The organism is Shewanella sp. 3_MG-2023 (genome assembly GCF_030548765.1).
Classification (GTDB): Bacteria; Pseudomonadota; Gammaproteobacteria; order Enterobacterales; family Shewanellaceae; genus Shewanella.
This window is the reverse complement of record NZ_JAUOSH010000003.1, coordinates 1-57,671: the sequence shown is the minus strand read 5'-3', so window position 1 is coordinate 57,671 and position 57,671 is coordinate 1. Positions and strand designations below refer to the sequence as shown.

Sequence of the window (57,671 nt, the reverse complement as noted above, 5' to 3'; positions counted from 1 at the left end):
TTTTTGCGCATCTTGCCAGAAATGTGTGCTATCACTACATGACCATTTTCAAGTTCTACGCGGAACATTGTATTTGGCAAGGTCTCAAGGATAGTGCCCTGCATTTCAATGTTGTCTTCTTTCGCCATTAATTGGTTACCTTTATGCCTTCAAATATAAAAAATTCGCCGTATCATGCCGTAAAAAGCGCGAGCTGTAAAGGCTTGAAACACTAAAGCATAGGTTCTTTTTCAATATGTTGCCATCCTTGAGCTGTTAAGATTTGATAAGGACGATATAAACGCTTGTAATTCATTTTACGATTTTCATCAATTTGGTAGCCTAAATAAAGAAATTGCTTATGTTTTTGCTGCGCGAGCTGGCATTGCAATAAAATCATATATGACCCTAAGGAACGTTTTGCATATTCGGGGTCAAAATAACTGTAAATTGCCGACATTGAATGCGTCATCATATCGGTTACAGCAACGCCAATGAGCTTTTGTTGATCATAAACTTCAATGAAGGTATCAGGTAGCCACTGGCAAGCAAGAAAGTCGTTAAACTGGCTCTCAGAGGGAGGATACATAGGACCATCAAAATGGCGACCAATAATATATTGTTCATATAATTGATAATGTGCCGCCGTACGCTCGTGCGTAACTTTCCAGGTTAAATCTTGATTATTCTTTAAGGTTCTTTTTTGTCTTTTGGATACCTTAAACTGGCCAACATCCACTCGAATGGACTGACAAGCCTGACAGCTAGGACATCTGGGTTTGTAAATTGAACTGCCATTACGTCTAAAACCCATTCCTAACAATTGTTCGAATAAGTTTGCGTCAAGTTCAGACTCTTGAATAACAAGTAATTGCTCTTGTAAACCGTCAATATAATTACAATCAAACGGCTGGGTTAGGCCAACGCTAATGCTTCTAGAACTCAAAATAGACCTCTTGTTGTAACCAAGTATCATCGTTAATAACTTGATTTCGTAATTGTTTTAGTTGAGCTAAAAATGCTTTTCTGGGAACGTCTACGGCGCCTAAATTGGCTAGGTGAGGGTTCATAATCTGTGCATCAATGAGTTTAAAACCCTTGTCGAATAAATGCTGGTTGAGCATAGCAAAGGCCGCTTTTGAGGCATTAGATTGACGATGAAACATTGACTCGCCACAAAACACGCTTCCCACTGCAATGCCGTATAAGCCGCCAACTAGCTCATCATTATCCCACACTTCAATTGAATGTGCTTTTCCCAGTTTATGCAGCTGTATATAGGCCTGCTGGATGTCAGATGAAATCCAAGTGCCTTGCTGTGTGAGCCTAGGTTGTGAGCAAGCATGGATAACCTCAGTGAAGGCTTTATTAATACTAAAGCGCCATGGACTTTTTTTGAGCAGCTTTAACATACTTTTATTTACTGCATGACGCTTGGGGATAAAAATGGCTCTAGGATCTGGTGACCACCAAAGGATGGGGTCGTGTTCATTAAACCAAGGGAATATGCCTTGATAGTAGGCTTCCACAAGGCGTTGCGGGCTTAAATCACCACCAACAGCTAGTAAACCATTGGGATCTGACAATGCTTGTTGTGGATCAGGAAACAAAGGCAGTTTATTTAAATAGGACAGTGAGTTCACAATTGAGTATATTAATGAGTAGACCTTATGCATACGTTAGCGGAATTTTGCCTATGTTGAAACTCACAAACTGTTCTCGAGCACTTTTTAGTGCGATTTTGTTTATCTTAATCTCAGTGCCAGCAAGTGCGGCCTACGACCGAAATCAAGCTGTCCCAGTAGAAAAGGTTGTCTACGGCCAAGTTGAATCAATTAAACATGTCACTCAAACCCAGTTGGTGGAAGATCGAAATGTTGGCTGGAAAACATTTGGCGGCGCCTTGGTGGGCGGCGTTATTGGCCATCAATTTGGTGGTGGCTCAGGCCAAGATGTTGCAACTGTGCTTGGTGCGTTAGTGGGCGGCGCTGCTGCAAATCAGTATGGAAACACGACCAGAACATTAGAATATAAACTCATTGAAATGATGATAAACCTTGATGATGGTAGCCAAGTGATGGTGATTCAAGATCAAGATCCTGGCATGGCATTTAACGCAGGTGACGAAGTGAGGGTGGTTTATCTAAAAGGCTATGTCAGAGTTGATTTAGCCATGTAAGTCTGGATGTGATTTACACAATAAAAAAGGACACAATAAAAAAGGAGCCTAAGCTCCTTTTTTATTGTGTAAACGCACCTGAAACTAGAAACCGCGAGGTAAGGTACTTTTACCTGCCGCAGCTAGTTTTTCACGCCATAATTCTTTTGGCGTTTTACCACCAGAAGTTGACGTTGCTGGTGTACTTGCAACTTTAACAGCAGGCTTTTTAGCAACTGCTTTTTTTGCGACAACTGCTTTAACCGGCTTATCTGCTACAGGCGCAACAGCGGTTTGACCTTGTGTGGCTTCAAGGTGCATTTTCTCAAGTTCGCTAAAGCGTATCGACTTGCCGCCATCAATTTTGTACCAACTGCCTTTCTGTTCAATTTCAACAGATTTACCAGTTTGATTTTCAAGAGCCGCGGTTAATTCAGCGATAAGCGCTTCTTTTGTCAAGTTTGACATTTTGAGACCTATTTTTATTTATTGAATAGTTTATTTAATGTGTTCAACATCCCGTGGGCTAATTTTAATGTTTAATGTACTTAAAAGTCCAATTTATGCAAAAATCGCTCAGCTATTAGCCAATCTTAACAAGGGTTTTTCAATAAGTATTGGTCTGCGTTACACTATTACTATCAATAAATTTAGGGTTAGTTTTATGTCATTAACGTCTGTATCTCGCCAACAATTGTCTAAATATCTCAATGATTTTCTGAATGTGAATCAGTTTAAAGATTACGCTCCCAATGGGCTGCAAGTGCAGGGCACTGAACACATCAGCACGATTGTGACTGGCGTTACCGCTTGCCAAGCATTAATCGATCAAGCTGCAGCATTAAATGCAGACGCGATTTTAGTGCACCATGGTTTTTTTTGGAAAAATGAACCCGAAGTGCTTACTGGTATGAAATACCAAAGAATAAAATCACTAATGACCCACGATATGAATTTATTCGGCTATCATTTACCTTTAGATGCACATCAAACACTGGGTAATAATGCTGAATTAGCTAAAGAATTAGGTATTGTCGATGTTGAGGTGTGTACCGATATACCGCAAAATTTACTATGGCAGGGGAAATTTCCTCAGCCATTAACTGTTGCACAAGTTAATGCATTATTAACAGAGAAGCTTAATCGAGTGCCATTACACATTGGTGACGAGACTGAGGTTATTTCATCTATTGCTTGGTGTACTGGCGGGGCGCAGGATTATATTGATCATGCTGCAGGCTTGAACGTTGACGCCTTTATCAGTGGTGAAGTGTCAGAAAGGACCTTTCATTGCGCTATGGAGCAAGGGATCCATTACTTTGCCGCCGGTCATCATGCTACAGAGCAATTTGGTATAAAAGCTTTAGGTGAACATTTAGCCAATGAATTTGGTTTAACCCATCACTATATTGATATTGTGAACCCTGTGTAATGTTTGTCACCTGAGCGCAAAATAACTACAGATAAGGAATAAATGGATGACTGAGTATTTTTTACAAGCGTTTATATATTTATCAGCTGCAGTTATCGCCGTACCATTGGCTCAGCGTTTAGGGCTTGGCTCAGTGCTTGGCTATTTAATTGCCGGACTGGTCATTGGTCCCATTATCGGCCTTGTTGGCAGTGAAACCAGCACCATTCAGCATTTTGCTGAATTTGGTGTAGTGATGATGTTATTTCTGGTGGGCTTAGAGTTAGAGCCTAAAATGCTGTGGTCCATGCGGCATCGTCTTATTGGCATGGGCGGGTTACAAGTTGGCTTGTCAGTGGGCGGTGTGATGGCCATTGCGATGTTATTTGATATTCAATGGTCAATCGCATTAACCATAGGTTTGATTTTTTCATTGTCTTCAACAGCAATTGTATTGCAGACCTTTAATGAAAAAGGCTTAATTAAAACGCCTGCCGGTCGAAATGCATTCTCAGTGCTTCTGTTTCAAGATATTGCCGTGATCCCCATGTTGGCGTTAATCCCATTGCTAGCGTTACCTGAATTAGTCGCAGTGACACAAACAGCGGTGTCTGAGGCAGCAGCCCATCATGAAGAGTTATCCTTGGTGGCTGAACTCTCCAGTGGTGTGTATGCCATCGTTTTAGTGCTCTCAATCGCTTTTGTTATTTTTGGCGGCCATTATTTAACTCGACCCATTTTTAAATTTGTTGCAGATTCTGGTGTCAGAGAGATTTCAACTGCTGCGGCATTATTGTTAGTTATTGGCATTGCGGCATTAATGAGTTTGGTTGAGGTTTCACCTGCTTTAGGCACATTTTTAGCAGGTGTGGTACTGGCTAATAGTGAGTTTAAGCATGAACTTGAGGCGAATATTGCGCCGTTTAAAGGTTTATTACTGGGGCTATTTTTCATTACCGTGGGGGCGGGGATTGATTTTGACATCTTATGGCAATATCTAGGAGCCATTTTAGCCATTACTTTTGGGGTGATGTTTTTAAAGGCATTGGTGTTATTTATATTGTCTTTTATATTCCGAATTACAGGTAGTGATAGGTGGCTGTTTACCCTAAGTCTCGCTCAAGCGGGTGAATTCGGTTTTGTGTTATTGAGCTTTAGCCAACAAAATGATGTATTACCCATTCATATCGCCCAGCCATTATCTATTGTGGTTGCCTTGTCGATGTTTTTGACTCCAGGCTTATTCATCTTCTATGAAAAGTTTATTGTGCCCAAATATGAAAAGAACTCAAACGAGCGGGAACAAGATACGGTTGATGAGCAAGGTGTGGTGATCATTGCCGGTATCGGTCGTTTTGGTCAAATAGTCAATCGATTACTGTTATCTAACGGGGTGAAAACGGTTGTACTAGACCGTCAGGCATCCCAAGTGGATACATTGAGAAAAATCAAAACCAAAGCCTTTTATGGTGATGCCACCAGGCCTGATTTATTAGAAACAGCAGGTGTTGCCAACGCTGCCGCCTTTGTCATTGCCATTGATGATCAGCAAAGTAGTATTGAGTTGGTTAAGTACCTTAAACATAAATACCCACAGCTTAAAGTCATCAGCCGTGCTTTTGACCGTGGTCATGGGCACTTATTGCGAGAAGCTGGCGCAGATTTTGTCGAGTCAGAAACCTTCCACTCCGCCCTGAAAGTTGGTGCGGCGTCGATGCGGGCAATGGGATTTTCTGATGAGTTAGTCAGTCAGCAAAAGCTAACATATCAAAGAGTTGAAAAAGAAGCGGCAGATGCCTTATATAAAGAATGGTTGAAGCGACCTGAAGGTGAACGCTATGGCAATGATTTCATCAGTCTGTTTATGCTTTACGAAGAGCGAATGAAGCAAGCCATTGAAGCAGATACAGAGGCTTATAATAGCCGTAACTTTGCCAAAGAGGCGCCTTGTGATAGCTCTGATGATTGTCAAAATCCAAGTCAAAAACCATCTCAAAGTCTAGTATAAATCTCAGCCTAAAATCTGAGTGCTAGTGCCATAAAAAAGGCCATCTTTTGATGGCCTTACTATTCAAGCTTTGTTGCTAATTACATGACTCGCATGCCAGGTTTCGCGCCTGCATGAGGCTCTAAAATCCAGATATCTTTTCCACCAGGGCCGGCGGCTAATACCATGCCTTCAGATTCACCGAACTTCATTTTACGTGGTGCAAGGTTGGCAACCATCACAGTGTGTTTGCCAATCAAATCTTCTGGTGCGTAAGCAGATTTAATGCCTGCAAAAACCTGCTTGGTTTCGCCGCCTAAATCTAACTCTAAACGGAGTAGTTTATTGGCTTTTTCAATATGCTCAGCTTTTGAAATAAGCGCGATACGCAAATCAACTTTGGCAAAATCATCAAAAGTAATTTCAGGGCTTAGGGGCTCTTTCTCAAGCTCAGTTTGAGTAGCTTCCGGCGCAGCATCAGTCACTTTACTTGCAGTTACTTGTAAGTTTTCAGTTGATGCCTCAATGATAGCTTCAATGCTTTTCATTTCAATGCGCTGTATTAATGCTTTAAACTTAGCAATTTCATGGCCAGCTAGATCTACAGCTAAATTATCCCATGTTAATGGCGTCTGTAAGAAAGCTTCAACATTGTCAGCTAGCTTAGGTAGTACCGGTTTAAGGTAAGTGACTAAGATGCGGAACAAGTTAAGTGCATTGCTACACACTTGATGGGCTTCATCTTGCTTGTCTTCTTGTTTGATTAACTGCCAAGGCGCGGCATCAGCAACATAGGCATTTGCCATGTCAGCTAAAGCCATAATTTCGCGCATCGCTTTACCAAACTCACGAGTCTCATATAAATCAGCAATGATATCCTGTTTAGCTAAAAAGGCCTCAGTCAAAGTCATATCGTTGATTTTAGCTAACTTGCCGTCAAAACGTTTACTGATAAAACCAGCGGTACGTGAAGCTAAGTTCACTAATTTACCAACTAGATCAGAGTTCACTCGCTGTGCGAAGTCTTCTAGATTTAAATCTAAGTCATCAACACGGCTGTTTAATTTCGCCGCGTAGTAATAGCGAAGATACTCAGGATCTAAATTATCTAAATAAGTACGCGCTTTAATAAACGTGCCTTTTGACTTAGACATTTTGGCACCATTTACCGTAACATAACCATGTGCATAAACAGCAGTAGGTTTACGAATACCCGCGCCATCTAGCACTGCAGGCCAAAATAAACCGTGGAAGTTGACAATATCTTTACCAATGAAGTGATAAAGCTCTGTTGTAGAGTCTTTTTTCCAAAATTCGTCAAAATCAAGGTCACCACGTTTATCACATAAGTTTTTAAACGAGCCCATGTAACCGATAGGTGCGTCTAACCATACGTAGAAAAACTTACCTGGTTGCTCTGGTATTTCAAAACCAAAATAAGGCGCATCACGGGAAATATCCCATTGCTGCAGACCTTGTTCGAACCATTCTCTTAGCTTGTTGGCGATTTCAGGTTGTAGTGAACCTGATGCAAGCCATTCACTTAACATGGTTTCAAATGCAGGTAAGTCAAAGAAGAAATGTTCACTGTCCTTCATTACTGGCGTAGCACCTGACACGACCGAGTAAGGATTGATTAAATCTGTGGTGCTATAAGTCGCACCACAGTTATCGCAGTTATCACCATATTGATCTTCACTCTTACATTTCGGGCAAGTGCCTTTGACAAAGCGGTCTGGTAAAAACATTTCTTTTTCAGGATCGAATAATTGAGAAATGGTTTTGGTTTTAATGTAACCACCATCACGCAACTTCAGATAAATATCGCTGGCAAGCTCACAGTTTTCTTTACAGTGCGTGCTATGGAAGTTATCAAAGTTGATATTGAAATCAGCGAAATCTTGTTCATGTTCTTTTTGAACTTGAGCAATCATTTCTTCTGGTGTAATACCCAGTTGTTGGGCTTTCAGCATGATTGGGGTGCCATGGGCATCATCTGCACAAATATAGTGACATTCATGTCCACGAAGTTTTTGGTAACGAGACCAAATATCAGTTTGAATATACTCAAGCATATGACCTAAATGGATAGGACCATTTGCATATGGGAGGGCACTTGTCACCAGAATTTTACGTTGTGAATTTGTCATTTTGTCTCAACAATCGATTACACCAAATATATGTTGATGATACTAACCGATCAAAGTGATTATTTCATCAAACAACAACAAAATGGGCTAAATTTGCGCTCATTTTTCTTGAATTCTGGTACACTTGAACAAATTTATCGCTGGGAGTTCTGCTTTTGTCTACTTCGCATACAGATTATCAATTAAGTGCTGACCTATTAGGTCCCGTGTTGAGTATTTTAGATGCATATCAAGATCCATATTTAGCCGAAGGGCTTGTATCTGCAGGTTGTGTCACTAAGCTTTCAATTGAAGGCAAACGTTTATCACTTGGGTTAGTTTATCCATACCCATGTATGACGCAATATCGTGATACTGTCATGGATGTGACTAAAAAATTAGCCGTACTTGATGCTATTGATGAAGTAGAGTGCGAAATTGATTTTCAGCCAAGAGTATTTTCTGCGGTTAGCTCTGTAGCGCCATTGCCAAATATTAAGCAAGTCATTGCTGTGGCTTCAGGTAAAGGCGGCGTGGGTAAATCAACCACGGCAGTTAACCTTGCATTAGCTTTAAAAGCAGAAGGTGCTGAAGTGGGCATCTTAGATGCTGACATTTACGGTCCTTCAATTCCTATGATGCTGGGTTTACAAGGTTTTAAACCGACTTCACCTGACGGGAAAATGATGACCGCAGCCAGTGCTCATGGCATTACTGCCCAATCAATCGGCTTTATGTTAGGTGATGGCGAAGCTGCAGTATGGCGTGGCCCAATGGCGGCCGGTGCTTTAAATCAGTTATTAACTGAAACCCAGTGGCCAGAACTTGATTATTTGGTTATCGATTTACCACCTGGAACCGGTGATATCCAATTAACCCTTTCGCAAAAATTTCCTGTGAGTGGCACGGTTGTGGTGACTACACCGCAAGATATTGCCCTTGAAGATGCGAAAAAAGGCATTACCATGTTCCAAAAAGTGGATATCCCAGTGTTAGGGATTATTGAGAACATGAGTTTTCATTTATGTCCAGAATGTGGCCATAAAGAACACCCATTTGGTACTCATGGTGGCAGTAAAATTGCCGAGCGTTATGAAGTACCGTTATTAGGTGCTTTGCCGCTTAATATCAACATTCGTGAATCAATGGATGAAGGTAACCCTGCAGTTGTGAGTCAGCCTGATTCTGAAGTGGCAGGGATTTATCGTGAGATCGCTCGTAAAGTTGGGGCTCAACTAGCCAAACAACAAAGTAAAAAGACAGTATCAATTAGTATTTCAGACGACGAGTAAGGTTTTAAATAATGAATTCTCCGCAATGTGTCATTATCGGTATCGCGGGTGCGTCAGCATCAGGTAAAAGTTTAATTGCTCAAACTATTTTTGAAGAGTTAAAGCGTGATTTAGGTACCGACCAAATTGGCGTAATCAATGAAGATGCCTATTATCGCGACCAGAGCCATTTATCAATGGAAGATCGTGTTAAAACCAATTATGACCACCCTAAAGCATTAGATCATCAGTTGTTGGCTGAGCATCTAAAACAGCTAAAACGAGGCGAGTCGGTTGATATTCCTTGCTACAGCTATAAGGAACATACTCGTATTGGCAAGACCTTAGATATGCAACCTAAAAAGGTGATTATTTTAGAAGGTATCTTATTATTAACGGATCCTAAACTGCGTGAATTAATGGATGCCAGTGTATTTATGGATACGCCGTTAGATATCTGTTTTTTACGTCGTCTATCACGTGATGTTGCTGAGCGCGGGCGTACCATGGAATCTGTGATTTCTCAGTATAAAGCGACCGTTAGGCCGATGTTTTTACAATTTATTGAGCCATCTAAGCAACATGCTGACATTATCGTGCCTCGTGGTGGTAAAAACCGTATTGCAACCGATATTCTTAAAGCAAGAATACAGCATTTATTGGCACGCTAGATATTAGCACGCTTAATATAGCCGTGTTTTGCGGATTAAAATTGTATTAAGATAAAATGATGACACAGAAAGGCTCCTACAAATGGGGCCATTCTTTTGTGTAAAACCGCTTGAATCGACATGCTAATATCAAGCTGGCAGTCAGATAACACTCAGGAACGAGAATGGCATCAGTATTTGTTAATGGATTACCACAACAGCAAATTAACCCACTGGATAGAGGTTTAGCCTACGGTGATGGTGCATTTGCCACCATGCGTGTGTTACAGGGTAAGGTGTTATTCATTGATGAACATATTGAGCGATTGCAGCAAGCATGTTTGCGTTTGGGCTTTGCATTACAAAATCAACTTGAGTTAATAAATCAGCTTGAGCAGCACGGCCAGGTTTTAAACCAAGGCTGTATCAAAATACTCATTAGCCGCGGTGTAGGTGGTCGAGGTTACAGTGCCCCAGACATTGTGGAGCAAACAAGCGTCATTTCCTTACATGATATTCCCGCTCACTATCAGCAATGGCAACAGCAGGGGATCAGTTTATCTTTAGCGGCGATTAGCTTAGCGCGCCAACCAATACTTGCTGGGATGAAACACCTTAATCGGCTTGAGCAAGTGCTGATAAAGCAAAACCTATTACCACAAGGTTGCGATGACTGGCTGGTACTTGACACCGATGGCAATGTGGTTGAATCATCAATGGCCAATGTCTTTATTGTAGAAGGCCAAAATGTTTATACCCCAGCAATCAGCCACAGCGGTGTATCAGGGGTGATGCGACAACAAGTTATTATCGCGTTATTAGAAAACAACATTAACGTTTATGCTGAACCAATCAGCTTATCCAGGCTTAAGCAAGCAGATCATGTTTTTATCAGCAACAGCCTGTTGGGCGTTGTTAATATTAATCATCTTGATGATAACCAATATTCCAGCTGGCCTATGAGCCATAACTTAATTAAACAGTTACAATTATCACTCTAATATGAAAAAAATACTGACCGTTTTACTCGCATTTTTGATGACCCTAACCACAGTGGCTTGCATTGTCGGTTACTGGGGATATCAACAGATAATTGCTTATCCCAATCAGACTCTCACCGTCGATGCGCCTGTTGAGTTAACTATTTCACAGGGCATGAATGTCACCAAGCTTGCTAAAGATTTAGAGCATAAACAATGGCTAACAGATAGCTGGAAATTAAAATATCTGGTTAAGCTTAAACCTGAATATGCCCATATCAAAACAGGCTTATATCAAATTGAGCCGGGTGACAGCTTGGCCTCTTTACTGAATAAGATTAATTCGGGTGACCAAATCAGCTTTTCAGTAACGTTAATCGAAGGCAAGACCATTAAGGAATGGCAACAAGTGTTGGCCACATCACCGCATCTAACTTTTGATGAGCAAGTGTTCAATCGAGTGTTATTGAAAAATGGTGACGATTCAAATTTACCAGAAGGTAAGTTTTTCCCTGAGACCTATCAATATCATGCAGGCGATAGTTTAGAGTCGGTGCTGCAACGCAGTTATACATTAATGCAAACCACTTTAGAGGCTGCGTGGCAACAGCGCGATAAAGATCTTAAACTAAAAACACCCTATGAGTTATTGATCATTGCTTCAATCATCGAAAAAGAAACAGGCAAGCCAGAAGAGCGCGATTGGGTCGCTGCAGTATTTAATAATCGCTTAAAATTAGGCATGCGTCTTCAAACAGATCCGACCGTTATTTATGGCATGGGCGATCGCTACCAAGGTAATATCACTCGCAGTGATTTACGAGAACACACGGCATTTAATACTTATCGTATAAATGGTTTACCGCCAACACCGATTGCAGCGCCAAGTAAAGCTGCTTTGTTTGCAGCAGCAAAACCTGCTGAAGTCGATTATTTATACTTTGTCTCAAGAAATGATGGCAGCCATGTTTTTTCAAAGACACTTGCACAACATAACCGTGCAGTTAACGAATATCAGAGAAATAGAAAATGAGTAAAAACAACGCTAAATTCATTACAATTGAAGGATTAGAAGGCGCGGGTAAGTCCAGCGCAGTTGAATTAGTAAAGCAAATTATTACAGACCATTGTCATCAAGCGCCAATATGCACCCGTGAGCCAGGCGGTACGCCATTAGCAGAAAAAATTAGAGATTTAGTCAAAATTGCTGATGATAGTGATCCACTGTGTGATGAGGCTGAATGTTTACTGTTTTACGCAGCCCGTACTCAGTTAATTTCAAATGTCATTAAGCCCGCTTTAGCCAACGGAACTTGGGTATTAGGCGATAGACATAACCTCTCGTCGTTAGCTTACCAAGGCGGCGGTAGAGGATTAATGCCATTAGTAAAATCCATTAGTGATGCTTGTTTACAGGGCTTCAAGCCCGATTTAACCCTTTATTTAGATATTGAACCGCAATTAGGCTTAGCCCGCGCAGCCAAACGTGGTGAGTTAGATCGCATCGAGCAACAAGAATTGGATTTCTTTATTCGTGCTCGAGAAACCTTTTTAGCGTTTGCTGCTGAAGATAGCTCAATTTTAGTTATTGATGCTAGTAAACCCATTGATCAAGTCCATGAACAGATCCGAGTCGCATTAGCAGCGAATCTTGTGTAATGGTAATGACCTTGATTAAAACAGCGTAAAGTGAGTCATTGATGCAAGCTTTTGGATTAAATCAGTTGCCCTGGTTAGATGAACCGTTTCAGCGATTCTTAAATGAGTTAGCAAACGGGCATAGTGCTCACGCACAACTGTTAACCATAGATACCGGTCTAGGAGGGTATTTATTTGCTCATGAAATGGCCCATGCCGCCATGTGCCAAAACTTAACCCCTGTTGGGGCATGCGGTCAATGTAAAAGCTGTCTGTTATTTAAAGCGGGAACACACCCTGATTGTCATGTGATTAAAGCTGATGGCAATCAAATCAAGGTCGATCAAATTCGCGACTTATGTCAAAAATTAACGGTCACAGCCCAGCAAGGCGGTCAACGTGTCGCCATTATTCAAAACTGCGAGCAATTTAATTTAGCGTCAGCCAATGCGTTATTAAAAACCTTAGAAGAGCCGGGTAATAATATTTTAATTATTTTACAAACAGACGTGCCTTCAAGATTGTTAGCAACCATTAAAAGTCGCTGCCAGAATGTGGCCTTTAATGCCCCTGATAGACGCCAAGTATTAGCTTGGCTGTCTTCCCATCAATTATTACCACAACCTCCTTATGGCGAGAAAGCCCATGATGTGACTTGGTGTTTAAGTATGATTGGTGGGCCGTTGAAATTAGCTGAAAGCCTAGGTAATCAACATTACCAACAACTACTGCAATATCGAGTCGATTGGGCAAACAGTATTAAATCAGGACATTTGACTGGCAGTTTAATTAAGTTATCAGAGCAACAAATTATTGATGCACTTAATGTTTTATATTTGTACTTAAGGCAATATGTGTTAAAAAGTAAAGAGCTCGACGCATTAGCTGCGAGTAACATCATTGGTTTCTCATCGAAAGTCGCGCAAATGTGCCAAAAATTAGCGACGATGGCGAGTATAAACGCGCCTGCATTATGTCAAGACTACATTCTTGAATTTAGACAACTTATTCATTACAGACAATAGAATTACACTATGACCGATCTTGTTGTAAATTTTGATACTCTGCACCAGTTGTACAGAGCATATATGCCATTCATTAAACCTGCGGGTTTGTTTATTTCGACCACAGAAAGCCACTTTCTAGGTCAGGAGTTATCCATAGCTTATAAGTTGCCAGGTACTTCACAAATGGCTGATTTTCAAGGTGTGGTGGTGTGGATTAATCCACTTGGTGCATCAGGCGGCCGACCTGCGGGTATTGGCGTAAAAATAAAAACCGATCCTGAAAGTCATAAACATCATATTGAAAAGCTGCTTTCTACTCAGTTATCTTCAAGTGACATGACTTGTACCATGTAATAGTTAAACAAGGGTACTGTAAAGGTTCTTCCTCTATCATAGGTTTTATTTGGCTAATACAATTAAGTTAAACAAAAAATGTCAAAACCAAATCTAACCTTTGATTAAACTGTGGTAACTGCTGATATGAAAATCAGCTTGAAAGATAATCCTCCCCTAGGTATTCTTGCTGGCTTGTTTAAGCCTTTAAAGAATCATCATGTTAATCGACTCTCACTGTCATCTAGACCGCTTAAAATCCGCGCCAGATCAAGCTAGTTTGCACGCTATTGTAGATGCTGCAAAATCTCGCGGGGTTGAATATCTTCTTTGTGTTAATGTTCGCCAGCAAGGTTTTGAAGCCATGCGCGATAAAATGGCCGACTTTGATAATATATTCTTATCATCAGGGGTGCATCCACTTGACGTTAAAGACGGTCTCAATGTCAGTGAAATTAAGCAATTTGCCACTGATAAAAAAGTCGTGGCAATTGGTGAAACCGGCCTTGATTATTTTTATGCCCCTGAAACGAAAGTATTGCAGCAACAATGCTTTGAACAACAAATAGCCTTAGCCGTAGAGGTGAATAAGCCGCTGATTGTTCACACTCGTGATGCCCGCGAAGATACTATTAACATGTTAAAAGCTGGCTACGCAGACAAAGTGGGTGGGGTATTGCATTGTTTTACAGAAAACTGGGAAATGGCCAAAGCAGCGATTGATTTAGGTTTTTATATCTCGGTGTCAGGTATTGTCACTTTTAAAAATGCCGGTGAACTTCGTAGCGTGATCCGTAAAGTACCTAAAGACAGGCTACTGGTTGAAACTGACTCACCGTATTTAGCGCCAGTACCGCACAGAGGGCAAGAAAACCAACCAGCTTTTGTGCGAGATGTTGCTGAGTTTGTTGCCGAGTTACGGGGTGAGAAATATATCGATTTAGCCGAATATACCACGGAGAACTTTTTTAACTTGTTCAAAGAGGCTGCAATATTAGCCAAGCGTTAACTTACGCTTTTGTGGTAAATTTTGATATTAAGTTTAGGCTGAATTTTAGGCAAAAAGAGACCCAAAACTATCCAATTGTTCTGGGTCTAGGGGAACGGCTCTTTTAGAAAAGAGCCTTGCGCTACTGTCGAAAACCAATTTCACTAAAAATCTTACTTCTCAGTATAGACCCGTTAATCATACTTTGCCTAAAAATTGCGCAACCGGTCAGTGTTTTATGCCGCAATAGCTTAACAACTAGCGCCTACTGATAATTGTTAAACGATAAAAGTCGCTGAATTATCGGCAATAAAGTGTATCTACTCTATTTTATCTTTTACCAATTCTCTTGGTAAATTATTTTTCAATCTATGGCCTAAATGCTTTACCACCCCTAATGGACTGTGGTGATGAGTGACAATCATTTCGCCCTTTGGGGTTAAGTCTAAATCGCTAAAGCTATCAGTGGCGATATCACGGCCCATTAAAAAGTCTTTCGCTTGTTGAGCATCAAGTTCGATAATTTTATCGTCTGAGCTGATATAGCGCCTAAGGCAGATAATGGCTTCATGTTTCACCTTAAAGCCTTTTTTCATCACATCGGCCAATTTGACCCCAATGCGTTGATAACGCATTAAACCGGTGAAATCGTTAAATTCAGCTGGAAATAACCAATACTCATCATCACGGATCATCACCGTATGATCTGCAGGTAAAGTGAGATTAAAGGTGGTGCTAAAGTATTGTTCAATGGCGGATACTTGTTTGGCATTCGCAACAGAAAACGGGAAGTTACGCTGAGGCTTAGGCTGCTTTTTAATTCGTTCAACAGATGCGGTTTTAGCAATTTTAGCGACGAAGAAACCTTCGCTATCATAAATTTGTGGCCAAACGTGTAAAAAACCTTCTTGGGTACAGGCTTGTTCTGCGCCAGGGAATAAATCAGTTAGAGGAATAAATTCAACCGCATCGGCATAGGTTTGTTTTAAAAATTGACAAATTTGCTGATTTTCAAGCTGACTTAAGGTGCAAGTGGAATAAACCAATGTGCCACCGGGCTTTAAGGCTAAAAAGGCGGATTGGATCAGCTGTTTTTGAGTCTCGGCAATATCAACAACATCATCTAATTGCCAGTTTTTAAGCGCATTAACGTCTTTTCTAACCGTACCTTCGCCACCGCATGGTGCATCGAGCAACACAGCATCAAACTTTTCAAATAAATACTCCCCAAAGACTTTGCCATCAAAATGGGTGAGGGCACATTGCTTTACGCCCATTCTAAGCACGTTGGCGTGCAAAATTTTAACGCGACTGGCAGAGTACTCATTAGCAATTAATAAGCCTTGATTATCCATTAAGGCGGCTAACTGAGTCGTTTTTGAGCCAGGCGCTGAGGCGACATCGAGGATCAGTTTACTGTGGTTATCATTTTGTAGCAGCGCAACAGGTGGCAACATCGAACTGGCTTCTTGGATATAAAATAAGCCTTGAATATGCTCAATCATATTACCAATTTGCACATCATCGCTGACTGAAACCCAAAACCCTTCAGCGCACCAAGGGATAGCTTCAAACTGCCAGCCATTATCAGTCATTATTTGGGTAAATTGCGCCACGGAAATCTTTATAGTATTTACTCTGATTGATTTACGTAAAGGACGATTACAGGCAGCAATAAAGTCGTCCATATTAAGATGTGCGGGGAGTTCTGTAGCAATATGGGTTAAGTATTGCGGATTTATTTGAGCCATAGTAAAAATATCGATAAAACAACTGTGTAATAATGCGATAGATTATATCATGCATTTTCACGGTGTCGCTCACCCTGTTAAAGAAAGCGCAACCAACACATTCGCTAACAGCTGATGTTGAAAACTACAGCTGTGAAAAATAACGGAGTATTCAGTGCTAAATAGAGTTTGGTTGTTTTTTTTCTTAACGGCAGCAATCGCCATAATCGTGCAATTGTTTAATGGCCATGTTGAGGTATTAGGGGAGTCAGTTAAAGCTATTTTTAGTAGCGCTAAGTTAGCTGCTGAAATATCCATTGGCTTAATTGGTGTATTAGCGCTATGGATGGGGCTGATGCAAGTGGGTGAGAAAGCCGGTGTGGTTACGGTATTTGCTAAACTATTTGAGCCGTTATTATCAAAGTTAATGCCAGAGGTGCCAAGGGGGCATAAAGCTTACGGCAGTATCACCATGAATCTCACCGCAAACATGTTAGGCCTAGACAATGCAGCTACGCCGCTTGGTCTTAAAGCGATGCAAGACTTACAAAGCCTAAACCCAAATAAAGACGTGGCGACCAATGCGCAGATCTTGTTTTTAGTGCTCAATACTTCCTCAGTCACTTTAGTGCCAGTGACGGTATTTTTGTATCGAGCTCAGCAAGGTGCAGTCAATCCTGCAGATGTGTTTTTACCTATTCTATTAACCACAGTGGCATCAACCTTAGTGGGTTTATCTGTCGTGGCAATTGTTCAGCGTATTTCTTTAATCAATAGTGTGGTGCTGGCTTATGGCGCAACTTTGTTTAGTATATTAATTGCGGGTGTGTTTTATTTATTAACCCTATCTGCTGAAGCCATTGGAACATTATCGACTGTATTAGGTAATGGCATATTATTAGCCTTAATTATGAGTTTTATCCTGATTGCTGGTTACCGCAAAGTCGCCATTTATGATGAGTTTGTCGAAGGGGCCAAAAGCGGTTTTTCCCAAGCAATAATGTTAATTCCATATTTGTTGGCAATGTTACTCGCCATTGGATTATTGCGCTCATCGGGCGCCCTTGACTTTGCCCTTCAAGGCATAGCAGGCCTAGTGAGCTTGTTGGGGTTTGACAGCCGTTTTGTCGATGCCATGCCTACGGCGTTAATGAAACCATTTAGTGGTTCTGGGGCAAGGGCGATGATGTTAGAAACGATGGAGCATCATGGGGTAGACTCTTTTGCGGGTCGTTTATCGGCGATTTTTCAAGGAAGCACAGAAACCACCTTTTATGTACTTGCGGTGTACTTTGGCTCTGTCGGTATTCGAAATAGCCGCCATGCATTGGGCTGTGGCTTAGCGGCAGACGTCGGCGGAATAATGGCAGCCATCGCCGTTTGTTATTGGTTTTATGGCTAAGCACAACAGCTATTAAACGAGCAATAAAAAATCGGCAAATGCCGATTTTTTATTGGATGTTATCTACGCGCAGAAAGGTTATAAAGGCTTCACTTGTTCAGGTTTCCATTTACGCCATTCGGCTTTCATTTTGTTATGCAGGGTAAATCTTTCATCGAGAGCTAATTGATTCGTTTTATCCGTTACTTCCTCGGTCACGACTGAAATGCCACCTGAAAGCAGCGTTTCAAGAGAGCCTGTTTCAATTTGAGCGCCAGAGAAAATACCCACTTCAAGTTTTATACCTGATGCATCCCAAAACTGACTTGTTTGATTCACTAAGTGGGCATATTGTTTTTCAATGTGTGAATACATTAATACTTGGTTGCCATTGTAAGATAATGAGTAACCATCCACTTGCCCAATAGCAATACCTCTGAAGAAAATTGGGGTGCCAATTTTTATCGAACCAAGCTGACTATCAACTAGGGTCACTTTTAATGCATCTTCATCGATATCCGCATCGTAATGCGCAGCTAGGAGACCATCAAACTGTGTTGCTTGTCGTTCTGACGTGCCAGGTAACACGCCAATGTAAGGGCCGGTTATCAAGGTTTCTGGCGCTTTAATACCCACTAATGAAATTTGTGCATCGACGACAAAAAATTCACTGTCTTCTTTGGTGAAATGTTGTGCGTATTCACCATAAAGATAAGCACTCACGGTTAAGTTGGCTAAGTCTTGATTGAGTTTAACCTGTTGGATCACACCCACTTGATGGCCTTGATAACGAATCGCTGCTTTTGCAGCTACTTTGGCATCAGCTGGTAGTGATAGTGTTATGGCTTTGGCCTGTTTTAGGGCCAGCTCTTTAGAATCATATAAACGAGTTTGATTGCCTTGTTGGTTTTCTGGCAACAAACCTAGGCTAATACTGCCTTTTAAGGCGCCTTCTAATGGAGCGATATCAACATCAATGCCAGATAAACTTGCATTGATACTGGCGGCATCATTTCGCCAAAATACGCTGTTACTTCGAACCAAGTTAGTAAACCTTTTTTGAATGGCCACCGTGATTGAAAACTTATCAGTTTGACTGTTCCAATTTACTTCTGAGACAGAGCCAATACGCATTTTTTTGTAATAAACCGGTGAGCCATGAGCTAAACCTGCGCCATCAATACTGTCTAGCGCCAAGGTACTCATTGATGATTTATTCAAGGCCGTTAAGGCTTGATCAGCAGATTGATATAACGAAAATTTTGCTTGAGGTTTAACTACAGCCTTAGCTTTACCTGGCACCAAAGATACAGCGCCAGCAAGCAGGGTATTAATATCTCGGGTTTTGACCTTTACGCCATCTAAGGAGGCATCTATGGCAAGCGCCGATTCAGACACAAAATAACTGTCCACAGTGAGTAATGATGAATATTCAGGCTGAATGTCCACTGAGTATTCAACACGGCTAAAGTCATCAGATAATTTTACTTGGCTAATCTCACCAATAGGCATTTGTTTGTAACGCACCTCAGCCCCAGCGCTTAAACCACTGTGTTCATCAGACGTTAATTTGATGGTCAACTGGCTAGCTTGCATAAGGTCCGGTGCTTGAAATTGTAATTGATACTCTTGTGGCAGCGCGTTGTCGCTCACTCCAGGTAGTACATTGACTACACTACCAGTGATCAACCTTGCAGCGTGCTTAACGCCCTCTAAAGAAATATCAGCACCTGCAATCCAAAATTGGGTATCTGCGTTTAATAAGTGTTGGTATTGACTATCAAACTTAGCTAAAAACTTCACGCCGTTTTCAGTTAGTTGGGTTTGATGAATCTTACCCACATCAATGCCGCGATAAACTAACGTTGAGCCTTGATTAATCTCATCAGCATTATCGGCTAGCAGAGTGAATTCGATGCCTTTGACAGCACTTTCTTCATCAGGGTAAAGCACAAAGTTGTCACCATTTTGCGCCGCGGCAGAATTAGCGACTGAATTAAAACTAATTCCGCCAGCGAGCAGCGATGCCAAGCTTTCGGTATTGACTTTAATGCCCGACATAGACGCATCAATTTTTAGACCTGACACGTTCCAGAACTGGGACTCTTGTGTCACTAAATGGGCGTACTGTTGCTCGATAAACGTGCTGATATTAATGGTATCGCTGTCAATTAAGCGATAGTTTACAACTTTCCCTACAGGTATTTGACGGTAAAACACCATTGAGCCGATATCCAGTGAGCCTAATTTTGAGGTGGTCAGCGTAATAAGCACCCCATTAGTATCAGGAAGCATAGTTGGCGCATCTTTTAAGGCGACAAATTCAGATGCTGAGCTGCCATCACCGGGTTGAACGGCAATATAATTGCCTGAAAACAAGGTATCTAAACCTTCAATACCAGTGATACTGGCTTTAGGCGTGACCAACCAGAACTTGGAATTTTTATTGAGAAATGGTTCAGAGCGATAATCCATAATAATTTTGACATTAACGCCAGACAATTCATTGTCGATACTGATATCTGTCACCTTACCAACGGTCAAACCTTGGTATTTGACTAAGGTTTTACCGATATCGATACCAACGGCATTAGGGAAGTGCACAATAATCTCGATACCTGATTCTTTGATGCTTTTTACACCAAGCCAAGCGCCAAGGGCCAAGGCAACAATCGGTAATAACCAAATCGGCGAGAATAATTTCTTTTTAACAACTTTTGGTGATTCAATTTGTGTCATTGTTTTTTTCCAAGCGATCCCAAAGTAAACGAGTATCTAATACCTTTGCTGCTAACTGAGTCAGTAAAATGACTAACGCAAATGCGGTTGCTGCAGGTGCGGGTTTAGCATCAAGTAATTGCCCCATATTAACGACGGCGACAGTTAACGCAATAACAAATAAATCCAGCATCGACCACCTGCCAATCCATTCAATAATATGAAAGCCTATCATGAGTTTCTTTTTAGAAACTGGCAGATTAAAGCTAATAGCGATTAAGTAAATCGCTAAGCCTATAATTTTTAGCCAAGGCACCAATATACTGGCAGTAAAGACAATAATGGCAATAGGGATCATGTCAGAGTGAACCAAATGCACAATACCAGTAAATATGGTGTCATAGGTGACTTTGCCCTGATTGGTGAGCACAGTGATTGGGTAGATATTAGCTGGGATCAGCAAAATGGCTGCGGTAATCAATAACGCCCAACTTTGCTGTAAACTGGCATGATTACGTGTTTGGATTTTAGAATCACAGCGACTACAACGGTCACGACTGATGTTATTGATTTTTCGACAAACAGTGCATAAACAAAAACCGATTTGTATTCCTTGCCGCGCAGGAGTGTTAGCGCTCATAAGCCATTCCCCACATATGTTCTAAATTATATTCCCGTTGTAAAAATAAGATAACTAAAAACAGCATACAAAAACAGAAGGTGCCCATGCCTAAATAAATATCTGAGAAGTCAGACAAGTTAAACGCAGCTACTAAAAATGAAATGACGTAAATTTCAAGCATAGTAAGTTGCGATAAGGTCGCATGGTTTTTAAGCAGTGCGCGATATGTCTTTTGCCAAAAACAGGAGTGCAATTTAAGTTTAACTATGGTGACTTGTAATAAAATCGATAAAATTAATAATCCCGGGGCAATGACCGCTGCCGCCATCACAGCGATGCCAACTATCCAATAACCTTGCAGCCACACCGTCACAGCCGTTTCAAAAACTGTTGTTGTTCGCACACTGCCTAAAAAGTTGATTTCTATGATGGGTAAAAAGTTAGCCGGAATATAAAATAATAATGCCGCGATACACAAGGCAAGCATGCCATTGATTGAGCAGTAAGGAACGTCATAAAGTGCCGTATGGCAGCGAGGGCATAACGCGCGAACATTAGACGGTAAGGCGCGCTTTTGAACGGCTAAGTCACAGGAGCGGCATAATATAATGGTGTTCGGGTCAAGACTTTTCGGCATAGATAAAGGAAAACCGTCCATGTAGTGAAATATTAATGAGCAATAAAATAATAAAAAACGCTTTGTTTTGATTAAAAACACAGTGGAAATATTATTTATCAAGTTACAATAAAACCTAATAATACCAGAATAATCAGAATACTTGCATCAGAAGTTAGTTCTATGACACTCTATGCACTGTATATAAAAACAGTAAGAGGTTAATCATGGCTGTAATAACAAAGTTTGTCGTGGTAAGAGAAGGGGTTGAGAAGATGACGTTTACATCTAAGAAAGAAGCTGACGCCTACGACAAAATGCTCGACATTGCGGATAACTTAGTGCCTTTTATTTCTGGCGCTGAGCTGGAAATAGAGGAAAATAGTGTCGAAAAACTTGCTTTTTATCTTGCATCTAACAAGGATGAACTTGCAAATTTATTAAAAGGGATCGTAAAGCCTAAAGCGGCTACACCCAAAACAGCAAACAAAAAAGCCACTAAAAAAGCGGCTGCAGAATAATAAAAACCTCACTTAGGATGGAAAATGAAAGCTGAGTTTTATGACACATTAAACCGCCAAGTACTGGCATTAATGACCGGTGAAGACGACCTTATTGCAGGAATGGCAAACTTTTCAGCGTTATTAAATGACAACTTAGATGATATAAATTGGGTTGGCTTCTATATTAAGCGTGAAGAACAACTCGTTCTTGGTCCGTTTCAAGGAAAAGTTGCTTGTACACGTATTGTGATCGGTAAAGGTGTATGCGGCACAGCAGCGGCAAATGATGAAACACAATTAGTGGCAGATGTGCATCAATTTGCAGGACATATTGCCTGTGATGCTGCCAGTAATTCTGAAATTGTAGTCCCTGTTCGCCAAGGCAATGACGTAGTTGCGGTATTAGATATTGATAGCCCATCATTGAATCGTTTTGATACAGACGATAGAAAAGGCTTAGAAATGCTAGTAAAAAGCTTTGAATCTTGCCTATTTGCTTAATTAGCGACCAAATATAGCAAATTGCGGGTCGCAATCGCTGCCATGAGCTTTATAATACCGAACAGCGCGCATTGCTATGGATAAAATTTATTTACTGTAAAATTACAGCTAAGTGAGTTAATTTGTTAAAGCATGTTTCAATTGCTTTAGCAATCGAATAAGAAGTGCTAATTTGAACGTTAAGCAAGATCTGTTTAACGAAAGATAAACGACTGTACTCGCAAAGAAAGCTGAGACTCAGTCCCTTTTATAACGTGGAAGTAAAAATGGAATCAACAGACAAGTTGACCGACACCAACGCAGTTTTAGCGTATTTATATGAAACATTTCCTTTATGCTTTATTGCAGAAGGTGAAACTAAGCCATTAAAAATTGGGTTGTTTCAAGATTTAGCTGCTAGGTTGGCTGATGATTCTAAAGTAAGTAAAACACAATTACGTGTAGCACTTAGACGTTATACAAGCAGCTGGCGCTACTTGAAAGGCGTTAAAGCGGGTGTTCAACGTATCGATCTTGACGGTCAAGATTGTGGCGAATTGGAGCAAGAACATATTGACCACGCTCAACAAACGTTGAAAGAAGGTCAAGAAAAAGCCAAAGCTAAGCGTCAAGCTGTAGCGGCTAAAGCGGCCCCTAAAAAGCCAGCAAGAAAACCTGCTGCAAAAGCACCGGTTAAAAAAGAACGTCCAGCTAAGCCTGCAAAACCTGCCGCACCTAAAATTAATTATGTTGCTGCTAAATTTGACGAGCTTAAGCAAAAACAACGTGTTAGTGTCAAGTTAGGGCAAAACCCTGTACCTGGTGTTATCACTGACATCAAGAAAGAAGATATCCATGTACAGCTTGATACTGGATTAATCGTAAAAGTTCGTGCAGAGCATATTTTATTATCGTGATCATTTAAGGAGTAACTTGTTGATGCGAAAACTCACTTTGGCTGCGTCGATTGCCACTTTATTTGTCGGTTTTTCGGCTTGGGCAATAACACCAACGATTCAAATCAACGAGTTACCTAAACTTGAGCAAGAGCCTCAACACAAGGTTGCGAGTAAAAGGGTAACGAATTTATTTACTCGTTCTCACTATCATCGCTTTGAACTTGATGATGCTTTTTCTGAGTTGATTTACGAAAGATATTTGCAACAACTTGATTTTCGTCGCAATGTTCTAACTCAAGCTGATGTTGATACTTTTAAACAGTATCAGCATTCGTTTGACGATATGGTCAAATCTGGCAATATCGAACCCGCCTTTGATATGTACTCCTTAGTGCAAAAACGTCGTTATGAACGTTTTGCTTATGCGCTTACTTTACTTGATAAAGAATTCGACTTTACCGAAGCCGGCGATGCTTACGAGTTTGATCGTGAAGAAGCTGCTTGGCCAAAAGATGAAGCTGAGCTCAATGAGCTATGGCGTCAACGAGTTAAATATGACGCACTGAATCTAAAACTTGCTGGTAAAGATTGGAAAGAAACCGTCGAAGTATTAGGCAAGCGCTATAACAATGCCATCAAGCGTTTAAGCCAAACTCAAAGTGAAGATGTATTCCAAGGTGTGATGAATGCCTTTGCGCGTACTGTAGAACCCCATACGAGTTATTTATCTCCCCGTAATGCTGAACGTTTCCAAATGGAAATGAACCTGAGCCTTGAAGGTATTGGTGCAGTTTTACAAATGGATGATGATTACACAGTCATTAAAAGTTTAGTTGCTGGTGGCCCCGCTGCTACCAGTGAAAAATTATCACCTGAAGATAAAATTATTGGTGTAGGCCAAAAAGACGGTGAGATAGTCGATGTTATCGGTTGGCGTTTAGATGATGTTGTAGAGTTAATTAAAGGCCCAAAAGGCAGTGAAGTTAACTTACAAATTTTACCTAAAAAAGGTGGCGCCAATGCAAAAGCATTTGAAGTGACCATTATCCGCGATAAAATTCGACTAGAAGATCGCGCTGCAACGTCAAAAGTCGTTGAGCCAACTGAAGGTGAATACGCCAACCGTAAAGTCGGTGTCATTCAAATCCCAGGCTTTTACATGAACTTATCTGTTGATGTAGAAAAAGAACTGGCTAAATTAAAAGAACAAAACGTTGAAGGCGTTATCATTGATTTACGTCGTAACGGCGGCGGAGCGTTAACTGAAGCCACATTATTAACGGGTTTGTTTATTGATATGGGCCCAGTGGTTCAAATTCGCGATGCAAATGGCCGTGTTACTCAAAACCGCGATAATGATGGCAAGAGCGCATATGATGGCCCATTAACTGTCATGGTTGATCGTTATAGTGCATCAGCGTCTGAAATTTTTGCAGCGGCATTGCAAGATTACGATAGAGCCTTAATTGTAGGTGAAGCCAGTTTTGGTAAAGGTACTGTGCAGCAGCACAAGAGCCTTGGCAGAATTTATGATATGTACGAAAAACCTATTGGTCATGTGCAATACACCATTGCTAAGTTTTATCGCATTAATGGTGGCAGTACCCAGCTTAAAGGTGTGACACCCGATATTATGTTCCCAAGTGCATTAGAGCCGGGTGAATACGGTGAATCTGAAGAAAAGAATGCACTGCCATGGGACAAGGTGCCTGTCGCGCAATACGGCACCTTAGGCAATATCAAACCAGAGTTAGTGACTAAGCTTGACGAAAAGCATCAGCAGCGTATTAAAGCAGATGTTGAGTTTGGCTATATCTTTGAAGATATCGCTGAGTTTAAGAAGCACCACGATGATAAAACCATTTCATTAGTTGAAAGTGAGCGAATCGCTTCACGTGAAGATGATGATAAACGTTTACTTGATAGAACTAATGAACGTCGTGTTAAAAATGGTTTAGAGCCGTTAGCCTCTTTAGATGACGATGAAGAAATCGAAGACAGTGCAGATACTAACACTGAGGCAACTGAAGTTGCACAAGCAAGTGATGAAGAAGCTGAAGATGAGTTAGTTGAGCCAGATGCTTTCTTAGAAGAAACAGCATTAATCACTTTAGACATGGTTGATGCAAAGAAACTCGCAGTGAAGTAAACTTTATTTCGTGCCAAAAAAACGCGCTTTTAGCGCGTTTTTTATTAAGTAAATTTTAGCTCTAACAAGAGCAGTGTTATTCAAGGATTACCTATGACTCAAGCACAAGCAAAACATCTTAAAGATTATAAATCACCTTTATTTACCATTAGCCATATAGCGCTAGATTTTGATTTAAATGGTGCAGAAACTCAGGTCGTTGCAAAGAGTAAAATCCAAAGAGTTGGCGAGCACAAAGAAGCGCTGCATTTAGTTGGTGAACAAATTCAGTTAACGTCAGTGTTAATTAATGGCCACAAAGCTAACTATAAAACAGAAAATAACCAGCTTATCATTGACACAGAGCTAACAGACTTTGAATTAACGGTTGTTACTAAACAAGACCCTGAAGCGAATTCAAGCCTTGAAGGTTTGTATATGTCTGATGGCGCTTATTGCACTCAGTGTGAAGCAGAAGGCTTCAGACGTATTACTTATTTCCTCGACCGCCCAGATGTTTTAGCTATTTACAGTGTCAGAATCGAAGCAGATAAAGCAGCGTTTCCGTTTTTATTGAGTAATGGTAATTTAGTCGAGCAGGGCACTTGTGCTGATGAAAGTCGCCACTTTGTTCGTTGGCAAGATCCTTTCCCAAAACCGAGCTACTTATTTGCGTTAGTTGCAGGCGATTTTGATTTATTAGAAGATAAATTTATCACCCGTAGTGGAAGAGAAGTAAAGCTACAAGTATTTGTGGATAAAGGTCATTTACATAAAGCCAACCACGCCATGGTGTCATTGCAAAAGTCGATGGCATGGGATGAGTCGCGTTTTGATTTAGAGTATGACTTAGATATCTACATGATAGTCGCGGTAGATTTTTTTAACATGGGTGCAATGGAAAATAAAGGCCTCAATGTATTTAATACCAAGTATGTATTAGCAGATACCGCCAGCGCGACAGATGAAGACTATCATGGCATTGAATCCGTTGTTGGGCATGAGTATTTCCATAACTGGACAGGTAACCGAGTGACTTGTCGTGATTGGTTCCAATTAAGCCTTAAAGAAGGGCTCACGGTATTTAGAGATCAAGAATTTAGTTCCGATTTAGGTTCTCGCGCTGTTAACCGCATTCAAGCTATTCGTGTCATGAAAAATCAACAGTTTGCCGAAGATGCTGGACCTATGTCACATCCTATTCGCCCTGAATCTGTCATTGAAATGAATAACTTCTATACCGTGACCGTTTATAACAAAGGCGCAGAAGTCATTCGCATGATGCACACCATTTTAGGTGAAGCTAAATTCCAGCTAGGAATGAAGTGTTATTTTGAGCGTCATGATGGTCAAGCTGTAACCTGCGATGACTTTGTCAACGCGATGGAAACAGCAAGCGGAATCGATTTGTCTCAATTTAGACGCTGGTATAGGCAAGCGGGTACGCCTGTAATTAAAGTAACAGATCACTATAATGCTGCGACTAAGCAATATTCACTGACTGTTGCACAATCTGTGATGTCTAACGGTGTTGCAGGGGAGGTATTACATATCCCGTTCAGCATTGAGCTACTCGATACTCAAGGTCAGTCAGTTGCTAATACCGTGTTAGATGTAAAACAAGCACAGGAAACCTTTGTGTTTGACAATATTGCGTCAGCGCCAATTCCATCATTATTACAAGACTTTTCAGCGCCAGTAAGACTTGATTATCAATTTAATGTTGATCAGTTAGTGCACTTAACGCGCTACGCATCAAGCGAAGTGGCTCGCTGGGAAGCATCTGTTGGGTTATTTAGCCAAGCCGTGTGGCAAAACGTCGCCAGTCTTGAAGCGAAAGAAACGATGCATTTAGATGCCAGAGTCATTGAAGCTGTTAGAGGAATTATCCTCGATGAAAGCATCGATAAAGCGCTAGTGGCTGAGATTTTGGCATTCCCAAGTGCAGCAGCATTAATTGAACAAGTTGAGTCAGTGAACTTAGATGCCTTAGCGGCAGCAAGAGAGTTTGTGGTTAATGAAATTGCAGAGTCTTGTTTAGATGAACTTGTAACGCGCTATCGCAGTTTGGTAAATGAAGACGATGCAGCAAGTCGTGCATTTAAGAATATTTGTTTAAGCTTATTGTCTAAAGTGTCTTCAGAGTATGAAGATTTAGTGATTAATCAATATCAGCAAGCTGCTAATATGACAGATAGCTTAGGTGCTTTAAAAGCAGCGGTATCGGGTCAGCTGAATTGTCAGCAGCACTTAATGAAGGATTTTGAGCAAAAGTGGCTAAATACGCCGCTAGTGATGGATAAATGGTTTAGCTTACAAGCCTCGCAAAATACCGCAGATGTGCTGGACGTTATTAAAGGGCTGACTGATCATGAAAGTTTTAGTTTCAATAACCCTAACCGTGTACGCTCACTGATTGGATTTTTCGTGGCCGCGAATACCTATCAATTCCATGATGCAGCAGGTAAAGGTTACCAGTATCTAACTGATGTACTGATCAAGCTTAACGAGTTAAACCCACAAATAGCGGCAAGAATGATCACTCCGCTTATTCAATTCAGCAAGTTTGACGAAAACCGTCAGCAACTAATGAAAGCATCGTTACTGCGATTGAAAGCATTACCGAATTTATCTAAAGATTTATTCGAGAAAGTTGAAAAGGCGTTAGAGCAAGCTTAACTATCATTTTAACAATTAACGCCCACAAGGATTTAATTAATTGTTGTGGGCTTTTTTATAGGGTTTTACCGAGTCATCATGGAATTTTATTTTTCAATATATGTAAGCTTTAATGATTTTTTGCCTTTTTACCAGGGCGTGGTAAAAAACGTCGAAGTTCTAGACCGTAACGGCAAAGTATTACATATAAATGGTAAGTATTTCAGACCATTTGTAACGGCCTCAGGCATCCATGGCAGTTTCATTTTACACCTCAATACCTCAGGTAATTTCATTTCACTAAACAAGATTTAGAGTATTTACTTCAAACGGTCGATTGATTAGAGAGTGTTAAATTAGCTGGAATTATCACCTCTAACTTATTGAAAGTTAACAATTACATTTAAAAATTACTCACGGCTCATATATTTAAGCCATTCAATTCAAATCAGTCTGACTTTTTTTACCCATAAAATCATCTAACTGCACCAATTCATTCATAAATTTTCTTTTTTTTGAACTTGCCGAACCATGTTAATTGCTGTAACAATGGTGTTACCTGTAGGCTAACAAAATGTTGGTTTAAATCCTATAACAACGAATCCGGCAGGTTACGGAGAGAAGCAAAATGAATATTGTTAAAAGACGCTTTAACAAGTCGGCACTCGCTTTGGGGGTGGTGTCGGCATTAACTTTGGGGATGAGCAGTAGCGTTAATGCTGTTTCATTTGATTGGGGAGAAGTACGCGGTACTTTCGATTCTACTTGGACTGTCGGAGCTAGCTGGCGTGTGTCTGATAGAGATTGGGAAGGACAGATCGGTAAGGTCAACCAACCTCAAATGGATTGGTCTAATTACTCTGCCTTTGGTGGGGCTTTTGGCGAAACACCCATCTATCCTACGGCTCAAATTTGGGACCAAGCAGGTTCTTACTCAAGTAACAACGACCTGAGTAACCTACTGTATTCGAAAGGGGATACCACCTCTGAACGTTTCAAAGGCTTGCATGAACTGTCACTAGAGTATAAAAATTTCGGTTTGTTTGTTCGTGGTATGTACTTCTACGATACTAAAATCAGCGATGGTGATTATGACTTTAATGACCCGCTAACTGGCAAAGAATTTGATCCGTGTGAAGATAGCCGCGCATCAGAAGTGCAATGTAAAGACATTCGCTTATTAGATGCTTTTGTATACGGTAATTTCGATTTAAATGATGGCAAAAACCCATTATCAGTCCGTGTGGGTAACCAAGTTGTATCTTGGGGGGAAAGCACCTTAATACCTCATGGTATTGGTGTGATTAACCCAGTCGATTTAAATATTCTCAATGCACCGGGTGCCGAGCTTAAAGAAGCATTTCGTCCGCAAGGCATGGTGTGGGCTTCATTAGGTCTAACTGAAAATTTAAACGTTGAAGCTTATTACCAATATGATTGGGAGCCAATTTGGGTACCAACACCTGGTTCTAACTTCGCGACAAACGATTTTGCTGGTTTTGGCGGTTATAGCCAAAATGCACAATTGGGCTTCAACGCTAACCCTGATATTAATCTTGAATTCTTAATGTCTGAATATGCTTCACTTTATGGTGCAGCTGCTGCAGCTAATTTTGACCCTGCATTCGCTGCTTATATGGTGCCATACGCAACTAAAGTTGCGTTAATTCAGGATGAAGAAGAGCCTGCAGATGATGGCCAATATGGTATCAAACTAGGTTATTACGCGCCTAATTTCGGTGAAACTGAATTTGGCTTGTATTACATGAATTACCATAGTCGCCGCCCTATCATCAGTGGTACAGCATCAAACTTTACCAGTGAAGCTGTGGCTCGTGATTATGGCCGTTTAGCTGCAAGTGGCGGTGAAATTGACCGCGAACTTATGCTAAGCATGGAAACATTTACTAAAGCACAAATTGTTTACCCTGAAGATATTCAATTATATGGCGCAAGTTTTAACACTTTAGTGGGCGACACCTCAGTAGCTGGTGAAGTATCTCATCGTATTGATGAGCCTTTACAAATTGATGATGTTGAATTGTTATTTGCTGGTATGCCTGAGCAGCTTGCAAATGCAGGACTTCGTCCTGATCTAGAAGGCCTATCGCAAATCGAAGGCGTACAGCCCGGTGAGACTATTGATGGTTTCATTTTATCTGATACCACTCAAGCTCAGTTCACTTTAACCCATTTATTTGGTCCAACTTGGGGGACAGATAATTTAGTGATGCTCGCTGAGGTTGGCGGCGTGTGGATCCATGACATGCCAGGATTTGATGAGCTACGTTTAAATGGACCAGGAACAGCACGTTCAGGTGGCAATCCTGATATGCCAGGCATTATCGAAGCACTGCATGATGGTCCTGAAACTAATCCGTTCCCTACTGATTTTGCTTGGGGATATCGTTTAGTGGCTAAGGCTGACTTTAACAATGTCTTTGCCGGTGTGAATATGTCACCGCGGGTGATTTTCTCTCACGATGTTGACGGTATTACACCAGATCCAATGTTCTTATTTACTGAAGGGCGTAAGTCTGTGGCTGTTGGTCTAAACTTTGACTATCGCAGTCGCTGGGGGGCAGATGTGTCCTATAACAGCTTCTTTGGTGGCGTAGGCACAACTAATGCAATGACTGATAGAGATTATGTCTCTTTCAACGTCAAGTATTCGATCTAAAAGGATAATAATAATGAAGAAACTGACGATATTATCGGCTGCTGTCATGTTATCGCTGACTGCACCAGTAGCGATGGCGAAAGTATCAGAAGCCGAAGCTGCAAAATTAGGTACTGAATTAACCCCTTTAGGGGCAGTTATGGCAGCTAATGCTGATGGCTCTATCCCTGCATGGGATAAGGGGATTACATCAGCACCAGCTGGGTATGAGAAGGGCATGCATCATCCAGACCCTTTTCCAAACGATAAAGTGTTATTTACTATTACCAATGCTAACAAAGCACAATATGCTGAGTTTTTAACACCGGGTCAGGTGAAGTTATTTGAGCTTTATCCAGATACCTACAAAATGAATGTCTATGAGACTCGTCGTACTGCGTCTGTTCCTCAGTATGTTTACGAAGCCACTAAAGCGAATGCGTTAAACGCTGAATTAGTTTCAAATGGTAATGGCGTGAGTGGGGCATCTATTGGTGTACCATTTCCTATTCCATCAACTGGTTTAGAGGTGATTTGGAACCATATCTTGCGTTATCGCGGTGTTGATGTGGAAACGTATCGTAGCCAAGCTTCACCTACAAAAGGTGGCGCTTACACCTTGATCGAAACCGCTGAAGAGATCCGTTTTGAATATAGCCGTCCAGAGATCACGCTAGATAAACTCGCTGAAACGAATACCTTGTTTTTCTTTAAACAAGTTGTTCGTCAGCCTGCACGTCTTGCTGGTACTGCATTGTTAGTTAAAGAAACCATGGATCAAGAAGCATTACCTCGTCAAGCATGGACTTATAACACTGGCCAACGCCGCGTGCGTAAAGCGCCAAATGTTGCTTTTGATACGCCGGGTACTGTTTCAGATGGTCTAAGAACCACAGATGATTTTGACATGTTCAACGGCTCGCCAGTGCGTTATAACTGGGAACTCGTTGGTAAGAAAGAAGTTTATATTCCTTACAATGATTACAAACTTCATTCTGATGCACTTAAATATGATCAAATATTAAAACCTGGTCATATCAATCCTGAGTATGCTCGTTGGGAAAAACACCGTGTTTGGGAAGTAAAAGCAACCCTTAAAGATGGTATGCGTCATATTTATAAAACCCGTGTTTTCTATATCGATGAAGATTCATGGCAAGTATCGTTAACCGATATGTATGATAACCGTGATGAGCTTTATCGTGTAGGTACAGCACATTCTATCAACTACTATGAAGTTCCGACTCATTGGAGTACGTTAGAAATTTTCCACGATTTACAATCTCGTCGCTACTTAGCAATGGGATTAGACAACGAAGGCCGCATGTATAATTTTGATGCCAAGCTTTCTGAAGCTAATTTCACACCTGATGCGCTGCGTCGCGCAGGTATTCGCTAAGACCGTTATGGGGCGCTCATGCGCCCCAGTTATTCTTAAGGAAGTTTGTATGTCGTTTCGCACACTTCGCAATGTAGCCGTAATCAGCCTTAGCTGTTTTTTCAGTGTTGCATCAGCAAATGCTCAATTTGATCCGCTCAGCGTTCAACTCCAACCCCTTGCTCAATCATCTTTAGTGTTAGATATTGCTAACGCTGGCGATAAGCTAGTTGCTGTTGGTGAACGTGGCCATGTTTTAGTCAAACAACAACAATGGCAACAAGTGACTACGCCTGTTATCGCGCACTTAACCAAAGTATTTTTCCTCGATGAGATGCAAGGCTGGGCCGTGGGTCATGATGCAACCATCATTCATACCCAAGACGGTGGTTTAACTTGGACCTTACAATTTCAGTCATTTGAAATTGAAAAGCCGTTATTAGATATTTTATTTTTTGATGATAAAAATGGCATTGCGCTAGGGGCATATGGCTTGTTTTATCGCACCGATGATGGCGGTCAGAACTGGCAAGAAGAATTCCACGAAGAGCTTTTATTTGAAGAAGATATTGGCTATTTAGCGGATTTAAAGGCTGAAGATGAAGCACTGTATTTATCTGAACGCGCAGCGTTACTACCGCATTTTAACCGTGTTATTCAATTAGCTGACAATAGTTTATTAATGGTTGGCGAACTGGGGTTAGTCGCCACATCAATTGATAATGGTAAAACCTTTACTGCACATGATTTTATTTATGACGGTTCAATGTTTAATGCCATTGAAACGGATAAAAATATCTTTTTGATGGGGCTTCGTGGTCATGTTTTTGTTACCGATAAACAATTTTCACAATGGAGTGAAATTAAATTACCGGTTAAGTCAACGATACATAACGCTTATATCAATACAGATGGTTCAATTTACTTAGTTGGTAACGCTGGCATGATCATTGAGCTCAATAATAAGCTTGAGGCCAAAGTCATAGCTCGCAGACAAGGTGAAAACATTGTTGCTGTAGCCAGTGATAATCAAGGGGAACTTTGGTTTGCAGGTACTAAAGGCTTATTCCAACTTAAGTAGCCATAACAAATAGCCATCACAAAATGATAACTAAAATTAAAACAACAATAATAGGGCCGATAAGATGTTAGAAAAACTGGTCAATGGATTTGAAAGTTACCTCTTTAGACACAGGATGTGGGTAATATTTTCATTTATATTAATTACCTTCTTTCTAGGTTACCAAGCTAGCCAATTAAAAATGGATGCCGCTTTTAGTAAGAATATTCCATTAAATCATGAATACATGAAAACCTATACCAAGCATCAAAAAGATTTTGGTGGTGCTAATAGGATCATGGTGGCAGTGGAAGATACCAGCGGCAATATTTTTAACCCAGAGTATTTTGAAACCCTCAAAAATGTACATGATCAACTCTTTTTCATTCCTGGGGTTGAGCGCTCTCAAGTTAAGTCATTGTATTCACCTTCGACTCGATTTACCGAAGTCGTTGAAGATGGTTTTGCTGGTGGGCCGGTTATTCCTGCTGACTTTCGTAATGATGAATATGGCTTAAATACTGTCAGAGACAATATCGAAAAAGCCGGTATTGTTGGCCGCTTAGTGTCCAATGATTATTCATCAGCTATGTTAACGGCGCAGTTAATGGAGTTTGTAGCAAAAACAGATGAAGAAATGGCCGCATCTGAAGGCGCTGAAAAGGATGTTACTTTTAAGCCGTTAAATACGATTCAATTTGCTCAGCAACTTGAAAATGAATTACGCGCTAAATATGAAACCGATACCATCAAAATCCATATTATTGGTTTTGCTAAAATGGCTGGTGATGTAGCTGAAGGCGCTAAGGGCGTGCTGCTGTTTTTCTTGATTGCTATCGCAATCACAGCTGTGATGGTTTATTTATTTTCTAAGTCATTAATGCTGACGATTTTGCCTTTAGTATGCAGCTTAATTGCGGTGGTGTGGCAACTTGGGTTGTTAACAGTAGTAGGTTTTGGTTTAGATCCAATGTCAATTCTTGTACCATTTTTGGTGTTTGCAATTGGCGTAAGCCATGGGGTACAAATGATTAATGCGGTTAGGCGCCGTGTTGGTGATGGACAAGCCACTAAAGCTGCAGCTGCATCCGCGTTTCGTAGTTTATTAGTACCAGGCGGTATTGCATTATTATCAGACACCGTTGGCTTTTTAACCTTACTTGCAATCGATATCGGTATTATTAGAGAGTTAGCGATATCGGCATCATTAGGTGTTGCTGTTATTATTTTGACCAATTTAATTTTATTGCCACTGGTTATTTCTTACACCAACATCAAACCGGTTCAAGAGAATAAAGCGCAAAAAGATAAAATTGAAGGGATTTGGCGTAGCTTATCTAAATTTGCCACTCCTAAATATGCTGTCATTGTGCTGATTTGTACTGCACTGTTATATGCTTTTGGCTTGCAACAAGCCAGCAATATGAAAATAGGTGACCTTCAAGGCGGTGCGCCGGCATTGCATCTTGATTCAAGATACAACCAAGATACTTTTTATATTACTGATAATTATTCAATTACCACTGATTATATGACGGTGATTGTTGAAGCAACCCCTGAAGCCTGTACCTATCATTCCATATTAGCTGAGATCGATCAATTCGAATGGATGGTGGCCAATACCCCGGGAGTTGAATCAACAGCCAGTTTAGCGTCAGTGGCTAAGCAGGTTAATGCCGGCTTTAACGAAGGTAACCCTAAGTGGCAAATATTGCCAAGAACCACAGCAAGTTTAGTGCAAGCGGTAGGACGAGTACCAACGACTTCAGGTTTATTAAACGGCAACTGTTCGGTGATGCCTATTTTCTTATTTTTGAAAGATCATAAGGCTGAAACCATTGAAGTGGTGATTGCTAAAGTCAAAGATGTAGCTGAAAAGCTCAATACCGAAACATTACAATTTAAACTGGCTTCTGGCCCTGTTGGTGTCATGGCTGCGACTAACGAAGCTGTTAGTGAAGCGCAGCTACCTATGATGATTTATGTTTATGGCGCTGTATTTATCCTATGTTTAATTAGCTTCAAATCACTTAAAGCGACGGTAGCAGTGATTGTGCCGTTATATGTGGTGTCGACATTAGCACAAGCATTAATGACTTGGCTTGATATCGGCCTTGCGGTGAGCACTTTACCGGTGATTGCATTAGGTGTTGGTATTGGTGTTGATTATGGTATTTATATTCTCTCGACTATGGCAGGTAAACTCAACAATGGCATGGCGGTGCAGCAAGCCTATTTTGAAGCGTTAATTGAGCGAGGCAGTGCGGTTATTTTTACCGGGCTTACTTTAGCCATCGGTGTGAGTACTTGGTTCTTTTCTGCGCTGAAATTCCAAATGGATATGGGAATTTTATTAACATTCATGTTTTTAGTGAATATGTTGGGAGCGATAATTATTTTGCCCGCATTATCAGCCGTTTTCTGGCGCAAACCCAAGTAAGTTAAAGGGTTTATAAATTAAAGAGGAGCTTAGCTCCTTTTTTTTTTTGCATAGTTAGTCTATCTAAACGCTTGATTGGTCAATTAGTGACTATAATTCTTGAATTAACAAGGGTTTTAGAGGATCTACCACTAAAATTTAGCTCGAAATAGCATGAAATTAGTAATAAACTTTGCGGCAGATCTCAGTTTAAGACGGGATCAACAAGCCGAAGCATCCAATATAATGATAAAAGCGCTGCCATAAACGCTTAAGGAAACTGCAACATGGCCTTTAAAGATGCAATGCCTTCAGTACTACTAGAAAATGTAGTCAATTTAATTCATAAAAAAATCCCTAATACTCAAGCAAAACAAGTTGAGCAATTTGCCCATTGTATATACGCCCATATGTCAGAAGACGACTTAAACGCTCGTAATGACAGCGATTTGTATGGCGCAGTATTAAGTCTTTGGAATGCCTTAAACAAATCTGCTGCAACCAATACCCACATTCGGGTATTTAATCCAAGTCAGTCAAAACATGGCTGGCAGTCAAGTCATAGTATTATCGAAATTATACAGCCTGATATGCCATTCTTGGTTGATTCAGTTGCTATGGCGTTAAATCGTATGGGGATTACTGCTCATATGATGCTGCACACACCAATGGCGTTGGTGCGTGAAAAAGAATTAGTTAAAGAAGTGTCTTTTATTAAAGATGCTGATGAAAACACAGAAAATGTTGCGGTGTTTTTGATTGAAATTGATCGCCAAAGCAGTGAAGCCGATATTAAAGCCATTGGTAAAGAACTTGAATCAGTTTTTGCTGATGTGGTGTCGTCAGTCGTTGATTGGCAAAAAATGTCTGACAAATTGTCAGAAACAGTAAAATTATTACCTAAGCAGCCTTTTCCAGGCGCGAAATGTGAAAAAGAAGAAGCAATTAGCTTTTTAACCTACCTAAATAATCATCACTTCACCCTACTAGGTTACCGCTATTATGAGTTAAAGCGTGTTGAAGGTGATGTTGAGTTAGTACCTGATTTAGATTCAAGTTTAGGATTAATGAGCCGCTCTGTTAATAAAAACGGCGAGCGTGGCTTATTACTGTCTTCGCTTTCTCAATCAGCAAGAAAAGAAGCTCTAGATGAGAGTCTGTTAGTGCTGACTAAAAGCTCGACTAAAAGCCGAGTTCATAGGCCCGCTTATGTGGATTACATCGGTATTAAACGCTTTGATAAAAAAGGTAACGTGATTGGAGAAGATCGCTTTTTAGGACTTTACGCGTCCAATCTTTATAACCGTAGCCCCAGAGAAATACCGCTGTTAGCTGAAAAAGTTGAACGGATTATGGAGCGCTCAGGTCTAGCACCACGTTCACATGACTACAAAGCGTTGATGAATACCCTTGAGAATTTACCTCGTGATGAGTTAATTCAATCTAAAGAAGATGAATTAGCCAGTGTTGCTCGTGGTGTATTACATATGCAAGACCGTGACAAATTAAAAGTATTTGTTCGTAAAGACGGTTTTGGCCGATTTTTGTCCTGTTTGGTGTATGTTTCAAAAGATCGCTACAACACTAAATTACGTCAAGACACTCAACGTATTTTAGCGCAGCATTTTAACAGCACTGAAGATGTTGAATTTACCACTTATTTCTCAGAATCGACTTTAGCGCGTACGCACTACATCGTGAAAGTTGATAATAATAATATGGATGTCGATGTGGCTGCTATTGAGAAAAACCTAATTGAAGCGGCGCGCTCTTGGGAAGATAAATTACAGAGTTCATTAACTAACTCATTAGGTGAGCAATCGGGTACTGGCTTAGTTAAACGTTACCTCAATGCGTTTTCACCAAGCTATAAAGAAGATGTATTGCCGAGTTCAGCCGTGGTCGATATTCAGCACCTTGAAGCGTTGAATGACGAGCATAAACTAGGCATGCTATTTTATCAGCCGCAAGAAACAGCCTTAAATGATAATAAAGTACGTTTAAAGTTGTTCCATAAAGATGAACCGATACATCTGTCTGATGTACTGCCAATGTTAGAAAACTTTGGATTACGGGTCATCAATGAGCGTCCATATGAAGTGAAAACTGAAGATGGTGCCACCTATTGGATCCTTGATTTCTTAATGATGGTGCAGGGCGCAGCAATTGAAAACTTGGCAGATAGCCAAGATCGATTCCAAAATGCGTTATCTCAAGTATGGCAAAAGAAACTTGAAGATGATGGCTTTAACCGCATGGTGTTGGCAACCAGCCTTACTGGCCGTGAAGTATCTATTTTACGTGCTTATGCCAAATATATGCGTCAAATTGATGCAACATTTAGCCAATCATATATCGAAGAAACCTTTAATCGTTATCCGCAAATTGCTGATTTATTAGTTAAAATGTTTATTCGTAAGTTTAACCCTAAACTTAAAACCCGCACTCTCAGTAAATTTTATGAGCAAATCGATTTACGCCTAGAAGATGTCTCTAGCCTTGATGATGACCGCATTATTCGCCGTTACTTAGATTTGATTAACGCAACGCTGCGTACCAACTTCTATCAAACGATTAACGATGTTGATGTTAAACCTTATATCTCATTCAAGTTTTTACCTGAAGATATTCCTGAGATGCCGCGTCCATTGCCAAAATTTGAAATCTTTGTGTATTCACCAAGGTTTGAAGGGGTGCATTTGCGTGGTGGTAAAGTCGCTCGTGGTGGCTTACGTTGGTCAGATCGTCGTGAAGATTTCCGTACTGAAGTACTAGGCTTGGTCAAAGCGCAACAAGTTAAAAATACCGTGATTGTTCCTGTTGGTGCAAAAGGCGGTTTTGTGTGTAAGCAGCTGCCTACAGACGGCGGCCGTGAAGCCTTCTTTAACGAAGGGCAAGCGTGTTACCGCTTATTCATTCGCGGGTTATTGGACATCAGTGACAATATCATCGAAGGCAATGTTGTACCGCCAAAAGATGTGGTTCGTCATGACGAAGATGATGCCTATTTAGTGGTTGCAGCCGATAAAGGCACTGCAACATTCTCCGATATTGCCAATGAAATCGCCATTGAATACAACTTTTGGTTAGGTGATGCATTTGCATCTGGCGGCAGTAATGGTTATGACCATAAGAAAATGGGCATTACCGCCAAAGGGGCTTGGGAGTCTGTCAAACGTCACTTCCGTGAAGAAGGCATCGATTGTCAAACTACCGACTTTACCTGTCTGGCAATTGGCGACATGGCTGGTGATGTATTTGGTAATGGCATGTTGTTATCCCGTCATACTAAGTTAGTGGCGGCATTTAACCATATGCATATCTTCATCGATCCCAATCCAGATGTTGAAGCCAGTTATATCGAGCGTGAGCGTTTATTTAATTTACCGCGTTCAAGTTGGGAAGATTACAATACCAAGCTAATGTCAAAAGGCGGGGTAGTATTCCAACGTTCAGCTAAGTCATTAAAATTGACTAAAGAAATCAAGCTGATGCTGGATACTACCGAAAACACCATGACGCCAAATCAACTTATGCAAGCATTGCTAAAAATGCGTGTAGATTTAATTTGGAATGGCGGTATTGGTACCTACGTTAAGGCGACGACTGAAACTCATGCTGAAGTTGGCGATCGTGCTAATGACGCTATTCGAGTCAACGGTAATGAACTCAACGCTAAAATCATTGGTGAAGGTGGCAACTTAGGTGCAACCCAATTGGGTCGTATTGAATTTGCAGCCAATGGTGGCCGAGTCAATACTGATTTTGTTGACAATGTCGGTGGGGTCGATTGTTCAGACAACGAAGTGAACATCAAAATCTTACTTAATACTATTGTTGCAGATGGTGAACTTACGGTTAAACAGCGTAACCGTCTGTTAGAGTCAATGACAGATGAAGTCGGTGAGATTGTTCTGCAAGACTGTAACGATCAAACCCGCACCATTTCTGTGACTCTGGCACATGGTGTTGCTCAGTTAAAAGAGCATATCCGATACATTCAATATCTTGAAAAAGATGGCAAATTAGATCGCGCCCTAGAATTTTTACCAACAGATGATGAGTTAGCCGATCGCTTAGCAAATAACCGTGCACTGACTCGTCCAGAGCTATCAGTATTGGTTGCTTATGGCAAAATGGTCCTAAAAGAGCAATTGGTCACCGCTGAAATCACTGAAGATAGTTTTTTAAGTAAATTGCTAACGAACTATTTCCCGCAGCAATTGAAAGATAAATATGCAGATAAGATGATTTCGCATCCTTTGCGCGGTGAAATTATTGCAACTTCATTAGCCAATGAATTGGTTAATGATATGGGCTTTAACTTTGTACAGCGTATGCAAGATGAGACCGGTGCCTCAGTTGCTGAAGCGGCAATTTGCTACACTATGGCTCGAGAAATATTTAGCTTAACTGAACTAACACAGTCAATTACTAAGCTTAATGGAATTGTGTCTGCTGACGTTCAAAGTGAAATGTTGCACCAATTACGTCGTAACATGCGCAGAGCTTGTCGCTGGTTAATTCGTCACCGCAAGAAAGGTGAAAATATTGAGCAAACTGTAGCATTCTTCAAACCTGTGTTTGATGAATTAAAAGCGAATGTTGATCAATATATGATTTCTGCAGAAGTTATGGCTATTTCAACTGAAATTAAATTACTCCAGGAACAGCAAGTACCAGAGTCTTTAGCGCATGTTATCGCTAAAATGAGTACCTTATTCTCAGCATTAGATATTGCTCAAATTGCCCAACTTGAGGACAAATCAGTAAAACTGGTTGCTGAAACGTATTTCAGATTAGGTGCAAAAGTTGAATTACATTGGTTCTTAGAACAGATTAGTATTCAACCAGTGTCCAATCATTGGCAAGGATTAGCCCGCGCAGCCTTCAGAGAAGAGTTAGATTGGCAACAGCGCTCATTAAGCTCTACAGTCCTTCGAGCCTGTACAGACTCTTGCGATGCAGATGTGATTATTAACCAGTGGATTGATAATAATCAAAAGTTGTTAGAACGCTGGTTTAACCTACTGACTGAATTTAAGGTGTCTCAAAGCCATGATTTTGCAAAATTCTCAGTGGCACTGCGAGAACTTAATTTATTGATCCTTCATTGCGAAGGACCGAGATAATTATTTATAATAAGTGAACGAGCCCTGGCGATAGCCGGGGCTTTTTTTAGGTTTAGGAGAAAGCATGTTTTTTTATAAAGTTGCACAAAAAGTAATGTTTCAGATGGATCCAGAGATCGCGCATAATATCGCTATCGGAAGTTTAAAAAATACTGGAAACAACCCTTTAAACCTATTTTACAGTCAAAAAGTTGCCTCAGCGCCTGTGACTTGTATGGGCATTAATTTTAAAAATCCAGTTGGCTTGGCGGCTGGATTGGATAAAGATGGCGAATCAATTGATGCATTTCATGCGATGGGATTTGGTCATATTGAAGTCGGTACGGTAACGCCTCGTCCACAACCGGGTAATGAACAACCGCGTTTATTTCGCTTAAAACCTGCAAAAGCAATCATTAATAGAATGGGTTTTAACAATAAAGGTGTAGATAATTTAGTCAGAAATTTAATGGCGAAGAAATCCGATATTATTGTTGGTGTAAATATTGGTAAAAATAAAGATACCCCAGTAGATGAAGGTAAGAATGATTATTTAATCTGCATGGAAAAAGTCTACCAATATTCGGATTATATCGCGGTAAATATCTCATCACCTAATACTCCAGGTCTACGTACGCTGCAATATGGTGAGTTATTAGACGATTTACTATCTTCATTAAAAGAAAAACAAACAGAACTCGCTAAAAAGTACAATAAGTATGTACCAATAGCACTAAAAATTGCCCCGGATTTAACCTCTGAAGAAATTGAAAAGATTGCTGAATCGCTATTAAAAAGTAAATTTGATGGAGCGATTGCGACAAATACCACTTTAACCCGTGATGCGGTTGTTGGCTTAGACAATGCTAACGAAGCGGGTGGCTTAAGTGGTAAGCCGTTGACGGATCTTTCTACTCAAGTGATCAGACAATTAGCGGGATATTTGAACGGTGAGATCCCGATTATTGGCGTCGGTGGAATAAATAGTGCCGAAGATGCCTTAGCTAAATTTGATGTAGGTTCAGAATTGGTACAGATATACACTGGCTTTATTTATCAAGGTCCGGGTTTAATAAACGATATTGTTAATGCTTATAAAGCTAAATAATATAAGTTGATCTAAAAATTAGTCTTTTGATCCAATAAATCAGATCTAATCAAGTTATAGCGATCGCAATCACGATCTTACGATCGTTATAACTTAATGATAAATATATCAAAGTTTTTAAATAATATTTTGATATTGTCTGAAATATAAACTATTATCAGATTGTATTGTTAAAGTAGGTATTTAAAAATGTTATTAATGCCAAATAAGGACTGGCAGTGGGAATATAATGAAACTTTTAAGCAATTAAGTATTTCATTAGGTTCCGAAATGGAGTTCTTAACCCCATATAAAACCAAATCTCTTATCCCTGATGCATTAATGACGTCAGAATTTAGTGTGGATCATGCTAAATTCTATATAAACCTACTTGAAAGTCTGCCTAAAGCGTTAAAAATGTCCGATGCTGCAGTCGTACAAACAGCGCTGAATGCCACCGCAGCGCATTTTATGATCAAACCACAAATGCCAAAATCTTGGTTTTTTGAAATCAGTCAAGAATGTGTTTATTGCGAAGTAGGTAAGTTATTTTCGTTAAATGCCAATGGAACCTCTGTTTTAGTTCTAGTGGTTGAAAACAGCTTGCAGGCAGCGTTAGTGATGGTGTTATCAAGTGAGTGCCCTTTAACAGAATCTAAAGTATTACAGCAATTTGATACCATTAAAGTTATGCACAATCGCTTAAATCCCCTAAAGAAATCTAGGCATGCCGTTGCTGCCTAAGCAATATTTGTTAGTTCGTGTTTAATTTACCTGTCTCATGTTGTGTATTTCTTTCTAATCAAGAAATAGATTAATCAGAAAGTCCATGTCAGTTATCCTGCTTATAGAACACCCACCTATATTATTATGTAATAACGCGATTGACTGTGGCGATACATGCTCAGCTTCAGCGGTTTATCTAATAGACTGACAAACAATCTCTCTCATGCTTATTGCACTTCGCATGTTGCATTACCTATATCAGCCTGATGAAAAAATGGCACAGTTCGACGATAAACGATAAACGAAAAACAATAGGCTTCAATCATGAAATAGAAGGCCGTTGCTGCGGCCATATTTGAGGGGAAACTCTGTTAACCTACCATAACATTAGAAAATTCACATATATTTCAGAAGCATATAGAGGCAATTAGAGCAAAGATTTACGCCTGAACAAATGTAATGTCTTTTATTGCGGATTTATTTGATAATCTAGTTTAAATACCGGCCTGTTAAGTAACATAAAAAGTTTATGAAAATTGTAATTGAACCAATAATTTCACAGCAAGATCAACAAGTCGCAGCCATCATTAAATCAGTAGGTAAAGAATTTGGTGCCATAGGCGAGGGGTTTGGCCCTTCTGATCCCGAAGTACTACAAATGAGCCGGTTTTATTGCTCAAAAAATAAGAGTATTTATTTAGTAGCATGCATTGATAATCAAGTGGTAGGCGGTGCAGGTATTGCAAAGTTCAACGGTGATAACAAGATTTGTGAGTTAAGAAAATTATTTCTATTACCTGAAACGAGAGGGCTTGGTTTAGGTAAGCGCTTAACTGAGCAATGTCTTACATTTGCAAAAGCAAACGGTTTTGAACAATGTTATCTCGATACGTTAAATTCAATGACAGCGGCAATTACACTCTATGAAAAGATGGGCTTTCAACATTTAGATAAGCCCCTTGTTGGTACCATTCACGGTGGCTGTGATGTTTGGATGCTAAAAAGCTTATAGTAATAATTTATAGACATTATTATCAAATGTAGGTTATCGATAACACGATAAATTTATTGTGTGAGTAATAACCAGCTTTAGTCGCTAATAACGATGGTTCGATGATCCTTATTGACTGTTTTAATGTGATAATTATAGATTTTGCCACAATACGCATGAATATGAATAAGTGATTATAGTATCAGTAATTTATCTGTTATTCTGAGGGTATTATTGTTACTACGAACTTTGTAACATTTATCTTATTTTTAAATGAGTTTCCTAATGAGTCCAATTAATAAGAGTAAATCAAGCACTAAAATCACTATTCAAGATGTTGCTTTAATGGCTGGTGTGTCGAAAATGACCGTTTCTAGGGTGTTAAACAAGGACGAAAAAGTCAGTGACAAAACACGAGCGAAAGTCCAGCAAGCGGCAGATCAACTAAACTATCGCCCCAATATTTCAGCTAGGCGTTTAGCGAGTTCTAAATCTTATTTAATTGGCTTACTTTACGAAAACCCAAGTGAAGGTGGTTATGTTAGTCAGTTCATGATGTCGGCTTTAAAAAGTTGCCGCCAGCAAGGTTATCATTTAGTGGTAGATGAGTGTGAAGGCACCCAAGAAGAAAAGTTAAAAATCACACGTGATTTAGTTGAAGAAACACGAGTTGATGGCGTTATTCTATTACCGCCTTTTTGTAACAATATTGAGATTCTCAAAGAGCTTACTGTATTAAATATTCCTTTTGTACGAGTATCACCAGATGTGGAGTTAACCTTATCTGCTTTTGTTTGTATGGACGATTATCAAGCGGCTTATGATATGACCAATTTGTTAGTCAATAAAGGCCATAAAGACATTGGCTTTATTATAGGGCACCCAGACGTTGGTGCCAGTCGTCTTCGTTATCAAGGATTTTTAGATGCAATGCGATCTAAACAGTTAAACATTCCGCCAGAGTTTATTGAGCAAGGTATGTTCAGCTATAAGTCTGCATTAGGAGCTGCTAAGGCTCTATTAGATAGAGAAAATAGACCAAGCGCGATATTTGCTAGTAATGATGATATGGCTGCAGCAGTTGTTTCGGTTGCCAATTCCTTAGGCTTAAATGTACCCAAAGACTTAAGCGTTGCCGGTTATGATGATACCCCGCTTGCTACTACGATTTGGCCACATATCACAACAGTGAAACAACCTATCAATGCGATGGCTGAAACAGCTATCACATTACTGACTTCTGGCCAAATGAATCAAGTGACTTCAGATAGCCTATCAAATTTACGCCATGTTTTAGACTTTGAATTAAAAGAGCGAGATTCAACAACTCAGTTTAATGAATTAGCTTAATAGTGATTGTATGTTATTTAATATCTTGTTTGTTTAACACGCCATGCTCAACCAGTTGAGACAATAGCTGCTGGGTTTTCTCTCTAAAATAATCACGTAATAGGCGCATTGTTGGAGTAATAGACTGACGACTGGGGCACACAAGCCACAATTCTGTCGCAGTTGGCTTATATTCCGGCATGACGTTTACCACACGACCAGTTAGCAAATCATCCGCCATATCAAGACATGACTTAATCGCAAACCCGTGTCCCGACACACACCAACGCCGCACCAAATCTCCGTCATTAGATGCACGATTACCTTTAAGCTTTACTTTATGGCTTTGGTTTTGATGACTAAAGCGCCACTCGTTCTGAACAATATCCTGTAACTGGTAAAACAGCCCATTGTGATTTTTGAGTTCATCTGGCGTTGTAGGGGCGCCATTTTTGTCTAAATAGCTAGGTGTGGCGCACAGTACTCGTGGAATACTGCAAATTCGAAAACCATACATACTGGCATCGCTTGGCTCACCATAGCGCAGCGCCATATCAACAGAGTCACGATAAAAATCAATATTACTGTCAGTGATATTACTGCGTAAAGCCACGTCGGGATAAAGCAGCAAAAAATCATCCAACCACGGGGTAACCACATTACGGCCTAGATCAGAAGATAGCGCAATTCTTATTTCACCTTTTAGTACATCTAAATCTTGCTGAGCATGTTGCTGGGCATTGTCTAACAGTTGCACAGCTTGTTCACATTGAGGTAAATAGCGCTCACCAGCAGGGGAAAGCCTAAGATGACGCGTGGTGCGCACAAATAGCTCAACCCCTAATGCCGCTTCAACACGCTTAACCGCTGCACTAGCGGTTGCCATGCGTATATCAAGGCTGTTTGCAGCCGCAGTAATACTTCGAAATTCAGCTACTTTGAGAATGATGTGCAGGTCTTGTATAAGCATATTGTCAATCCAAATTTGAGAATACGATAATCAATGTAGCGTTTTTAGTGGAGTTAACAACAGGTATTATTTACTTATTCGATAAAATAGCACGCACAGGTGATAACAATGCAATAAGTTTATTTTCAACAAGGTCTAATACGTCCGCCATCTGAGACTGACTGTCTTCTTATTAGAACCACTTAAGGCTGTCCGTGAAATAAATGCAGCTTTTGCATCTTATTTAAAGATGTTGACTTTGCCTTCCAGAGTAAATCAAAGGGGATTTCTGACATAAGGTAGGCATTTTCTCTAGCTGATGAGTTGTTCAATCAAGGTCTCAATTGTGCGCTAAATAACGTCTAGCACATGATTATTTAATGATTTCCAATAAAGTGCACTGGTCAGCTAGACAGTTCAGGCGATGCTTCCTATATTTATTATAACGATCTAATTAACTGTATTTGATAGTTTTTAAGAAAGTTAAAATAAGTATGCAGTCTCTTAAAATATTCGTTTATCTCAAGCTATTAAAATCGATTAATGAGTTGTTTACTAGGGTCAAATTGTGCTGAATTAGGATATGTATGTCTAACGTTCCTGCAAAACTTTTACAAAATGTCGCCGAGCAAACACCCAGAGCCATGGTTGCGATGTTGATTGTCTCTATTACTTACGCCTTAGTATTTAACATCTTCATTCCGTTTAATATTTTGATGACTTGGTTTTGTTTACAAATTCTCTTAGCAATATGCCGAGTTTATAATGCAAAAATGTTTGAAAAGCATTTAGAAAAAGAAGATGGAAAAAGACTCGCTAATGATGAAGTCATTTTTATCGCGCTTAATGTATTTCAAGCCTTTATGTGGACGGCATCATCGGTGATGTTAATAATTTATGCTCGTCAACCGTTTGAGTTTGTCGGTTTTATTCTAATTATCGGAATTGTCACAGCCGCAACATTATCGATGTCGTCTTTCTTTAAAGCCTATTTGGTGTTTTTCATTTTAATGATAACGCCGCAGATTGCTATCATGCTTTATTTTGGTGAATACCAACATTTTGCTTTATTGGCGTTTATTGTTAGCTATATTCCTGCAACCATTTTATTGTCAAAATCAATGTTAGATAGTCGAATATCTAGCATAAAAGCCCACGAGGATGTAGAAAAAAGTGCCGAAGAATTTCGTAGGTTATCCATCATGGATAACCTAACTAACATATATAATCGGCGTTATTTTTTTGAAATGGCCAAAAAGATAATGGCGATTGCTTCAAGACAACAAACTAGCGTTTCACTGTTAATGATTGATATCGATCACTTTAAAAAAGTGAACGATAATTATGGCCATCAAGCAGGTGATTTTGTTTTAATCGAACTGGCTAGAACCCTAGAAAGCAGCATGCGAGAAAGCGACATTTTCGCACGAATTGGAGGTGAGGAATTCGCTATTTTACTCAACAATACATCAATGAATGATGCCAAGCGTATTGCTGAGAAAATACGAATTATCATTGAGAGTAAAGATTTCCTTTATAATACCATTTTGATTGATACAAGCGTCAGTATCGGTGTCGCTGAAATGACCCAAGAAATCACTACAATTGAGGCATTATATAAACAAGCAGATACCCATCTTTATTTAGCAAAAGGTCACGGCAGAAATAGAGTGTATCCAGTTTAGCTAAAACGGTTTTAATACATTTGAAATTCAAAATTAAAGGGGCTTTTCTCAATTCAAATTGCTATTTTTCAACCCATTGTGGCACCGTGATAGGCAGACCAAGTGGACGATATCCCAAATGACATTAAAGGATTCATTGGCGATATTTATCAAGCATCATTCAAATAGTAGCAACCACAGAGGGGAAAGGGCAGTTCTTGCTAAGCCAAGTACCAACTTAACCCGCAGTGAAGAGGTTTTGTTTGAAAAGTAAAAATCAAAATGAACATATACCTTCGAATAGCGATAAGGTTTTTGTAGGTTTGGTTATGCAAGCTAGTTTTGGGTAGATTTAAAATATAAATTATTTACATAGCCGGATTATAAACAATTTAGGCTTACCCCCAAGTAAACCTAAAAAGATATAAAGTAATGCGATTATAAGATTGGACAATTAAATCAGCCAATAAAAATAGTTAGAGTATCAATTTGTGTTGAACTTGAGTCTTTTAGTATGAAGATTTTACTATTTAATTTGGGTTCTAGACTATTTATTTTTGTTTGATTGAAATCATGATTTCAAGTACTTCTTGGTAAGAAATACGATATTCTCTAGACAGTTGTATGACTTTAGATTTGTAGGTTTGAACTTGCTCTTGCTTCTTTAAGGCTGATTTTTTTTGCTCAACCATTTCTGAAACGACTTCATTTAAAATGTTTAATCGACGTAAACTGTAATCAAGAGAGTCAAGATAAGTTTTCATTTGCAATTTGTTGCGGGCACTTTCAAGACTTTTAGTTGTTCTATTTTCGAAATCTAATTCATCAAAGGCGTTAATTACATTTTGTAAATTAATATCAGTCATATGGATAACTACTTAGGATTATGAGTAAATGAATGCTATTTAGCATGGGTACTCTCTATCTTCCATGAATAGTAACAGAGCATTATTGATAGTTTATTCAGATTAATGATTTGTTTCAATAGAGCATGACGTTTATATTAAACATTAATTTATTTACTTTAGTACAGGATGTGCAAAATGCTAGATTTATTACCTGATTTATTTGACCACTATGGTTCTGAATTAACCTTGATACCCGCCAATTGGCAAAGTTACGGCGCCAAACGGATATTTTATGGTGAAGTGGTTACGGTTAAGTGTTTTGAAGATAACTCTAAAGTGAAGTCAACGTTAGCAACCGCTGGTAAAGGTAAAGTGTTAGTGGTCGATGGCGGCGGCGTGTGTCGGCGTGCTTTGCTAGGTGACATGATTGCGGAGTCGGCGGCCAATAATGAATGGGAAGGTATCATCATTTTTGGTGCGGTAAGAGATGTGGGCACATTGTCGACCATTGGTATTGGTGTGCAGGCGCTAAGTGCTAATCCCATTAAAACAGAAAAAAAAGATGTTGGCCTTGTGAATATAAATATCGAGATTGCCGGTGTCTCAGTAAAACCTGCCATGATGATCTATGCCGATGAAAATGGCATAGCCGTTACTGAAAAACCTTTAGATTTAGCAGTATTAAGCTAAACTTAGATGAATTAATTTATTTTTACATTAAAAATCAATTTGCTTACAAGGATGCAAACATGAAGGCACTTAAATGGCTATTAGCTATAGTCGCTAGCGTAATCTTATTGCTGGTTATTTATTTAACGGTATTTTTTGATCCAAATAGTTTTAAACCACAAATTGTGGATGCCGTTAAAAAGCAAACTGGCCGTGATTTTGTCATTAGCCAAGACTTAAGTTGGAGCTTTTTCCCGACACTTGGGATTAACCTCGGTGGCATTTCACTATCCAACCCTGAGAACTTTTCTCCAAGTACATTAGTTGAAGTAAACCAAGCGGTCGCCAGTGTGGCATTAATGCCGCTTTTAAGCCAACAAGTGGAAATTGCACAATTATCCCTTGATGGTTTGACTATGAATATCGTCACTAAAAAAGACGGTTCAACCAGCTTTGATGGTTTGGGCGGTGCTGCATCACCTGAAACCACAACCGCGTCAGAACCAGCATCATCAGCTAATACACTCAAATTGCAAAGTTTACAAATCGGCGGCGTGTCTATTACCAATACCACCATCAACGTAATTGATGAAGCGGCAGAAACCAAACAAATATTTAGTTTAAATAGTTTAACCCTTGGTGAGTTTTCATTAGGAAACGCTGCAGACTTTGCTTATGAATTTACTGCACAAATGCCTGATATGATGCTGGCAAGTTCTGGTAATGGTCAATTGACCATTAGTGAAGATTTGACTCAGGTTATTATGGCTGATTTAACCATTAATACTGATGTGACCGGTGAGGCTATCCCTAATAAAAGTGTTAGCAGCCAGCTGATTACTGATATTAATGTGGCTTTAGATGCTAAAAAATTAGATGTTGCTATAAAACAATTGTCAGCGATGGACATAAGCGCCACTGGCGATGTTTCAGTCAATTACGGCGCCACAATCCCTAAAATTAACCTGCAATTAGATGTCGGTGATATCGATGTTGATAAATTACTGCCGCCATCAGAGACCGAAGCTAAAGCAGAAGACACTGAACAAGTTGCAGCGAGCAAGCCAGCTGTAGAGCCTGATTTGTCCGCATTAAAAACCATTGATTTAACCTTAGGCATGACGGTTAAATCAATCAAGGTCGCAAACCTACTCACTCAAAACTGGGTAATGAAAGCCAAGGTCAAAGATGGCGTTGCCGATTTAACTCAGTTTTCTGCGAATTTATATGAAGGTAGTATTAAAGCCACAGCACAGCTCGATGGTCGTCAGAAAGTACCTAGTTACCGCTTCGATGAAACATTAACAGGTGTGCAATTTAGACCACTGTTAAAAGATGCGGCGGATATTGATTTAATCTCAGGTGCGGCAAATTTTAAAATTTCTGGTTCTGGTAAAAGTTTAATTCCAGATAACTTAAAGAAAAACCTGCTGGCACAGGGTAATTTCGAAATTGCCGATGGCTCGTTATACGGAGTGAATATCCCGCAAATGATCCGTAGTGCTCAAGATAAGTTAAAAGGGGATTTATCTGCAAAAAATACTGAAGAACTTAAAACTGATTTTACTAGTTTAACCGGTAGTTTTAGTTTGAAAAATGCTGTTGCGACAAACCCAGACTTAGCTATGGCGTCGCCACTCATTCGCCTTAGCGGTAATGGCAGTGCCAATATTGATAATGAAACTGTGGACTATAAGCTAACGACGTCAGTGGTGGGCTCATTAGCGGGTCAGGGTGGTGAAGATGCCTTAGCTGGCGTGGACATTCCGCTTACCATAACCGGCAGCATGAAAGATCCTAAATTTGGTATCGATACCAGTGCTTTATTAGATTCTAAACTTAAAGATGAAACCGATAAACTCAAAGGTAAGTTATTTAAGAAATTAGGTTTTTAATGATGTGATTAAGCCCACTTGGGCTTAGTCAGCGGCTATTTTTATCATAAGTAAAAATATCCAAGGGATCATGTTAACCAAGACTTTGGATGTTGTACTGCTTTAAACTTGGTATAGATGAGTTGATTACATCAAGTTTAAAAATCGCTATATAATAAAAAACGGCAAGGATCACCTTGCCGTTTTTTGTTTTAAGTCGCGAAATACTTACTGCGAAATTGCTAAGAAGTTAGCTTATAGACTCACTACGCATTGACCTTGGTGACATCCACAATCAATCTTAACATCTGTCCTGGCTGAATATACTTACTGTTTTGAAGTCTATTCCACTCGATCAAATCATTGACTGAAACGTTGAATTTACTGGCAATTCTAGCCAATGAATCCCCAGAGCGAACTTTGTAATTAACGGTTCTTTCTGCATTGTTTTTGCTACTTGATACTGCGCCAATCTTTAATTGTTTACCAATGCTTAAAGTGCCGTTTTTAGGCAGACGATTCCAGCGAATTAAATCATCAACACTGACATCATTTTTTCTGGCAATGACCCATAATGAATCGCCTGATTTAACCGTGTAAGTTTTAGTCTTAACTGAGCTTGGTTTTGCTTGTGCTAATAACTGTTCAGTTGTGAGGTTTGCGCCTTCAGCAGGAACTGGAATAATAAGGTACTTTCCGGCTCTAATATTATTATTTTTCAGGCCATTACTTGAACGAATAAAAGAAGCCGAAGTATCAAAACGCTTGGCAATATGGCTTACGGTATCGCCAGATTTAATTTGGTATCTATGCCAGTTCAATTTTGATTTAGGATCAAGGTTTGCAAGTTTTTGTTCAAACTGCGCCGCTTTATCAAATGGCACCACCAATGTATTAGGGCCATCAGGTGATGTTGCCCAGCGATCTAAACCTGGGTTTAATGCTTTTAATTCTTTAACTGGCATATTGGCTAAATCTGCCGCAAGTTTAAGGTCAATCTGGCTTTGGGTATCAACCACAGCAATATGCGGTTCATTACTGATTGGAGTTAGTTTGATGCCATATTTGTCAGCATTTTTAACCACATCTGATAATGCAATCAGTTGCGGTACGTAGCGTTGAGTTTCTCTGGGTAATGATAGCGCCCAAAATTCAGTGCTTTTACCTGCGGCTTTATTACGGCGAACAGCATTATTTACTCGGCCTTCACCCGTATTATAGGCCGCAATGGCATATAACCAGTTTTGTCCGGTCCTATCGTATAAGTACTCTAAGAAGTCCAGTGCTGCAGTGGTGGATGCGGGAACATCACGTCTGCCGTCATACCACCAGTCACTTTTAACACCAAAGTAATTAGAAATAGGCGTAGTTAATTGCCATAAACCTGAAGCGGCACTCGCAGAGTAAGCTGAAGGGTCAAACGAGCTTTCAACAATAGGTAATAATGCTAGTTCAATCGGCAGATTACGTTTTTCTAATTCTTCGACAATATAATGTAAATACGGCTCTGCACGTTGAGAGACAATTTCTAAATGTCTTGGGTTCGCTAAATACCAGTCTCGATATTTATTCACCAGTTTTACATCATCAATTGGCATGGTAAGTTGCAAACGGATCCGTTGCCAAACATCGGTGATTTCAACCGGTGCTGCAACTTCGTCTACAACTTTTTCAGGCTTAATTGGCTGAGGAACGACAATCGGTGAAGGCTCGACTTTTGTTGGAGTGGCAGTTTGGCATGCGGTTAGAAATGCCAAGCTTCCAACAAAAAGGTATAAAGGTTTATGCATCTAAAAAAAATCCTAAATCTTGCAAAGCTGGCAGATCAAAGGCGTCTACCAAATGTGTTTGGTCAAAATTGAGGCGGCATTGTAGTGTAAAATGGCTTTAATGTCTTTGCTAACTTAGCAAGTGACGCCGCGCTCAATAGCTTAAAAGTTATTTTTCCACTCTCTGAGTAAAGTAAACGTCTGTAGTGCTGTTGGTTTTTCAACTTGAAACTTAGCAGCGATGACTTGTTTTATTTCTTTACTGTTACTTCTTAAAAATGGATTTATGGCTAATTCTGTTGCGATTGTAGTTGGAATTGTAGCCATATTGTTATTACGAGATAAAGTAACTGACTGACTGTATTGCTGCAACGCTTTATTGTTAGGTTCTGCTTGTAACGCAAATTTAAGATTAGCCGCGGTATATTCATGGGCGCAGTAAACTTGGGTGTGAGGTGGCAAGTCAGCGAGTTTTGCTAACGAGTTTGCCATTTGTTCGGCTGTGCCTTCAAACAATCTTCCACAACCGCCGCTAAATAGGGTGTCTCCGCAAAATAACGCTTCACAGTTTACACTATCTGGCTGTTGATAAAAGTAAGCTATATGACCTAACGTATGGCCCGGCACACTAATGACTTTAAGCTTTGTATCAAGCTCCTTGAGTTTGAGTAATGGCTCGCCTTTTATTGGATGCGTAATACCGCTAATATTTTCACTTTCAGGTCCATAAACCTCGAGCTTATTATTAAAAGCCTGTTGTAATTGCGCAATGCCACCAGTGTGATCTGCATGATGGTGAGTGATTAATATCCCCGCCAGCTCTAATGGGGAGCCCTTGAGGTAATCGAGCACACTTTGGCCACAGCCAGGGTCAACAACATAGGCTTGATTGCTATTTTTTTGATGTATAAGCCAAATGTAGTTGTCATTAAACGCTGAAATACCGATGACTGAAAGCATGATTAAATCCATAAGTGAAATCTTACCGCTAGGTTAACGGATTATATGTAAAAGGCCAATAGAGTGAATATGCTTGGGCTGAACTAGGCTTGTATACTGTTACATTTAAAGTAAACAACTGGTTGAAGTGACTAAATAAGGTTATGTAAACGCGCTAATTAACAATAAATTTAACACTTTATTCGTCCCTTTTTTAAATGATATCAACTATGGGTAAAATGCTAACGACAAAGAGCCATAAGTCGTTATACTCAACCTAGGGCTTTTGAAATTAAGGGAGTATCAGGTTAATGTCGATAAATCAAAAACCACAATTATGGCAAGAGTTACCCTGTGGTGATGAGATTCAATTGGCCCTAGAACAAAAGTTAACTGATTGGTGGCCGAGGATTTTTGGTTACCATTTATTAAAGCTAGGTGCGCTTAGCGCTCAAGTGTCTAGTTTACATTGCAATATTGCGCGGCATTTTTCTATTCATGATGCCCAAGGCGCATCAATTCAAGCCGATCCCCATCATTTGCCCCTGCAAACAAGCACCATGGATGCCGTGCTGATGAGTTTTTTAATGGAATTTGAACATGACCCATATCGTTTATTACGGGAAGTTGACCGAGTAATGATTTCCGGCGGCTATATTTTTGTTTGTGGTTTTAACCCTGTCAGTACCGCCTTTATGGGTAAGCTTCTACCTAAATATCAAACTCAATTACCTTGGTGTGGTCAGTTTTTTATGCCAGCGAGGGTAAAAGATTGGTTAGGTTTATTAGGTTATCAAATCCTGCAGGATGAACGTTTTATTTATCACCCTTTGTTTGGACAAATGAACCAAGGCCGCTGGTGGCAAAATAGATTAGAAAAGTGGTTACCAGGCGTTGGCAGTGTGTATTTGATTGTGGCCAGAAAAATGGAGTCGCCATTAACGCCCATCAGGGAAAAGCGAAAAGCGCGTACTCGTCAATGGGCGACAGCGCCGACAGCAGGCAGAGCAGGGCACAGTAAACATACTAAATTGCTCTCAAAATAAGCTAAAGCGTATAGCCAATAATATATTGGCTATACAACAGATTTGGGTTTTAGGCTTTGGCTTCAGGCAGATAATTAACATCAGCTTGCTGAGGTTTAGCTTCGGCGGCTTGCCTGGCTAAATCATCACAGCGTTCATTTTCAATATGCCCAGCATGTCCCTTAACCCAGCGCCAATCAATTTGATGCAGTTGACTGGCTTTATCTAACCTTTTCCATAAATCGACATTTTTAACTGGGGTTTTAGTTGAAGTTATCCAACCTTTTTTCTTCCAGCCATGGATCCATTGGGTGATCCCTTGACGCATATATTGACTATCACTGGTTAAGATGATTTTACACGGTTCATATAGCGCTTCTAACGCCACAATAGGCGCTAATAATTCCATCCGATTATTGGTCGTCAGCTTAAATCCATCAGACATTTCTTTGGTATGCTGCTTATATTTCATTACAATACCGTATCCGCCGGGACCAGGGTTACCCAGACATGAGCCATCAGTAAAGATATTGATAAGTTTTAGTTCTGACATCAAATTGTTACCATATACACAGCAATAAACATTTCGGCAATTATACCTAAATTATTATCAATTAATTGAGTTACCTATGAATATTATTTCAGGCGCCAGTCGCCAAATCATTTTAGATACTGAAACAACCGGTATGAATCAGGCTGGTGGCCCCGTTTATATTGGCCATAGAATTATCGAAATTGGTTGTGTTGAAGTGATTGACCGTAAACTAACCGGTCGTACTTATCATCAATATATCAATCCAGGTCAGTTAATTGATCCAGAAGCCATTGAAGTACATGGTATTACTGATGAACGAGTTGCTAAAGAACCGCGGTTTCATCAAATCGCACAAGAGTTTATCGACTTTATCGCCGGTGCTGAAATTGTCGCACATAACGCACCGTTTGATATCAGCTTTATGGATCATGAATTTAGTCAGCTTAGGCCCCAAGGCCCCAAGTCAGCAGATATCTGTGACATACTCGATTCGCTAGACATTGCAAAATACCTGCATCCTGGTCAAAAAAATAATCTAGATGCACTCAGTAAACGTTACGGTATCGATACCTCTAGACGTACCTATCACGGCGCACTATTGGATGCTGAAATCCTTGCTGATGTTTACTTAGTGATGACCGGTGGACAAATTGGCTTTAATTTATCAAATGAAAAAGTGGGTCAAGAAGGTGGTGGCATACAATTAATTGATCAAAATGAGTTTAATCTTAAAGTGATCCAAGCAACGGCCGATGAATTAATATCACACGATGAAAGACTTGATTTAGTCAAAAAATCAGGCAAATGCCTCTGGAGAGGTGAAGCATAAAAGTGAGCTTAATGAAATCATACTGTCTGGCGGTTATTTTTATCTTAGTTGCTACCGTTACGCCACAATTGGCAACAGCGGTGCCTTATACCCAAGCAAGTGAGTTACAGAATAGATTTCGTATTGATCATATGGTCGATGAAGTGACCTTATTGGTGCAAAGAACTTATGGCTCCGCTCCAGTGATAATCGTGTTGCCTGACGGTTCCAAATGGTATTCCGAAAGGCACCCTGATAATGTCAATTGGGCCGATGGCTTAACTGGCGATATGATTAAAATCAACAATCCGATGCCCGGTCCTTGGCAATTAATCGGCAGTTTAGCGCCTAATTCCACTATCCAAAAAGTATCGCAACTTGAAATTGACGTTGAGCATATCCCCCAGCCTCTATTTCAAGGTGAACGTTTAAAAGTCACTGCTAAGTTACTTGGTGACGGCTTAACGGTTCGTCTGCCAGGGCTTGATTACATGTTCGAATGGACGGTTAAATTTACCAGCCATCATAAAAATACCGAAGCCAACTTTACTACCGGCACTGTTACAGTCGGTTCTTACAGAGATAATGGTGAAGGTTTGGATGAGATACCCGATGATGGGGTGTTTACGGGCAAACATAATCTAAATCAACCTTGGGGAAGCTACACCTTAAGTGTTGTCGCGCGAAATAATGTATTTGAGCGTGAAATTAGCTACCCAATCTATTTATCAGAAACTCCCATTCAAGTTGAAGTAATTGAACCCGCGGATAAATTAACCGGTGTTTGGCAGATTCAAATAAATGTTGATGACGAAATACTCAAACTTGAGCAAACCCATATTCAATTCGATATCGTTGGCCCTGCAGGGCTTAAGTTACCGATTGTTGTTAATGAGCTCACTGAAACACCAGCTTTAGTCGCGATACCGCAAGTGACCGATTTTGGCAGTTATAGAATCAATGGCAGTGTTGCCTCAACCAGTATTGCAGGGCGTGAGTTAATACTGGATTTACCGGAATTGTTTTTTAATTTAATTGAACCGCCTCAACCTCCCCCCAGCGCTGAAGAGTTAGCTGCAAGAGCTGCGCAGCTAGCAGCGCAAGAAGAGCAAGCTGCAAAAGATAAGGCTATCGTGTGGATTGCATCGATTAATGGCCTACTGTTAATCATAGGAGGGGTAGGGTTAATTTTTTGGCGTAAGAAACTTGCGTTAAATAAAGCACTGGCAACAACCAAATTAAGACTTGAACAAGAAGCTGCGAAAAAAGGTGATATCACTGCTGCTATTGATGATTTTGATTTAACCATGCCAGATGAAAAATAATTGTTTGCTGCTAATTATATTAGCTTAGATTAAATTGATCTCTTTTTAGTCAAAAAGTTTATAACTTAATCGCTATTGTATGTTTTTTAGCTAAACGGATAAAAACTTAAAAAAAACTGTTGACGGTTTTTGACGACGACCTTATTATTCGTGCAACTTAAGTGGAGCGGTAGTTCAGTTGGTTAGAATACCGGCCTGTCACGCCGGGGGTCGCGGGTTCGAGTCCCGTCCGCTCCGCCA

General features: G+C 40.1%; 47 protein-coding genes and 1 tRNA gene (1 of these 48 running past the window's edge). 34 read left to right on the top strand and 14 right to left on the bottom strand.

Annotated features, from left to right (window positions below; translation table 11 throughout):
* From infA to aat, 3 genes are all read right to left on the bottom strand, one after another.
* Positions 1–128, bottom strand: partial view of a translation initiation factor IF-1 gene (gene infA, locus Q4591_RS02505; RefSeq protein WP_011496276.1) — the 5' portion only. It extends 91 nt beyond the left edge of the window; 128 of the gene's 219 nt are visible here — the first part of the coding sequence; the start codon lies at positions 126–128; its stop codon lies off the left edge, out of view.
* Positions 129–211: 83 nt separating this feature from the next.
* On the bottom strand, positions 212–955 hold the full coding sequence (locus Q4591_RS02500; protein ID WP_102437866.1) for an arginyltransferase: 744 nt from the start codon (positions 953–955) through the stop codon (positions 212–214).
* Entirely contained in the window at positions 915–1,622 is a 708-nt protein-coding gene (aat, locus tag Q4591_RS02495; RefSeq protein ID WP_102437907.1) for a leucyl/phenylalanyl-tRNA--protein transferase, read from the bottom strand. Before aat ends, Q4591_RS02500 begins: the two co-directional genes overlap by 41 nt.
* A gap of 53 nt (positions 1,623–1,675) precedes the next feature.
* Here aat and Q4591_RS02490 point away from each other — a divergent pair, with 53 nt between their 5' ends.
* Positions 1,676–2,158 carry a glycine zipper 2TM domain-containing protein gene (locus Q4591_RS02490; RefSeq protein WP_102437864.1) on the top strand — a complete coding sequence of 161 codons (483 nt, stop codon included), beginning with the start codon at positions 1,676–1,678 and terminating at the stop codon, positions 2,156–2,158.
* 84 nt (positions 2,159–2,242) lie between these two features.
* Here the strand turns inward: Q4591_RS02490 and Q4591_RS02485 are convergent, their stop codons facing one another.
* On the bottom strand, positions 2,243–2,605 hold the full coding sequence (locus tag Q4591_RS02485; RefSeq protein WP_102437862.1) for a hypothetical protein: 363 nt from the start codon (positions 2,603–2,605) through the stop codon (positions 2,243–2,245).
* Positions 2,606–2,801: 196 nt separating this feature from the next.
* Between Q4591_RS02485 and Q4591_RS02480 the strand changes: the two genes are divergently transcribed.
* Positions 2,802–3,569, top strand: coding sequence for a Nif3-like dinuclear metal center hexameric protein (locus tag Q4591_RS02480; protein WP_102437905.1), 768 nt, complete (start codon positions 2,802–2,804; stop codon positions 3,567–3,569).
* Positions 3,570–3,615: 46 nt separating this feature from the next.
* Positions 3,616–5,556 carry a monovalent cation:proton antiporter-2 (CPA2) family protein gene (locus Q4591_RS02475; protein WP_102477247.1) on the top strand — a complete coding sequence of 647 codons (1,941 nt, stop codon included), beginning with the start codon at positions 3,616–3,618 and terminating at the stop codon, positions 5,554–5,556.
* Between the two features lie 80 nt (positions 5,557–5,636).
* On the opposite strand, the gene metG is transcribed toward Q4591_RS02475, so the two are convergent.
* Complete coding sequence (gene metG, locus Q4591_RS02470; RefSeq protein WP_102477248.1) at positions 5,637–7,685, bottom strand: methionine--tRNA ligase; 2,049 nt, start codon at positions 7,683–7,685, stop codon at positions 5,637–5,639.
* A 155-nt stretch (positions 7,686–7,840) separates the two neighbouring features.
* On the opposite strand from metG, the gene apbC reads away from it, so the two are divergent.
* The 8 genes from apbC to Q4591_RS02430 all read left to right on the top strand — a co-directional run bounded on the left by apbC (position 7,841) and on the right by Q4591_RS02430 (position 14,552).
* A complete protein-coding gene (gene apbC / locus Q4591_RS02465) occupies positions 7,841–8,956 on the top strand; it encodes an iron-sulfur cluster carrier protein ApbC (RefSeq protein ID WP_303409893.1) in 1,116 nt (371 codons plus the stop codon).
* An 11-nt stretch (positions 8,957–8,967) separates the two neighbouring features.
* Positions 8,968–9,606, top strand: coding sequence for a uridine kinase (gene udk / locus Q4591_RS02460; RefSeq protein ID WP_102437854.1), 639 nt, complete (start codon positions 8,968–8,970; stop codon positions 9,604–9,606).
* Positions 9,607–9,770: 164 nt separating this feature from the next.
* A complete protein-coding gene (gene pabC, locus Q4591_RS02455) occupies positions 9,771–10,586 on the top strand; it encodes an aminodeoxychorismate lyase (RefSeq protein WP_102520018.1) in 816 nt (271 codons plus the stop codon).
* A 1-nt stretch (position 10,587) separates the two neighbouring features.
* Positions 10,588–11,598, top strand: a complete 1,011-nt coding sequence (mltG, locus tag Q4591_RS02450) for an endolytic transglycosylase MltG (protein WP_102437848.1) — start codon at positions 10,588–10,590, stop codon at positions 11,596–11,598.
* Positions 11,595–12,224, top strand: coding sequence for a dTMP kinase (gene tmk, locus Q4591_RS02445; protein WP_102437847.1), 630 nt, complete (start codon positions 11,595–11,597; stop codon positions 12,222–12,224). The genes mltG and tmk overlap by 4 nt, the downstream gene beginning before the upstream one ends.
* Positions 12,225–12,265: 41 nt before the next feature.
* Positions 12,266–13,228 (top strand): DNA polymerase III subunit delta', encoded by a 963-nt coding sequence (gene holB, locus Q4591_RS02440; RefSeq protein WP_102437845.1) that lies wholly within the window; start codon positions 12,266–12,268, stop codon positions 13,226–13,228.
* 9 nt (positions 13,229–13,237) lie between these two features.
* Positions 13,238–13,564: a PilZ domain-containing protein gene (locus tag Q4591_RS02435; protein WP_076536275.1), complete on the top strand. Its 327-nt coding sequence runs from the start codon at positions 13,238–13,240 to the stop codon at positions 13,562–13,564.
* Positions 13,565–13,763: 199 nt separating this feature from the next.
* The gene (locus tag Q4591_RS02430) at positions 13,764–14,552 is read left to right on the top strand and encodes a TatD family hydrolase (RefSeq protein ID WP_102437843.1); all 789 of its coding nucleotides are present in this window, start codon (positions 13,764–13,766) and stop codon (positions 14,550–14,552) included.
* 299 nt (positions 14,553–14,851) lie between these two features.
* Here Q4591_RS02430 and rsmF read toward each other — a convergent pair whose 3' ends face one another.
* Complete coding sequence (gene rsmF / locus Q4591_RS02425; RefSeq protein ID WP_303459208.1) at positions 14,852–16,282, bottom strand: 16S rRNA (cytosine(1407)-C(5))-methyltransferase RsmF; 1,431 nt, start codon at positions 16,280–16,282, stop codon at positions 14,852–14,854.
* Positions 16,283–16,436: 154 nt separating this feature from the next.
* On the opposite strand from rsmF, the gene Q4591_RS02420 reads away from it, so the two are divergent.
* Complete coding sequence (locus tag Q4591_RS02420; RefSeq protein WP_102437839.1) at positions 16,437–17,663, top strand: nucleoside recognition domain-containing protein; 1,227 nt, start codon at positions 16,437–16,439, stop codon at positions 17,661–17,663.
* A 78-nt stretch (positions 17,664–17,741) separates the two neighbouring features.
* Here Q4591_RS02420 and Q4591_RS02415 read toward each other — a convergent pair whose 3' ends face one another.
* From Q4591_RS02415 to Q4591_RS02405, 3 genes are read right to left on the bottom strand one after another with little or no spacing between them, the layout of a single operon-like run.
* Positions 17,742–20,381 carry an MlaD family protein gene (locus Q4591_RS02415; RefSeq protein ID WP_303459206.1) on the bottom strand — a complete coding sequence of 880 codons (2,640 nt, stop codon included), beginning with the start codon at positions 20,379–20,381 and terminating at the stop codon, positions 17,742–17,744.
* Positions 20,368–21,000 carry a paraquat-inducible protein A gene (locus tag Q4591_RS02410; protein ID WP_102437835.1) on the bottom strand — a complete coding sequence of 211 codons (633 nt, stop codon included), beginning with the start codon at positions 20,998–21,000 and terminating at the stop codon, positions 20,368–20,370. Before Q4591_RS02410 ends, Q4591_RS02415 begins: the two co-directional genes overlap by 14 nt.
* Entirely contained in the window at positions 20,990–21,619 is a 630-nt protein-coding gene (locus Q4591_RS02405) for a paraquat-inducible protein A (protein ID WP_102437903.1), read from the bottom strand. Before Q4591_RS02405 ends, Q4591_RS02410 begins: the two co-directional genes overlap by 11 nt.
* Positions 21,620–21,825: 206 nt before the next feature.
* Here Q4591_RS02405 and Q4591_RS02400 point away from each other — a divergent pair, with 206 nt between their 5' ends.
* The 15 genes from Q4591_RS02400 to Q4591_RS02330 all read left to right on the top strand — a co-directional run bounded on the left by Q4591_RS02400 (position 21,826) and on the right by Q4591_RS02330 (position 45,047).
* On the top strand, positions 21,826–22,119 hold the full coding sequence (locus Q4591_RS02400; RefSeq protein WP_102437833.1) for a YebG family protein: 294 nt from the start codon (positions 21,826–21,828) through the stop codon (positions 22,117–22,119).
* A 24-nt stretch (positions 22,120–22,143) separates the two neighbouring features.
* Positions 22,144–22,602: a GAF domain-containing protein gene (locus Q4591_RS02395; RefSeq protein WP_102437831.1), complete on the top strand. Its 459-nt coding sequence runs from the start codon at positions 22,144–22,146 to the stop codon at positions 22,600–22,602.
* A gap of 266 nt (positions 22,603–22,868) precedes the next feature.
* Positions 22,869–23,498, top strand: coding sequence for an RNA chaperone ProQ (gene proQ, locus Q4591_RS02390; protein WP_303459203.1), 630 nt, complete (start codon positions 22,869–22,871; stop codon positions 23,496–23,498).
* Between the two features lie 22 nt (positions 23,499–23,520).
* The gene (gene prc, locus Q4591_RS02385; RefSeq protein WP_303459201.1) at positions 23,521–25,629 is read left to right on the top strand and encodes a carboxy terminal-processing peptidase; all 2,109 of its coding nucleotides are present in this window, start codon (positions 23,521–23,523) and stop codon (positions 25,627–25,629) included.
* A 93-nt stretch (positions 25,630–25,722) separates the two neighbouring features.
* Positions 25,723–28,287: an aminopeptidase N gene (gene pepN / locus Q4591_RS02380; protein ID WP_303459199.1), complete on the top strand. Its 2,565-nt coding sequence runs from the start codon at positions 25,723–25,725 to the stop codon at positions 28,285–28,287.
* A 78-nt stretch (positions 28,288–28,365) separates the two neighbouring features.
* Positions 28,366–28,581: a DUF2835 domain-containing protein gene (locus tag Q4591_RS02375; protein WP_102437823.1), complete on the top strand. Its 216-nt coding sequence runs from the start codon at positions 28,366–28,368 to the stop codon at positions 28,579–28,581.
* A 313-nt stretch (positions 28,582–28,894) separates the two neighbouring features.
* Positions 28,895–30,946 carry a DUF1302 domain-containing protein gene (locus Q4591_RS02370; protein ID WP_102477259.1) on the top strand — a complete coding sequence of 684 codons (2,052 nt, stop codon included), beginning with the start codon at positions 28,895–28,897 and terminating at the stop codon, positions 30,944–30,946.
* Positions 30,947–30,959: 13 nt separating this feature from the next.
* Positions 30,960–32,324 (top strand): DUF1329 domain-containing protein, encoded by a 1,365-nt coding sequence (locus tag Q4591_RS02365; protein WP_303459195.1) that lies wholly within the window; start codon positions 30,960–30,962, stop codon positions 32,322–32,324.
* 49 nt (positions 32,325–32,373) lie between these two features.
* The gene (locus Q4591_RS02360; protein WP_303459193.1) at positions 32,374–33,384 is read left to right on the top strand and encodes a YCF48-related protein; all 1,011 of its coding nucleotides are present in this window, start codon (positions 32,374–32,376) and stop codon (positions 33,382–33,384) included.
* A gap of 64 nt (positions 33,385–33,448) precedes the next feature.
* On the top strand, positions 33,449–35,803 hold the full coding sequence (locus Q4591_RS02355; RefSeq protein ID WP_102437815.1) for an RND family transporter: 2,355 nt from the start codon (positions 33,449–33,451) through the stop codon (positions 35,801–35,803).
* Between the two features lie 266 nt (positions 35,804–36,069).
* Positions 36,070–40,914, top strand: a complete 4,845-nt coding sequence (locus tag Q4591_RS02350) for an NAD-glutamate dehydrogenase (protein WP_303459189.1) — start codon at positions 36,070–36,072, stop codon at positions 40,912–40,914.
* Between the two features lie 64 nt (positions 40,915–40,978).
* Positions 40,979–42,001: a quinone-dependent dihydroorotate dehydrogenase gene (gene pyrD / locus Q4591_RS02345; protein WP_102437812.1), complete on the top strand. Its 1,023-nt coding sequence runs from the start codon at positions 40,979–40,981 to the stop codon at positions 41,999–42,001.
* A 189-nt stretch (positions 42,002–42,190) separates the two neighbouring features.
* A complete protein-coding gene (locus Q4591_RS02340; protein ID WP_303459186.1) occupies positions 42,191–42,724 on the top strand; it encodes a cell division protein ZapC in 534 nt (177 codons plus the stop codon).
* A 511-nt stretch (positions 42,725–43,235) separates the two neighbouring features.
* On the top strand, positions 43,236–43,718 hold the full coding sequence (locus Q4591_RS02335; RefSeq protein WP_303459183.1) for a GNAT family N-acetyltransferase: 483 nt from the start codon (positions 43,236–43,238) through the stop codon (positions 43,716–43,718).
* 264 nt (positions 43,719–43,982) lie between these two features.
* Positions 43,983–45,047 carry a LacI family DNA-binding transcriptional regulator gene (locus tag Q4591_RS02330; protein WP_102477265.1) on the top strand — a complete coding sequence of 355 codons (1,065 nt, stop codon included), beginning with the start codon at positions 43,983–43,985 and terminating at the stop codon, positions 45,045–45,047.
* Between the two features lie 13 nt (positions 45,048–45,060).
* Here the strand turns inward: Q4591_RS02330 and Q4591_RS02325 are convergent, their stop codons facing one another.
* Complete coding sequence (locus Q4591_RS02325; RefSeq protein ID WP_303459180.1) at positions 45,061–45,996, bottom strand: LysR family transcriptional regulator; 936 nt, start codon at positions 45,994–45,996, stop codon at positions 45,061–45,063.
* A 566-nt stretch (positions 45,997–46,562) separates the two neighbouring features.
* Here Q4591_RS02325 and Q4591_RS02320 point away from each other — a divergent pair.
* Entirely contained in the window at positions 46,563–47,660 is a 1,098-nt protein-coding gene (locus Q4591_RS02320; protein WP_303445639.1) for a GGDEF domain-containing protein, read from the top strand.
* Positions 47,661–48,190: 530 nt separating this feature from the next.
* Here Q4591_RS02320 and Q4591_RS02315 read toward each other — a convergent pair.
* Complete coding sequence (locus tag Q4591_RS02315) at positions 48,191–48,505, bottom strand: hypothetical protein (RefSeq protein WP_102437802.1); 315 nt, start codon at positions 48,503–48,505, stop codon at positions 48,191–48,193.
* A 177-nt stretch (positions 48,506–48,682) separates the two neighbouring features.
* Between Q4591_RS02315 and Q4591_RS02310 the strand changes: the two genes are divergently transcribed.
* Positions 48,683–49,177 carry a putative 4-hydroxy-4-methyl-2-oxoglutarate aldolase gene (locus Q4591_RS02310; RefSeq protein WP_102437800.1) on the top strand — a complete coding sequence of 165 codons (495 nt, stop codon included), beginning with the start codon at positions 48,683–48,685 and terminating at the stop codon, positions 49,175–49,177.
* A gap of 59 nt (positions 49,178–49,236) precedes the next feature.
* Positions 49,237–51,051 (top strand): AsmA family protein, encoded by a 1,815-nt coding sequence (locus Q4591_RS02305; protein WP_303459177.1) that lies wholly within the window; start codon positions 49,237–49,239, stop codon positions 51,049–51,051.
* 245 nt (positions 51,052–51,296) lie between these two features.
* Here Q4591_RS02305 and Q4591_RS02300 read toward each other — a convergent pair whose 3' ends face one another.
* Positions 51,297–52,820, bottom strand: coding sequence for a LysM peptidoglycan-binding domain-containing protein (locus tag Q4591_RS02300; protein WP_102437797.1), 1,524 nt, complete (start codon positions 52,818–52,820; stop codon positions 51,297–51,299).
* A gap of 141 nt (positions 52,821–52,961) precedes the next feature.
* Positions 52,962–53,759 (bottom strand): hydroxyacylglutathione hydrolase, encoded by a 798-nt coding sequence (gene gloB, locus Q4591_RS02295; protein WP_102437901.1) that lies wholly within the window; start codon positions 53,757–53,759, stop codon positions 52,962–52,964.
* Between the two features lie 290 nt (positions 53,760–54,049).
* Here gloB and Q4591_RS02290 point away from each other — a divergent pair, with 290 nt between their 5' ends.
* Complete coding sequence (locus Q4591_RS02290) at positions 54,050–54,784, top strand: class I SAM-dependent methyltransferase (protein WP_303459173.1); 735 nt, start codon at positions 54,050–54,052, stop codon at positions 54,782–54,784.
* Between the two features lie 49 nt (positions 54,785–54,833).
* Here Q4591_RS02290 and rnhA read toward each other — a convergent pair whose 3' ends face one another.
* A complete protein-coding gene (gene rnhA / locus Q4591_RS02285) occupies positions 54,834–55,316 on the bottom strand; it encodes a ribonuclease HI (protein ID WP_102437793.1) in 483 nt (160 codons plus the stop codon).
* Positions 55,317–55,392: 76 nt separating this feature from the next.
* On the opposite strand from rnhA, the gene dnaQ reads away from it, so the two are divergent.
* The 3 genes from dnaQ (at position 55,393) to Q4591_RS02270 (ending at position 57,671) form a co-directional block, all read left to right on the top strand.
* Complete coding sequence (gene dnaQ / locus Q4591_RS02280) at positions 55,393–56,127, top strand: DNA polymerase III subunit epsilon (protein ID WP_102477270.1); 735 nt, start codon at positions 55,393–55,395, stop codon at positions 56,125–56,127.
* Positions 56,128–56,138: 11 nt separating this feature from the next.
* Positions 56,139–57,431, top strand: a complete 1,293-nt coding sequence (locus tag Q4591_RS02275; RefSeq protein ID WP_303459172.1) for a TIGR03503 family protein — start codon at positions 56,139–56,141, stop codon at positions 57,429–57,431.
* Positions 57,432–57,594: 163 nt separating this feature from the next.
* Positions 57,595–57,671: transfer RNA gene (locus tag Q4591_RS02270), tRNA-Asp, on the top strand.

Excerpts from the sequence above, each read along its gene's own strand:
- Q4591_RS02500 (WP_102437866.1), bottom strand. The coding sequence starts at position 955 with ATGATACTTGGTTACAACAAGAGGTCTATTTTGAGTTCTAGAAGCATT.
- Q4591_RS02490 (WP_102437864.1), top strand. The coding sequence starts at position 1,676 with ATGTTGAAACTCACAAACTGTTCTCGAGCACTTTTTAGTGCGATTTTG.
- Q4591_RS02485 (WP_102437862.1), bottom strand. The coding sequence starts at position 2,605 with ATGTCAAACTTGACAAAAGAAGCGCTTATCGCTGAATTAACCGCGGCT.
- Q4591_RS02480 (WP_102437905.1), top strand. The coding sequence starts at position 2,802 with ATGTCATTAACGTCTGTATCTCGCCAACAATTGTCTAAATATCTCAAT.
- Q4591_RS02475 (WP_102477247.1), top strand. The coding sequence starts at position 3,616 with ATGACTGAGTATTTTTTACAAGCGTTTATATATTTATCAGCTGCAGTT.
- metG (WP_102477248.1), bottom strand. The coding sequence starts at position 7,685 with ATGACAAATTCACAACGTAAAATTCTGGTGACAAGTGCCCTCCCATAT.
- udk (WP_102437854.1), top strand. The coding sequence starts at position 8,968 with ATGAATTCTCCGCAATGTGTCATTATCGGTATCGCGGGTGCGTCAGCA.
- pabC (WP_102520018.1), top strand. The coding sequence starts at position 9,771 with ATGGCATCAGTATTTGTTAATGGATTACCACAACAGCAAATTAACCCA.
- mltG (WP_102437848.1), top strand. The coding sequence starts at position 10,588 with ATGAAAAAAATACTGACCGTTTTACTCGCATTTTTGATGACCCTAACC.
- tmk (WP_102437847.1), top strand. The coding sequence starts at position 11,595 with ATGAGTAAAAACAACGCTAAATTCATTACAATTGAAGGATTAGAAGGC.
- holB (WP_102437845.1), top strand. The coding sequence starts at position 12,266 with ATGCAAGCTTTTGGATTAAATCAGTTGCCCTGGTTAGATGAACCGTTT.
- Q4591_RS02435 (WP_076536275.1), top strand. The coding sequence starts at position 13,238 with ATGACCGATCTTGTTGTAAATTTTGATACTCTGCACCAGTTGTACAGA.
- Q4591_RS02430 (WP_102437843.1), top strand. The coding sequence starts at position 13,764 with ATGTTAATCGACTCTCACTGTCATCTAGACCGCTTAAAATCCGCGCCA.
- rsmF (WP_303459208.1), bottom strand. The coding sequence starts at position 16,282 with ATGGCTCAAATAAATCCGCAATACTTAACCCATATTGCTACAGAACTC.
- Q4591_RS02415 (WP_303459206.1), bottom strand. The coding sequence starts at position 20,381 with ATGACACAAATTGAATCACCAAAAGTTGTTAAAAAGAAATTATTCTCG.
- Q4591_RS02410 (WP_102437835.1), bottom strand. The coding sequence starts at position 21,000 with ATGAGCGCTAACACTCCTGCGCGGCAAGGAATACAAATCGGTTTTTGT.
- Q4591_RS02405 (WP_102437903.1), bottom strand. The coding sequence starts at position 21,619 with ATGCCGAAAAGTCTTGACCCGAACACCATTATATTATGCCGCTCCTGT.
- Q4591_RS02400 (WP_102437833.1), top strand. The coding sequence starts at position 21,826 with ATGGCTGTAATAACAAAGTTTGTCGTGGTAAGAGAAGGGGTTGAGAAG.
- Q4591_RS02395 (WP_102437831.1), top strand. The coding sequence starts at position 22,144 with ATGAAAGCTGAGTTTTATGACACATTAAACCGCCAAGTACTGGCATTA.
- proQ (WP_303459203.1), top strand. The coding sequence starts at position 22,869 with ATGGAATCAACAGACAAGTTGACCGACACCAACGCAGTTTTAGCGTAT.
- prc (WP_303459201.1), top strand. The coding sequence starts at position 23,521 with ATGCGAAAACTCACTTTGGCTGCGTCGATTGCCACTTTATTTGTCGGT.
- pepN (WP_303459199.1), top strand. The coding sequence starts at position 25,723 with ATGACTCAAGCACAAGCAAAACATCTTAAAGATTATAAATCACCTTTA.
- Q4591_RS02375 (WP_102437823.1), top strand. The coding sequence starts at position 28,366 with ATGGAATTTTATTTTTCAATATATGTAAGCTTTAATGATTTTTTGCCT.
- Q4591_RS02370 (WP_102477259.1), top strand. The coding sequence starts at position 28,895 with ATGAATATTGTTAAAAGACGCTTTAACAAGTCGGCACTCGCTTTGGGG.
- Q4591_RS02365 (WP_303459195.1), top strand. The coding sequence starts at position 30,960 with ATGAAGAAACTGACGATATTATCGGCTGCTGTCATGTTATCGCTGACT.
- Q4591_RS02360 (WP_303459193.1), top strand. The coding sequence starts at position 32,374 with ATGTCGTTTCGCACACTTCGCAATGTAGCCGTAATCAGCCTTAGCTGT.
- Q4591_RS02355 (WP_102437815.1), top strand. The coding sequence starts at position 33,449 with ATGTTAGAAAAACTGGTCAATGGATTTGAAAGTTACCTCTTTAGACAC.
- Q4591_RS02350 (WP_303459189.1), top strand. The coding sequence starts at position 36,070 with ATGGCCTTTAAAGATGCAATGCCTTCAGTACTACTAGAAAATGTAGTC.
- pyrD (WP_102437812.1), top strand. The coding sequence starts at position 40,979 with ATGTTTTTTTATAAAGTTGCACAAAAAGTAATGTTTCAGATGGATCCA.
- Q4591_RS02340 (WP_303459186.1), top strand. The coding sequence starts at position 42,191 with ATGTTATTAATGCCAAATAAGGACTGGCAGTGGGAATATAATGAAACT.
- Q4591_RS02335 (WP_303459183.1), top strand. The coding sequence starts at position 43,236 with ATGAAAATTGTAATTGAACCAATAATTTCACAGCAAGATCAACAAGTC.
- Q4591_RS02330 (WP_102477265.1), top strand. The coding sequence starts at position 43,983 with ATGAGTCCAATTAATAAGAGTAAATCAAGCACTAAAATCACTATTCAA.
- Q4591_RS02325 (WP_303459180.1), bottom strand. The coding sequence starts at position 45,996 with ATGCTTATACAAGACCTGCACATCATTCTCAAAGTAGCTGAATTTCGA.
- Q4591_RS02320 (WP_303445639.1), top strand. The coding sequence starts at position 46,563 with ATGTCTAACGTTCCTGCAAAACTTTTACAAAATGTCGCCGAGCAAACA.
- Q4591_RS02315 (WP_102437802.1), bottom strand. The coding sequence starts at position 48,505 with ATGACTGATATTAATTTACAAAATGTAATTAACGCCTTTGATGAATTA.
- Q4591_RS02310 (WP_102437800.1), top strand. The coding sequence starts at position 48,683 with ATGCTAGATTTATTACCTGATTTATTTGACCACTATGGTTCTGAATTA.
- Q4591_RS02305 (WP_303459177.1), top strand. The coding sequence starts at position 49,237 with ATGAAGGCACTTAAATGGCTATTAGCTATAGTCGCTAGCGTAATCTTA.
- Q4591_RS02300 (WP_102437797.1), bottom strand. The coding sequence starts at position 52,820 with ATGCATAAACCTTTATACCTTTTTGTTGGAAGCTTGGCATTTCTAACC.
- gloB (WP_102437901.1), bottom strand. The coding sequence starts at position 53,759 with ATGCTTTCAGTCATCGGTATTTCAGCGTTTAATGACAACTACATTTGG.
- Q4591_RS02290 (WP_303459173.1), top strand. The coding sequence starts at position 54,050 with ATGTCGATAAATCAAAAACCACAATTATGGCAAGAGTTACCCTGTGGT.
- rnhA (WP_102437793.1), bottom strand. The coding sequence starts at position 55,316 with ATGTCAGAACTAAAACTTATCAATATCTTTACTGATGGCTCATGTCTG.
- dnaQ (WP_102477270.1), top strand. The coding sequence starts at position 55,393 with ATGAATATTATTTCAGGCGCCAGTCGCCAAATCATTTTAGATACTGAA.
- Q4591_RS02275 (WP_303459172.1), top strand. The coding sequence starts at position 56,139 with ATGAAATCATACTGTCTGGCGGTTATTTTTATCTTAGTTGCTACCGTT.